38 protein-coding genes and 1 pseudogene (1 of these 39 cut by a window edge) are annotated in these 43278 nt (G+C 73.2%); 20 read left to right on the plus strand and 19 right to left on the minus strand.

From position 1 onward, the window contains the following. On the minus strand, positions 1-393 hold the 5' end (the start) of the coding sequence (locus ACX9I7_RS15965) for a UDP-glucose dehydrogenase family protein (RefSeq protein ID WP_459387715.1). Its footprint begins 936 nt before the window's first position; the window shows 393 of its 1329 coding nt (coding positions 1-393); it begins with the start codon at positions 391-393; the stop codon falls past the left edge of the window. Positions 394-736: 343 nt separating this feature from the next. On the opposite strand from ACX9I7_RS15965, the gene ACX9I7_RS15970 reads away from it, so the two are divergent. The 3 genes from ACX9I7_RS15970 to ACX9I7_RS15980 all read left to right on the plus strand — a co-directional run bounded on the left by ACX9I7_RS15970 (position 737) and on the right by ACX9I7_RS15980 (position 2907). Then, positions 737-1696, plus strand: coding sequence for an NAD-dependent epimerase/dehydratase family protein (locus tag ACX9I7_RS15970; protein WP_459387716.1), 960 nt, complete (start codon positions 737-739; stop codon positions 1694-1696). A 66-nt stretch (positions 1697-1762) separates the two neighbouring features. Beyond that, positions 1763-2698 (plus strand): glycosyltransferase family 9 protein, encoded by a 936-nt coding sequence (locus tag ACX9I7_RS15975; RefSeq protein WP_459387717.1) that lies wholly within the window; start codon positions 1763-1765, stop codon positions 2696-2698. Continuing rightward, entirely contained in the window at positions 2695-2907 is a 213-nt protein-coding gene (locus ACX9I7_RS15980; protein ID WP_189447338.1) for a DUF6480 family protein, read from the plus strand. Before ACX9I7_RS15975 ends, ACX9I7_RS15980 begins: the two co-directional genes overlap by 4 nt. Positions 2908-3083: 176 nt before the next feature. On the opposite strand, the pseudogene ACX9I7_RS15985 reads toward ACX9I7_RS15980, so the two are convergent. Beyond that, a pseudogene (locus ACX9I7_RS15985) lies at positions 3084-3344 on the minus strand (sigma factor); the annotation flags it as partial. Between the two features lie 132 nt (positions 3345-3476). Between ACX9I7_RS15985 and ACX9I7_RS15990 the strand changes: the two are divergent. After that, positions 3477-4130 carry a HemK2/MTQ2 family protein methyltransferase gene (locus ACX9I7_RS15990; RefSeq protein ID WP_459387718.1) on the plus strand — a complete coding sequence of 218 codons (654 nt, stop codon included), beginning with the start codon at positions 3477-3479 and terminating at the stop codon, positions 4128-4130. Then, the gene (locus ACX9I7_RS15995) at positions 4114-4332 is read left to right on the plus strand and encodes a CDGSH iron-sulfur domain-containing protein (protein WP_387573920.1); all 219 of its coding nucleotides are present in this window, start codon (positions 4114-4116) and stop codon (positions 4330-4332) included. The genes ACX9I7_RS15990 and ACX9I7_RS15995 overlap by 17 nt, the downstream gene beginning before the upstream one ends. 18 nt (positions 4333-4350) lie before the next feature. On the opposite strand, the gene ACX9I7_RS16000 is transcribed toward ACX9I7_RS15995, so the two are convergent. From ACX9I7_RS16000 to ACX9I7_RS16010, 3 genes are all read right to left on the minus strand, one after another. Then, positions 4351-5343 carry an iron-containing redox enzyme family protein gene (locus tag ACX9I7_RS16000; RefSeq protein WP_459387719.1) on the minus strand — a complete coding sequence of 331 codons (993 nt, stop codon included), beginning with the start codon at positions 5341-5343 and terminating at the stop codon, positions 4351-4353. Further along, the gene (locus ACX9I7_RS16005; RefSeq protein WP_459387720.1) at positions 5340-5870 is read right to left on the minus strand and encodes a DUF1360 domain-containing protein; all 531 of its coding nucleotides are present in this window, start codon (positions 5868-5870) and stop codon (positions 5340-5342) included. The genes ACX9I7_RS16000 and ACX9I7_RS16005 overlap by 4 nt, the downstream gene beginning before the upstream one ends. Positions 5871-6026: 156 nt before the next feature. Continuing rightward, positions 6027-8153 carry a catalase gene (locus ACX9I7_RS16010; RefSeq protein WP_459387721.1) on the minus strand — a complete coding sequence of 709 codons (2127 nt, stop codon included), beginning with the start codon at positions 8151-8153 and terminating at the stop codon, positions 6027-6029. Positions 8154-8362: 209 nt separating this feature from the next. On the opposite strand from ACX9I7_RS16010, the gene ACX9I7_RS16015 reads away from it, so the two are divergent. Further along, a complete protein-coding gene (locus ACX9I7_RS16015) occupies positions 8363-8563 on the plus strand; it encodes a hypothetical protein (RefSeq protein WP_189447354.1) in 201 nt (66 codons plus the stop codon). Positions 8564-8828: 265 nt separating this feature from the next. After that, positions 8829-9326, plus strand: coding sequence for a CAP domain-containing protein (locus ACX9I7_RS16020; protein WP_459387722.1), 498 nt, complete (start codon positions 8829-8831; stop codon positions 9324-9326). 36 nt (positions 9327-9362) lie between these two features. Here the strand turns inward: ACX9I7_RS16020 and ACX9I7_RS16025 are convergent, their stop codons facing one another. The 7 genes from ACX9I7_RS16025 to ACX9I7_RS16055 all read right to left on the minus strand — a co-directional run bounded on the left by ACX9I7_RS16025 (position 9363) and on the right by ACX9I7_RS16055 (position 20966). After that, positions 9363-12020, minus strand: coding sequence for an amino acid permease (locus tag ACX9I7_RS16025; RefSeq protein WP_459387723.1), 2658 nt, complete (start codon positions 12018-12020; stop codon positions 9363-9365). Between the two features lie 122 nt (positions 12021-12142). After that, positions 12143-13246, minus strand: a complete 1104-nt coding sequence (locus ACX9I7_RS16030) for an enolase C-terminal domain-like protein (RefSeq protein ID WP_459387724.1) — start codon at positions 13244-13246, stop codon at positions 12143-12145. Next, entirely contained in the window at positions 13243-15672 is a 2430-nt protein-coding gene (locus ACX9I7_RS16035; RefSeq protein ID WP_459387725.1) for a GMC family oxidoreductase, read from the minus strand. Before ACX9I7_RS16035 ends, ACX9I7_RS16030 begins: the two co-directional genes overlap by 4 nt. A 3-nt stretch (positions 15673-15675) precedes the next feature. Then, positions 15676-16125: a hypothetical protein gene (locus ACX9I7_RS16040; protein WP_387573936.1), complete on the minus strand. Its 450-nt coding sequence runs from the start codon at positions 16123-16125 to the stop codon at positions 15676-15678. Next, entirely contained in the window at positions 16122-17939 is a 1818-nt protein-coding gene (locus tag ACX9I7_RS16045) for a thiamine pyrophosphate-requiring protein (protein WP_459387726.1), read from the minus strand. The genes ACX9I7_RS16040 and ACX9I7_RS16045 overlap by 4 nt, the downstream gene beginning before the upstream one ends. A 210-nt stretch (positions 17940-18149) precedes the next feature. Continuing rightward, positions 18150-19565, minus strand: a complete 1416-nt coding sequence (locus ACX9I7_RS16050) for a condensation domain-containing protein (RefSeq protein WP_459387750.1) — start codon at positions 19563-19565, stop codon at positions 18150-18152. Positions 19566-19610: 45 nt separating this feature from the next. Beyond that, positions 19611-20966, minus strand: coding sequence for a hypothetical protein (locus tag ACX9I7_RS16055; protein ID WP_459387727.1), 1356 nt, complete (start codon positions 20964-20966; stop codon positions 19611-19613). A gap of 233 nt (positions 20967-21199) precedes the next feature. Here ACX9I7_RS16055 and ACX9I7_RS16060 point away from each other — a divergent pair, with 233 nt between their 5' ends. The 3 genes from ACX9I7_RS16060 to ACX9I7_RS16070 are packed head-to-tail and all read left to right on the plus strand — an operon-like array spanning position 21200 to position 23531. Then, positions 21200-22009 (plus strand): class I SAM-dependent methyltransferase, encoded by an 810-nt coding sequence (locus ACX9I7_RS16060; protein WP_459387728.1) that lies wholly within the window; start codon positions 21200-21202, stop codon positions 22007-22009. Between the two features lie 23 nt (positions 22010-22032). Then, entirely contained in the window at positions 22033-22302 is a 270-nt protein-coding gene (locus ACX9I7_RS16065; RefSeq protein WP_189447368.1) for an acyl carrier protein, read from the plus strand. Continuing rightward, positions 22299-23531 carry a beta-ketoacyl-[acyl-carrier-protein] synthase family protein gene (locus tag ACX9I7_RS16070; protein ID WP_387573943.1) on the plus strand — a complete coding sequence of 411 codons (1233 nt, stop codon included), beginning with the start codon at positions 22299-22301 and terminating at the stop codon, positions 23529-23531. The genes ACX9I7_RS16065 and ACX9I7_RS16070 overlap by 4 nt, the downstream gene beginning before the upstream one ends. Positions 23532-23550: 19 nt before the next feature. Here the strand turns inward: ACX9I7_RS16070 and ACX9I7_RS16075 are convergent, their stop codons facing one another. Beyond that, a complete protein-coding gene (locus tag ACX9I7_RS16075) occupies positions 23551-26400 on the minus strand; it encodes a helix-turn-helix domain-containing protein (protein ID WP_459387729.1) in 2850 nt (949 codons plus the stop codon). Between the two features lie 198 nt (positions 26401-26598). Here ACX9I7_RS16075 and ACX9I7_RS16080 point away from each other — a divergent pair, with 198 nt between their 5' ends. From ACX9I7_RS16080 to ACX9I7_RS16090, 3 genes are all read left to right on the plus strand, one after another. Then, complete coding sequence (locus ACX9I7_RS16080; RefSeq protein ID WP_459387730.1) at positions 26599-27714, plus strand: BTAD domain-containing putative transcriptional regulator; 1116 nt, start codon at positions 26599-26601, stop codon at positions 27712-27714. After that, a complete protein-coding gene (locus tag ACX9I7_RS16085) occupies positions 27711-28478 on the plus strand; it encodes a DUF6585 family protein (protein WP_459387731.1) in 768 nt (255 codons plus the stop codon). The genes ACX9I7_RS16080 and ACX9I7_RS16085 overlap by 4 nt, the downstream gene beginning before the upstream one ends. 124 nt (positions 28479-28602) lie before the next feature. After that, positions 28603-29358 carry a PE-PPE domain-containing protein gene (locus ACX9I7_RS16090; protein WP_459387732.1) on the plus strand — a complete coding sequence of 252 codons (756 nt, stop codon included), beginning with the start codon at positions 28603-28605 and terminating at the stop codon, positions 29356-29358. 98 nt (positions 29359-29456) lie between these two features. On the opposite strand, the gene ACX9I7_RS16095 is transcribed toward ACX9I7_RS16090, so the two are convergent. Next, on the minus strand, positions 29457-30131 hold the full coding sequence (locus ACX9I7_RS16095) for a hypothetical protein (protein ID WP_459387733.1): 675 nt from the start codon (positions 30129-30131) through the stop codon (positions 29457-29459). Between the two features lie 203 nt (positions 30132-30334). Here ACX9I7_RS16095 and ACX9I7_RS16100 point away from each other — a divergent pair, with 203 nt between their 5' ends. Next, positions 30335-31834, plus strand: coding sequence for an NAD(P)/FAD-dependent oxidoreductase (locus tag ACX9I7_RS16100; RefSeq protein ID WP_459387734.1), 1500 nt, complete (start codon positions 30335-30337; stop codon positions 31832-31834). 89 nt (positions 31835-31923) lie between these two features. Then, positions 31924-33036, plus strand: a complete 1113-nt coding sequence (locus tag ACX9I7_RS16105) for an aminotransferase class I/II-fold pyridoxal phosphate-dependent enzyme (protein ID WP_459387735.1) — start codon at positions 31924-31926, stop codon at positions 33034-33036. On the opposite strand, the gene ACX9I7_RS16110 is transcribed toward ACX9I7_RS16105, so the two are convergent. Continuing rightward, positions 32983-33744 carry a serine hydrolase gene (locus tag ACX9I7_RS16110; RefSeq protein WP_459387736.1) on the minus strand — a complete coding sequence of 254 codons (762 nt, stop codon included), beginning with the start codon at positions 33742-33744 and terminating at the stop codon, positions 32983-32985. The genes ACX9I7_RS16105 and ACX9I7_RS16110 overlap by 54 nt on opposite strands. 196 nt (positions 33745-33940) lie before the next feature. Between ACX9I7_RS16110 and ACX9I7_RS16115 the strand changes: the two genes are divergently transcribed. Both ACX9I7_RS16115 and ACX9I7_RS16120 read left to right on the plus strand, forming a co-directional pair. Continuing rightward, complete coding sequence (locus ACX9I7_RS16115; RefSeq protein ID WP_459387737.1) at positions 33941-34675, plus strand: alpha/beta fold hydrolase; 735 nt, start codon at positions 33941-33943, stop codon at positions 34673-34675. Continuing rightward, entirely contained in the window at positions 34672-36684 is a 2013-nt protein-coding gene (locus ACX9I7_RS16120) for a helix-turn-helix domain-containing protein (protein ID WP_459387738.1), read from the plus strand. Before ACX9I7_RS16115 ends, ACX9I7_RS16120 begins: the two co-directional genes overlap by 4 nt. On the opposite strand, the gene ACX9I7_RS16125 is transcribed toward ACX9I7_RS16120, so the two are convergent. From ACX9I7_RS16125 to ACX9I7_RS16135, 3 genes are all read right to left on the minus strand, one after another. After that, on the minus strand, positions 36661-38088 hold the full coding sequence (locus ACX9I7_RS16125; RefSeq protein WP_387573963.1) for an MFS transporter: 1428 nt from the start codon (positions 38086-38088) through the stop codon (positions 36661-36663). The genes ACX9I7_RS16120 and ACX9I7_RS16125 overlap by 24 nt on opposite strands. Positions 38089-38258: 170 nt before the next feature. Beyond that, positions 38259-38654: a zinc finger domain-containing protein gene (locus ACX9I7_RS16130; RefSeq protein WP_459387739.1), complete on the minus strand. Its 396-nt coding sequence runs from the start codon at positions 38652-38654 to the stop codon at positions 38259-38261. A gap of 130 nt (positions 38655-38784) precedes the next feature. Next, positions 38785-39450: a TetR family transcriptional regulator gene (locus ACX9I7_RS16135; protein WP_459387740.1), complete on the minus strand. Its 666-nt coding sequence runs from the start codon at positions 39448-39450 to the stop codon at positions 38785-38787. Positions 39451-39559: 109 nt separating this feature from the next. Here ACX9I7_RS16135 and ACX9I7_RS16140 point away from each other — a divergent pair, with 109 nt between their 5' ends. Continuing rightward, the gene (locus tag ACX9I7_RS16140) at positions 39560-40507 is read left to right on the plus strand and encodes an SDR family NAD(P)-dependent oxidoreductase (RefSeq protein WP_459387741.1); all 948 of its coding nucleotides are present in this window, start codon (positions 39560-39562) and stop codon (positions 40505-40507) included. Between the two features lie 56 nt (positions 40508-40563). On the opposite strand, the gene ACX9I7_RS16145 is transcribed toward ACX9I7_RS16140, so the two are convergent. Next, positions 40564-40797 carry a hypothetical protein gene (locus ACX9I7_RS16145; RefSeq protein WP_459387742.1) on the minus strand — a complete coding sequence of 78 codons (234 nt, stop codon included), beginning with the start codon at positions 40795-40797 and terminating at the stop codon, positions 40564-40566. Between the two features lie 426 nt (positions 40798-41223). On the opposite strand from ACX9I7_RS16145, the gene ACX9I7_RS16150 reads away from it, so the two are divergent. Together ACX9I7_RS16150 and ACX9I7_RS16155 are read left to right on the plus strand one after the other, a co-directional pair. Beyond that, a complete protein-coding gene (locus ACX9I7_RS16150) occupies positions 41224-42201 on the plus strand; it encodes a chymotrypsin family serine protease (RefSeq protein ID WP_459387743.1) in 978 nt (325 codons plus the stop codon). 70 nt (positions 42202-42271) lie between these two features. After that, entirely contained in the window at positions 42272-43036 is a 765-nt protein-coding gene (locus ACX9I7_RS16155; protein WP_459387744.1) for a hypothetical protein, read from the plus strand. Positions 43037-43278: the final 242 nt, after the last annotated feature.

A 43278-nucleotide genomic window follows, 5' to 3' on the forward strand; every position in this document is an offset into this window, starting at 1 on the left:
CAGCTCCCGGGTGGTGCCGACCGCCACGGTGGACTTGCCGATGACGACGCAGGGCCTGGTCAGATGTGGCGCCAGGGCTTCGGCGGCGCCGAGGACCTGGGTGGTGTCGTAGCCGCGTCCGGAGGCGTCGAGGGGGGTGCCGACGGCGAGGAAGTGGACGTCCGCGCAGGCGGCCGCCTCGGCGAAGTCGGTGCTGAAGCGCAGCCGCCCGGTCCCGGTGTGCCGGGCCGGCAGATCGGCCAACCCGCCCTCATGAACGGGGCATTGACCTCGCGTCAGGCGGTCGATCTTCGGCCGGTCGAGGTCGACGCCGATGACCTCGTGGCCTATCTCGGCCATCGCGACGGCGTGCGGGATGCCCAGATGGCCGCAGCCGATGACGGATACACGCATGGAGCCGCTCCCTTACTCGCCGCTCCTCCAGGCTCGCCCCGCTCCCCCCCCCGGACCGGCAATCGCGCCCACCGAGCGGCGGGAGACGCGGTCCGGTTCCGTCCCGAGTGGAGTAGCCCGGGGTGCTGTGCGAAGCTGTGATGAGTCGCTACTCGCTGCACAGACCGGGCATCCGTGATCGGGCCCGTGAGCAGCCCCCCGAAGAGCAACGGACCCCGGGCCGCCACCTTTCGCGCCAGGAGCGCGAGCGGCCGGAATCGATCCCGCGTTGCCGACGGTCCCCCTCATCTCCCCGGCCCGACGCCGGGCTTGTCGGCCGCGCACTGTGCGAAGGAGGGCCGTCATGGGCGGAGAGTGGAACCGCGCGGTGGTCACCGGCGGAGCCGGTTTCATCGGGTCCCACATCTGTGAACGGCTGCTGGCCGGCGGGACGGAAGTGCACTGCGTCGACAACCTGTCGACCGGATCCCGTGAGAACATCGGGCATCTGACGGGCAGCGCGGGCTTCCGCTTCGTCGAGGCGGACGTCACCGACCCGGCGGCCCTCGACTCCATACCCGGGCCGGTCGACCTGGTCCTCGACCTGGCCTGCCCGGCGTCCCCCCGCGACTACCTCCGGTTGCCCATCGAGACCCTGGAGGCCGGCAGCGTCGGCACCCACACGGCCCTGGAGCGGGCCCTGCGGGACCACGCCCGCTTCCTGCTCGCCTCCACCTCCGAGGTGTACGGCGACCCCCTGGAGCACCCCCAGCACGAGCGGTACTGGGGCAACGTCAACCCCATCGGCCCGCGCAGCGTCCACGACGAGTCCAAGCGCTACGCGGAGGCGCTGGTCAGCGCGTACCGGCGCTCGTACGACGCGGACACCGCCATCGTCCGCATCTTCAACACCTACGGCCCGAGGATGCGGGCCGACGACGGGCGCGCCGTGCCCACGTTCATCCGGCAGGCCCTCGCGGGGGAAGCGGTGACGGTCGCCGGGGACGGCAGCCAGACCCGTTGCCTCACCTACGTCGACGACACGGTCGACGGCATTCTCGCCCTCGCCGCCAGCGGCTACCCGGGTCCGGTCAACATCGGCGGGTCCGACGAGGAGCCGGTCCTCGAACTGGCCGAACGGATCATCGGCCTGACCGGTTCGGCGTCCACCGTCCGCTTCGTCGACCGCCCGGTGGACGACCCCGGGAAGCGCCGCCCCGACACCACGACGGCCGAGCGGCTGCTGAGCTGGCGGCCGCGCGTGAGCCGCGAGGAAGGGCTCAAGCGGACCGTCGAGTGGTTCGCCCGGCCCCTCGCTCCCTGACCGGGCCCGTCGCCCCCCCGAGAAGAGGAGGAGCGGTTCTCCCGGCGGAAGCACGGCAAGCGACCGGTGCCGTTCGCGGCCTGGGAGCAGCCGGTGAAGTCGGCGGCGTGGTGCTGGAGTGCGCCGGGCTGCGCCCGGCCGACCTCGACGCGGTCGCCTACTCCTAACCCCTCGCTGGCCCGCCCGGCGGACGCCATGGGGCTCGACGACCCCTGGGACGGGCTGCGGCAGACGTACGCCCGGGAGGCGCCCCGGTTCCTGGCGGACGCGCTGCCGGGCCTGGCGGCGGAGCAGGTCCGCTTCGTCCCCCACCACGTCGCCCACGCCGCCTCCGCCGCGCTCGCCGGACCGCACCGCGACAGCCCCGTCCTGCTGCTGCCGCGCCCGGCCGCCGCCTCGCCCGCCCCGGGCGCGGTCCCGGTGCACCCGGGCGCGGCTTCCGCCGCCCGGCGCTGGCCGGCCGGGCGCTACACCGACGTCGTACGCGGGCTGCTGCTGCGGGGGCACCGGGTGGTGGTCACTGGTGGTCCGGGCGAGGAGGAGCTGGTGGGCGCCGTCGCGGTGGCGGGTGCCGGGCCGCTTACGGGCGGCCTGCCCTTCGGGGTGCTGTCGGCGCTGGTCGCCGGAGCGTCCGCCGTGGTCAGCGGGGACACGGGCCTCGCCCACCTCGCGGTCGCCCACGGGACGCCCAGCGTCACCCTCTTCGGCCCCGTGGCCCCGGCCCTGTGGGGCCCGCCCCCTTCACCGAGGCACGCGGCGCTCTGGCACCCGGGGCCCCCGGGGGATCCGCACGGTGACGTACCGGACCCGCTGCTCCTGCGCGTCGGGGTCCCGGAGGTCCTGGCCGCCGTCCGCGAGGTCATCGGGGCGGCGGGGGTTCACACCGCTGGGCGTCCCGGCGCGCGTCCGGGACCGGAGCGTGTGAAGGTGGGCCGAACGGAACGCCCAGCGGATCCGAACCCGCACGGTCCCGCGCACCGAGGAAACGGGGCATCACCATGACGCACGATCCCGAACCCGAGCGCACCCCCGGTCTGGAGCCGGGCGGCGGGGTGCCGCCGGGTGAGACGCCGCCGGGCGAGGACAGCACCGGGGGCACCGGCCCGCGCGACGAGCAATCGCGGGGCTGGGCCAAGGGGCCGGTGTTCGTCATCGGCGCCCTGGTGTTCCTCTTCGCCGTCACCGTCCTCATCTGGGCCGCGATCGTGTGATCGCGGCCCCGGGGACGGCGAGCCGGCCACCGACGCACCCCGAACCCTCGCGGACGTCCGTCTCGCTCATGCCGGTGACCGCCGCCAGGTCGGCCGCCGTGGGAGCGGCGCGGAGTTCCTGCTCCAGGGCGGCGCGGGCCTCCCGGAGGACGGAGCAGGGTGGCGGGGACCGCGTAGGAGGGGAAGGCGTGGCCCAGCTCCGGGTCGTAGTTGTCGACCGCCTTCACCAGGGCCAGCGCGGCGACCTGCCGCAGGTCGGCGGCGGTCTCGCCGCGGTCGCGGAAGCGACGGCTGATCCGTTCGGACATCGGCGGCCAGGCTTCGATGATCTCCCGGCGGACGCGCTCGTGTTCCGGCCCGCCGGGTCCGAGCCTCTTCAGACGGACGAAGGCCGCCGCGGTGTCGGGGGCTTCGCGGGCACGGGGCCGTCGGGGCATCGTCGGCGCGTTCCTCACGGGTCATCGCGGCGGGGCGGGCATGGCACCACTGTCGAAGAGCCCGCGGCCGCCCGCCATTCGACGGCGGCCGTCCGGTGTTTGAAGCGGGGGCGTTCGGGTCACTCGTGGTGGATGCGACTCATCGTTCCGCCGGGCGTGTACCGGCCTCAGGAGGACACCCGTCTCCTGACGGCCGCGTTGCGCCGGGAGGCCCTGCCGCGCGCGGCCCGGGTGCTGGACGTGGGTACGGGCAGCGGCGTCCTGGCGATCGCCGCCGCCCGGCAGGGGGCGGCCGAGGTGACAGCGGTCGACGTCTGCGCCCGGGCCGTGCTCACGGCTCGTCTCAACGGGCTGCTGGCCCGCCGCCGGATCCGGGCGGTGCGCGGCGACCTGCTGTCCCCGGTCGCCGGCGAGCGGTTCGACGTCGTGCTCGCCAATCCGCCGTACCTGCCCACTCCCCCGGACCTGTGCCCGCCGCGTGGGGCCGCCCGGACCCGGGAGGGCGGCCGGGACGGCCGTGTGGTGCTGGACCGGCTGTGCGCGGACGTGGCCGCGGTGCTGCGGCCGTCGGGCGTGCTGCTGCTCGTCCACTCCGCGCTCTGCGGGGTGGGCCCCACCCTCGCGCTGCTGACCGCCGCCGGGTTGCGACCGCGCGTCATGGAGCGCCGCGTCGTGCCCCTGGGCCCGGTGACGCGCTCCCGTACCGAATGGCTCCGCCGGCGAGGGCTTCTCGCGCCCGGGCAGGAGACGGAGGAACTGGTGGTGATCCGTGCGCAGCGCCTCTGAACGACGGGCCACGCGGGTCCGGCAGGAACCCGGCGGCCCGGTGCTCGTCGAGGGCCCCGTCGAGGCCGTCGCCGAGGACGGCACGATCACGCGCTCGGACCGGCCCGTGGTCGCCGTGTGCACCTGCGGGCGCAGCCGGATCCTCCCCTGGTGCGACACCAGTCACCGCAACCGTCCGGCCTCCGGTCGCGACGGGACGTGAAGTGACTGATGCGCGTGATCAGTCGAGGGGTGCGCGCAGGGAGCTCCTGCCCGCCTTCCACGCGGCGAGGAGGTGCTCGGTGAGGCGGTCCTCTAGCCATATGGTGGCGGCGATCCCGAAGGCGACGTCCGGCGCCAGCCGGGGCTCCTTTTCCAGCAGGTCGCCGATGACCTCGTGGCGGACGAGCTGTTCGTGGACGGCGTCCGCCTCGACGTGCTCGGCGTAGAAGCCGATGGCCGCCGCCCCGGCGTCCAGCCGCCGCAGCGCCTCGACGAGCCGGCGGGAGCCGGGCGGGGAGGTGCACTCCAGGACGGCGAAGTGCCCGGCCAGGGCCCCCCGTTGAGCCCGGTGGAGACCCAGGAGCGACATGAGGTTGACCGTGGCCAGCGTGACGGCCGGGACGGCGGGCGCGTAGTGGCCGTAGGAGTCGTCGAGGTCCAGGTCGCGCAGCAGGCCGGCGAAGAGTTCCGCGTGCACCCGCTCGGCACGGCCGGCGCCGAACTCCTCGTACTCGACGGTGACCAGGGCGGTCTTGGCCCGGCCCGTCAGCCGGGGGATCATCCACGCGTGGGGATCGGCCTCCTTGAGCTGGTAGAGCGACCGGTGGGCCGCGTACTCGCGCAGGTGCCACCACTCGCCCTGGTCCCGCAGGAACCGGGTCACGTCCTGGCCGTCCCCCCGGTCCAGCACCAGTTCCCGCAGAGCCTCCTCCACGTCACCGGCTTGTGGGACGTCCGCGCGGAGGGCGAACAGGAAGCGCCGCTCCAGGACCTGACGCAGGCCCAGCAACGCCGGGTCCCACTCCCAGCGCTCGTCGACGCCCGCCCAGCCCCGGTAGTGGAGCTCGTAGCAGAGGTGCAGGGCGAGCTGGAGGTCTTCCCCGTACACGTCCGCCCGCTCGGCCAGTTCGTGGCCGGGCAGCCGTCGGCTGCCCGGGGCGTGGGCGAGGGTCTCGGCCAGCGCCGCGGAGAGCTCGCCCCGGGGAGGCGGGCAGGCCGCCGCGCCTCTCATTCCCCGGCGGTCCGCTGCATCCGCACGCGCGCGAAGTGCAGCAGGTCCGAGCAGGCGAGCGCGGTGAGCGTCGCCGCCGCCAGCCGTGTCGCGCGCGGCGCGAAGACCATTCCGGCGGCGATCCCCGTGGAGATCCACATGCCGGTGCAGAACGGGCAGGTCACCAGCTCCCCCACGGCCTTGCGCGCCCCGCTGCCCCGGACGTCCTCGGCCAGCTCCGCCGGGGCCTCGGTGCCCCGGTAGCGGGCGAAGGGCGCGCGCAGCGGGCTGGTCACCGGGTCCTTGGCCACCAGCCGGGAGAGCCGGTGCGTCGCCCCGGCGCACAGCAGCACGTCCCAGGGCGAGGGGTCCGGCAGCTCACGACGGGTGACCCGGGCGGCTGCCGCCGGCGCGCCGATCGAGGCCACGTAGACGCCCATCGCTCCGGCGTAGGCCCCCAACGGGTGGTCCTCACCGCCGGTGTAGGCATCGCCTTCCTCCTCCAGGTTCCGCCGCAGACGCCCGGGGGCGTCGTCAGGGCTCGGCATGGGCGCGTCCCTCCTCGGAAGTACGGGTCTCGGGCGCACGGGGCCCATCCAGCGTCGGGTTTCCGGACGCCGCCGCGGTAAACCCGTTGGGCGTATGGCCGTCGCGCCGGCCGTGTCCGAGCCCTGGGCCCAGGCGCCGGAGCCGGAGCGGCCGCTTCAGTTGAGCAGTCCGGGGCGGTACGGGAAGCGGTGCTGTTCCAGGGCCTGGACCAGCGCGTCGGCCAGCTCCCGGGGGGCCGTCGTGCCGTTGGCCGTGAGGATGCCGTACTCCGCCGCCCCCTCGCCCAGGACGACCTCCCCGGGCAGTTTGGCCGCGGTGAGCAGGCGGGTGGCCTCGCCGAGGACGGCCAGGGGCTTGCCGTGGCGGTAGGCCTCCTCCACGAAGCGCACGGCCGCCGGTTCGGCGGCGAGCGCGTTCACGGCCTCCGCGCCGTCCGGGACGAGTACGGCGTCGTAGAGGACGGAGGCCATGGTGGGCAGCGCCCGGTCGACCTTCACGGTCCCTCCGCCGGCGGCCGGGACCTCCCCGTCCCTGGCGGCCAGGACCTCCACCAGCACGCCGCTGTCCGTCAGCCGCTCGCGGACCGAGGCGACCTGGCCGGCGTCCGTGCCGGGGGCGACGAGGACGGCGAGTTTGCGCGTCCGGGCGGCGTTCTCCCCGCGCAGGTTCTCCTGGCTCAGGGCGGGCGACGACGCCGCGGTGATGCCGGTCTCGGCCTTCGGGGCGGGCAGCCCCAGCCCGTCGGCGACGGTCGCGGCCAGGTCGCCGTTGACGTGGGCCAGGTTGCCGACCATGCGCTCGCGTACCGGGCCGGACTCGACCTTGCCCAGTTCGAAGCGGAAGGCCTCCACGATGTGGCGCCGTTCCCACTCGGCCATGCTGTTCCAGAAGAGCGCGGCCTGGCTGTAGTGGTCCTGGAAGCTGGGGCTGCGTTCCTTGATCTTCTGCCCCTCGACGCGTTCCGCGTAGTGCCGGAACACGCCGGGGCCGCCGCCCGCGCCGGCGTGGGCGGGACAGCCGCCGCCCAGCGAGTTGGGGAAGTAGTTGGTGCCCGGGTGGATGATCTGCTGTCCGTAGCCGTCTCGGTGGTTGTGGTTGACGTCGGCGAGCGGACGGTTGACGGGGATCTGGCTGAAGTTCGGGCCGCCGAGCCGGATCAGCTGGGTGTCGAGGTACGAGAAGTTGCGCCCCTGCAGCAGCGGGTCGTTGGTGAAGTCGATGCCGGGCACGACGTTCGCCGTGTGGAAGGCGACCTGTTCGGTCTCGGCGAAGAAGTTCTGCGGGTTGCGGTCGAGGACCAGCCTGCCGACGGGGCGGACCGGCACCTGTTCCTCGGGGATGATCTTCGTGGCGTCGAGCAGGTCGAAGTCGAAGGAGAACTCGTCCTCCTCCGGGACCAGCTGGACGCCCAGCTCCCACTCGGGGTACGAGCCGGCTTCGATGGCCTCCCACAGGTCCCGCCGGTTGAAGTCGGGGTCGCGGCCGGCGGTGATCTGGGCCTCGTCCCAGACGAGCGAGTGAACGCCCAGCAGGGGTTTCCAGTGGAACTTCACAAAGGTGCCCCGCCCGTCGGCGGTCACGAACCGGAAGGTGTGCACCCCGAAGCCCTGCATCATCCGGAAGCTGCGCGGGATGGCCCGGTCCGACATCAGCCACATCAGCATGTGGGTGGTCTCGGGCTGGAGGGAGGCGAAGTCCCAGAAGGTGTCGTGGGCCGAGGCCCCCGTCGGCATCTCGTGCTGCGGCTCCATCTTCACCGCGTGGACGAAGTCGGGGAACTTGACGGCGTCCTGGATGAAGAACACCGGCATGTTGTTGCCGACCAGGTCGTAGTTGCCCTCGCGGGTGTAGAACTTGGTGGCGAAACCCCGTACGTCACGGACGGTGTCGGCCGAGCCGCGCGGCCCCTGGACGGTGGAGAAGCGCACGAACACCGGCGTGCGGCGGCCCGCCTCGGCGAGGAAGTCGGCGCAGGTGTACTCGCTCAGGGACGCGTACGGCTCGAAGTACCCGTAGGCCCCGGCGCCACGGGCGTGGACGACCCGCTCGGGGATCCGCTCGTGGTCGAAGTGCGTGATCTTCTCGCGGTTGTGGAAGTCCTCCAGCAGGGTGGGGCCCCGGGTGCCGGCGCGCAGCGCGTTGTCGGTGTCGTCGACACGTACGCCCTGGTCGGTGGTGAGGGCGTCGTGCTCCGGCGCCGCGCGGAAACACGCCAGCTGTTCGTCCTTCGGGTCCTGTGCCGTCCGGGCGTCCCGGTGCGACGACTCGTGATGGGCGGCCACGTGAGCCCTTCCTCTCGTCAGGTCGCGATGAACCGTTCCTTCCGGTCCCTTCGGGTGCCCTCGACGGCCGGACCGAAACCGCGTCACGCGGGTGGATCGGGGAAACCCCGCCGAAAACGGCCGGTGTGCGTTGGCGGGGCGGGGCGGACCGTGCGATGTTGGCCGGAGGATCGCCAGTCAGGACCCGGCGCACGGAAGGACTGATCCGCATGGGCGACACCCCGCACCACAAGCGCGAGAAACCAGAACCGGCACCGGAATCACGCGACGCCGCCCACCGGTCCCAGGAGATCACGGAGCTGGAGGAGGAGGCTATGCGTGAGGCGAAGCGGGGCACGGCGGAGTCCCTCGACCGCGCTCTCAAGGCCGCCGAGCGGGCGGCCAAGCTGAGGCGCGACAGCCAGACCTGAGCCGTCCGTCGCCGACCACGCGCCACCCCGGGACCGCGCGCGGGGATCCCGCACGTCGCAGCCGCCCCACCGCGCGACCGCGGCGCGCCCGGCACCGCACGGGCTCCGCCGCGCGCCCCCGTCAGCGGCTGAACGCCGGTTCACCGGACCCGGAGCGTGGGGAATCCTGGAACCGCCGTCACGCCGTTCCGGCCGCTTCGCCCCGCCCTGCCCTGCCCCGCCCTGCCCTCCCGCGAAGAGCCGGCCTCGACCACCGGGAGTCCTCGTGCGCCCTCGTCCGGCGATCCACGCCCTCCGTCCGGCCCCGCTCGCCACCGCCCTCGCCACCGTCGCCGTCTGCGGTCTCGTCCGGCCGCCCGCCGCCCAGGCGGCGCCGGCGGAATCCCTCCGGCAGCAGGTCGTCATCCTCGTCAACGCCCAGCGGCAGGCGGCGGGTTGCTCGCCCCTTCGGGTCAGCTCCCAGCTGACCGCCGCCGCCCAGAAGCACTCCGACGACATGGCCGAGGAGCATTTTTTCAGCCACACGAACCCGGACGGCGCGGGCCCCGGGAGCCGGATATCCGCGGCCGGCTACCACTGGGAGGCCTACGGGGAGAACATCGCCCGCGGCCAGGCGACCCCGGCCGCGGTGATGGACGCCTGGATGCGCAGCGCGGGCCACCGGGAGAACATCCTCGACTGCGCGTTCCGGGAGATGGGCGTCGGTGTCGCCACCGGTCCCGAAGGGCCCTTCTGGACCCAGGACTTCGGGAGCAGGGAGTAGCCGGGGAGTAGCCGGGGAGCAGCTGGTGGGTAGCCCTCACTCCGTCGCCGGCAGGGGCTGGTCGGTCCAGATGGTCTTGCCGGTGGGGGTGTAGCGGGTGCCCCACCGCTGGGTGAGCTGGGCGATGATGAACAGGCCCCGGCCGCCCTCGTCGTCGGCGGCGGCGTGGCGCAGGTTGGGCGCGGTGTGGCCGGTGTCGGAGACCTCGCAGACGAGGCTGCTGTCGCGGATGAGACGGACGTGGACGGGGCCGCCGGCGGCGTAGCGGACGGCGTTGGTGACCAGTTCGCTGACGATCAGTTCGGTGGTGAACGCCAGGTCTTCGAGCCCCCATTCGCGCAGCCGGCGGGTCGTGGCGGCCCGGGCGTCCGCGACGGCGGTCGGCTCGGCGTCCAGTTCCCAGACCGCCACCTGGTGTTCGCCGAGCCGCCGGGCGCGGGCCAGGAGCAGGGCGGCGTCGTCGTCCACCGGGCCGGGCAGCAGCGCGGCGACGGTGCGGTCGCAGAGCTCCTCCAGGGGGCTGTGGCAGTGGGTGAGGACGCGGGTGAGCAGGCGGAGCCCGGTCTCGGTGTCGTGGTCGGGGGTCTGGACGAGCCCGTCGGTGAACAGGGCGAGCAGGCTGCCGTCGGGCAGGTGGAGTTCCGTGCTCTGGAAGGGCGGGCCGCCCAGGCCCAGGGGCGGTCCCGGCGGGAGGTCCGGGTAGCTGACGGTGCCGCAGCCGGGGTCGACGACGGCGGGCGGTGAGTGTCCCGCGCGCGCCATGCTGCACCACCCGGACACCGGGTCGTACACGGCGTACAGGCAGGTGACGCCGAGGGCCTCGTCGCGGCCGGTGTCCGGCCCGGCGCGGGCGTGGCCGCGCGCCCGTTCCTCGGCGGCCTGTTCCTCGGCGTTCTGGCCGACCACGTCGTCGAGGCGGTCGAGGAGTTCGTCCGGTGGGAGGTCGAGCCGGGCCAGGACGCGGACGCTGGTGCGCAGCCGGCCCATGGTGGCGGCGGCGCTCAGCCCGTGGCCGATGACGTCCCCGACGACCAGGCCGACGCGGGCGCTGGAGAGCGGGATGACGTCGAACCAGTCGCCGCCCACGCCGGAGCGGCTGTCGGCGGGCAGGTAGCGGCTGGCCGTCTCGACGCCGGTGAGCGCGGGCAGGTGCCGGGGCAGCAGGTCGCGCTGGAGGTTGAGGGCGGCGGTGTGCTCGCGGGTGATGACGAGCATCAGGACGACGCCGATCAGCAGGGCGCCGAGACCCACGACGCTCACCCCGCCGGTCCGTCCGATGATCGGCAGGTCGAAGGAGGTCGCGCCGTAGGCGGGGTCCGCGTAGACGACGAAGGCGGCGTAGCAGAACAGGCAGAGCATCATGAGCCCGCCGAGGCCCGGCAGCACTCCCTTGTACAGCAGGTCGCGGGGGCTGCGGGTGAGCAGTGCGCGGTAGTACCAGACGCAGGCGAAGCCGGTGAGGCCGTAGTAGAAGGCGATCGCGAGGCCGACGGCCTTGATGGAGTCGGCGAGGACGTCGCCGCTGATGACGGTGAGCAGGGCGAAGAAGCCGATGGAGACGGCGCCCACGCCGACGGTCGACCAGGTGGGGGTGAGGAACCTGTGGTGGACCCGGGCGAAGCGGGAGGGGACGGCCTTGTGGGCGGCCATGGAGAAGACGGTGCGGGCCAGGGGCAGGATGGTGGTCTGGGTGGAGGCGACGGCCGAGGTCAGCACGGTGAAGATGAGCAGTTTGGTGAGGAACCAGCCGGAGCCCTGGGTGCCGAAGACGGCGCCGCCCAGGCCGGAGAGGACGTCGCCGGAGTTGGCCGCGTTGCCGAGGCCGGTGCCGTCGGTGCCGATGCCGGCGAACGCCTGTGCCGAGGTCGCCATCAGGGCGTAGACGACGAGCAGGAGCACGGTGGAGACGACCGCGGCGCGCCCGGGGGTGTTCCTGCTGTCGGTGGTCTCCTCGTTGACGGCGACGGCGGTGTCCCAGCCCCAGTAGATGAAGACGGCGGCGAGGATGCCCTCGGTGAGGGCCTTGGCGGAGGGGACGTGGAGGGGGTTGAACCAGGAGGCGGAGACGGGGAGCGACGCCGGCGGGGCGCCGGTGCCGTAGGCCCTGACCAGGGCGGTGACGGCGAAGAGGAGCAGCACGACGACCTCGACGCACACCATCCAGCACTGGAGGACGGCCGACACCTGGATGCCGACGTAGCAGACGGCGGTCGTCACGGCGATCCAGGCGATGCCGGCGACGGTGGTCCACAGCCGGCTTCCGGCGAGCGAGTCGTACCCGAGGAGCCGGAAGCCGTAGATGCCGGCGATCTCGGCGAGGTTCGCCATGGCGATGATGTCGGCGACGATGATGCCCCAGCCGCCCATCCAGCCGACGCGCGGTCCGAAGGCGCGGGAGGCCCAGGTGAAGGTGGTTCCGCAGTCGGCGTCGGTCGCGTTGAGCTCGCGGAAGGCGTAGGCGATCAGCAGCATGGGGACGAAGGCCAGCATGGTGATGATCGGTGCCTGGAGGCCGACGCCGGCCACGATCAGGCCGAGCGTCGCCGCCAGGCTGTACGCGGGGGCGGTGGAGGCCATGCCGATGGCCACCGAGGAGAACAGCCCCAGGGCACCGGCCTTGAGCCCCTTCGCGCCGGGCCCGGGGCCGGGCGCGAGCGGCGTGGCGGGCTCGGCCGGAGCGGTGGGGACCTTCACCCCCGCGTCCGGCTCCGCGGCGCGCGGGGTGAGCCGCCGGTGGGGGGCGGGGTCGCCGCCGAGGCCGTCTCGTGCATGGTGTCTGCCCTTTTCTCGCCTTTTCTCGCTCGTGTGCGGTGGGGTCAGCGGACGCGGTAGGGGCCGGCCCGGTCGTTCCGCAGCGTCAGCCCGTGCCCGGGGGTGCCGTCCCGGCCGGGGTGGATGACGCCTCCTTCGGGGTCGAGGGTCCCGTCGAAGAGCAGGTTCTCGATCCGGACGTGGTCGTGGAACCACTCCACGTGCCGGAGGTTGGGCACGGCGGCCGCCACGTGGGCGTGGGCGTGGGGGGCGCAGTGCGCCGACACGTGGAGTCCGCGGGCCTCGGCCAGGGCCGCGGCGCGCAGCCAGACCGTGGGGCCGCCGCAGCGGGTGGCGTCGGCCTGGAGGCAGTCCACGGCTCCGGCGGCCAGCATCGCGCCGAAGTACGGCAGCGTGTAGCCGTATTCGCCGGCCGTCACGTCCACGGCGGTCGCGGCGCGGACGAGGGCCAGGCCGGCCAGGTCGTCGGAGGAGACCGGTTCCTCGAACCAGGTGACGCCGTGGTCGTCGAGGTACCGGGCGACGCGGACGGCCTGTTTGCGGGTGTAGGCGCCGTTGGCGTCGACGTAGAGCTCCACGCCGTCCCCGACGCTCCCGCGTGCGCGGGCGACGCGGTGGCGGTCGCGGCCCTCCCCCCGGCCCCGGTCCTCCCCGATCTTGATCTTGACGCGTGGAATGCCCTGTTCCGAGGCCCAGTGCCGCAGTTGGCGGTCCTGTCGCTCGTCGTCGTACGTGGTGAAGCCGCCGCTGCCGTAGACGGGGACCTCCGCCCGGTGGGCGCCGAGGAGCCGGACGAGGGGGAGGTCCAGCAGCCGGGCCTTGAGGTCCCACAGGGCCATGTCCACGGCGGAGATCGCGCCCGCGACCAGTCCGGGCCGGCCCATGTTGCGCACCGCCCGGCTCATCGCCTCCTGCGCGGCGGGGACGTCCCAGGCGCTGTGGCCGACGAGGAGGGGGGCGAGCTCGGAGGCGATCACGTCGGCCGTGGCGGGCGCGCCGTAGGTGTAGCCGAGGCCGGTGGTGCCTTCGGAGCGGACGGTGGCCAGGACGAGGGTCGTCGAGTTCCAGGCCAGGGTTCCGTCGGCTTCCGGCCCGTCCGTGGGGACGGTGTAGACGGCGGTCTCGACGCCGCCCACCACCGGGGTCACCGCCGGCCCCCGGAGGGGGTGCGGAGTCCGGTGCGGGCCCCGGCGGCCAGCCGTCCGGCAGCGCGGTCCACGAGCGCCATGATGGTCAGCGCGGGATTGGCGCTGCCTTGGGTGGGGAGCACGCTGCCGTCGGTGAGGAGCAGGTTGGGCACCGCGAAGGTGCGCAGGTCCGCGTCCACGACGCCGTGCGCGGCGTCGCGCGCCATGCGGCAGCCCCCGACGAGGTGTGCGTACCGGTTGATCGTCATCACCTCGCTCGCCCCGGCGGCCCGCAGGATGTCCTCCATCACCGCCTCCGCGGCCCGGATCACCTGCCGGTCGTTCTCGCACTGGCTGTAGCTGAAGCGGGCCACCGGCAGGCCGTAACGGTCCTTCTCCTCGGCGAGGGTGACGCGGTTGCCGGGTTGCGGCAGCAGCTCGCACAGGGCGCCGAGGGTGGCCCAGTGGACGTAGTCGCGCATGTAGCGGCGCAGGTCCTCGCCCCAGTGGCCCTGGGCGGTGACGTGTTCGGCCCAGACGATGGGCAGGGGGGAGACGTTCTGGACGGAGAAACCGCGCCGGTAGGGCCGGTCGGAGCGGGTCTCGTAGAACTCCTCGGTGGTGACCTCCGGCGGTGGCGCCTTGTAGGAGCGCACCTCCTGGGTGAACCGGCCCGAGGTCTGGGGCGCGCCCTGCACCATCACATAGCGGCCGACGAGGTCGTGGTCGTTGCACAGGCCGTCGGGGAAGCGCCGGCTGGTGGAGTTCAGCAGCAGGCGCGGGGTCTCGATGGAGTATCCGGCGACGGCGACGGTACGGGCGCGCTGGAACCGTTCGCGGCCGTCGCGGACGTAGCGGACGCCGGTGGCCAGGCGCCCTCGTTCGTCCAGTTCGACGCCGGTGACCATGCACTGGGCGCGGATCTCGGCGCCGTGGGCGAGGGCGTCGGGCACATGGGTGATCAGGGTGGACGCCTTGGCGTTGACCTTGCAGCCCTGGAGGCAGAAGCCCCGGTAGACGCAGTGGGGGCGGTTGCCGAAGCGGCCGTTGGTGATGGCGACCGGCCCCACGCGGGCCTCCAGGCCCAGCGCCGCGGCGCCGCGCAGGAACACCTCCCCGTTGCCGCTCACGGGGTGCGGCGCGTGGGGATAGGGGTGGGGGTCGCCCCAGGGCCAGTACTGCCCGGCCACCGGGAGCTCCTGCTCGATCCGTTCGTACGAGGCCCGCAGGTCGGCGTAGTCCAGCGGCCAGTCGGCGCCCACGCCGTCCTCGGTGTACGTGCGGAAGTCCGAGGGGTGGAACCGGGGGACGTACCCGGCGAAGTGGACGGTGGAGCCGCCCACGCCCCGCCCGGAGTTGTTCGCGCCCAGGGGGACGGGGTCCTCGCCCGCGATCACCCGGGGGTCGTTCCAGTACAGGTGGTGGGAGGCGGCCTCGTCGCTGACCCAGTCGCTGTCGGGGTCCCAGAACGGGCCCGCCTCCAGGCAGACGACCGACCACCCGTACCGGCTCATGCGCTGGGCCAGGGTCGCGCCGCCCGCGCCGCAGCCGACGACGACGAGGTCCACCTCGTCGCGGTCGTCGAAGCGCCGCATGCCCTCGACGAGCCGGCGGTCGAAGCGGGCGTCGCCGCGCGGGAGCAGCCAGGCCGAGGCGTTGCGGTCGCGCACCCGGCCCAGGGGGGAGGTGGTCTGCCGGAGGGTCCCGATCGCGCTCGTGACGAGGCCGGCGATGCCCGTGCGCGGCGCGCCGGGCCGCGCGGGCAGGTCGTCGTCCTTCGTGCCCTCGCTCCCGTCGTCCTCGGGCGGTGCCTCCTCCGGTTCGGTGTCCGGCACCTCCCAGGGCTCGCGGAGGCCCAGGCCGAGGCGCATATAGCCGCGCGGGTAGGCGGGGCCGCCGTAGCCGATCTCGTTCCAGGCCCAGGGGTGGGAGTAGAAGGCGGTGGCCGTGTAGCGGGTCCACAGGCCCCAGACGTGACCGGCCGTCAGTCCGCGCCAGCGGTCGGAGCCCCGGGCGCGGACGGCTTCGATCAGGGTGGCCCGCCGCTCCGGCGACAGCTCGGCGAAGGGCGCGTCATACCATTCGCGCGCGTCGTCGTCGAGGCCGCGCAGCGAGAGCCGCCACGCCGTGTCGTCCTCGGGCATGTCCTCGAACCGCCAGCCGTCGGTCTGCCGTTCGGCGAGCCGTGCGTCGATCATCTCCAGGACCGGCACCTTGGGGTCGTCCCACTGGGCCAGCAGGTGGTCGAAGAGCTGGGTGGCGACGGCTTCCTCGGCGAGGGTGAAGAACCGCAGCTCGGGCTGGCGGGCCGTGCGGGCGAACACCACGGCGGAGGTCGTGGCGTCCCAGGTGCCGGCCTGTGCGAGGACGTCGTAGCCGGGGAACCGGGAGGGGCGCCGGCCCGGTGTCGTCCCCGGCGGCCCCCCGCTCCCTCCCTCGCGTGCCACGGGTCATCGCTCCCTGCGCAGCAGCGCGGCCAGCAGCCCCATGCCGCCGACCATGGTCACCAGCAGCGGGGCGAACAGCGGGGGGCCCGTCTCGATGTTGTAGCGGGCCAGCGCCCAGCCGCCGGGCTTCTCCGCGATACCGCGTACGTGGAGGTAGGTGCCCTGGAGGCCGTTGGCGGCGATGGCCGCCGAGGCGATGGGCAGCGCGGTGCGCGCCATCCGTTCGCTGAGGAACCCGGCGACGCCGGCGGCCGCGCCGACGGGGCCCAGTACCACCGGCCACCACATCACCCGGTTGCCGAAGCTCGCCCGGTCGTGCTCCAGGTAGATCTCGGCGGCGGTGATGACCGCGCCGGCCGCCGTCAGCAGGGACAGGGAGCGTTCGAAGCGGCCGTGGCGGACGTTGCGCGCCAGCCGGGCCGGCGCGAACGGGTTCCGGGAGCGCGGGATCACTTCCCCTCCTCCGTCCCGCTCCCCCGGTGCTTGCCGCCGGGCAGCATCTCCTGGATCTTCGCCTTGAACCCCTGCCGGACCATGGCGGCGCGGTCGCTGTCGCCCTTGATGACGGAGGCCGTCGCGGCCTCGATCTGGTCGAGGGTGGCGTGCGGCGGGATGGGCGGTACGGCCGGGTCGGTGCGGAAGTCGATGACGAAGGGCTTGGAGGCGGCGAGGGCCCGCTCCCACGCGGGGGTGACCTCCTCCGGTTTCTCGACGCGCACGCCGTCCAGCCCGAAGGAGCGGGCCACGTCCGCGTACGGCACGTCCGGGAGGGACTGCGAGGGCAGGAACTGGGGGGCGCCGGACATGGCCCGCATCTCCCAGGTGACCTGGTTGAGGTCGTGGTTGTTGAGGACGGCGACGATCAGCCGGGGGTCCTGCCACTCGCGGTGGTACTTGGCGGCCGTGATCATCTCGGCCAGGCCGTTCATCTGCATGGCGCCGTCGCCCACGAGCGCGATGACGGGCCGGTCGGGGTGGGCGAACTTGGCGCCGATCGCGTAGGGCACGCCCGGTCCCATCGTCGCCAGCGTGCCGGAGAGGGAACCGCGCATGTCCCCGCGCATCCGCAGGTGCCGGGCGTACCAGTTCGCCGCCGACCCGGAGTCCGCCGTGATGATCGCGTCCCGGGGCAGCAGCTCGTCCAGGGCGTGGACGACGTACTCGGGGTTGACGGGGTCCGCGTCGACCGCGGCGCGCCGTTCCATCACCTCCCACCAGCGGGCGGTGTTCTTCTCGATGCCGTGCCGCCAGCCGCCGTGCTTCTTCGGCTTCAGCTGCCGCAGCAGGCGGGTGAGCGTCTCGCGGGCGTCGCCGACGAGGTTGATCTCGAAGGGGTAGCGCAGTCCCACCATGAACGGGTCGATGTCGATCTGCACCGCCCGCGCCTGCCCGAACTCCGGCAGGAACTGGGTGTAGGGGAAGTTCGAGCCGACGACGACGAGCGTGTCGCAGTCGCGCATCATCTCGTACGAGGGCCGGGTGCCCAGCAGGCCGATCGCGCCGGTCACGTACGGCAGGTCGTCGGGGAGCACGTCCTTGCCGAGCAGCGCCTTGGCCACGCCGGCGCCGAGGAGGTCGGCGAGCCGCTCCACCTCCGCGCGCGCGGACCGGGCCCCCTGGCCGACGAGGATCGCCACCTTCTCGCCGTCGTTCATCAGCTCGGCGGCCCGGGTGATCTCCTCGTCCGCCGGGACCGGCGCGTACGCGGGGGCGCCCAGGCTGGAGGGCACCATCTTGAACGCGTGCGTCGGCGCGGAGTAGTCCAGCTCCTGGACGTCCGCCGGGATGATCAGGGCGGTCACGGTCCGTTTGGCGCGCGCGGTGCGCATCGCCCGGTCCAGGACGTTGGGCAGCTGTTCCGGGACTGTCACCACTTCGCAGAAGTCCGAGGCTACGTCCTTGAAGAGGGTGTGGAGGTCGACTTCCTGCTGGTAGGAACCGCCCATGGCGCTGCGGTTGGTCTGCCCGACGATGGCGACCACGGGCACGTGGTCGAGTTTGGCGTCGTAGAGCCCGTTGAGGAGGTGGATGGCCCCCGGCCCGGAGGTGGCCGCGCACACGCCCACCTCGCCGGAGAACTTCGCGTAGCCGACGGCCTCGAAGGCCGCCATCTCCTCGTGGCGCGCCTGGATGAAGCGGGGCTTGTCGTCGGCCCGGCCCCACGCGGCCAGCAGTCCGTTGATGCCGTCCCCCGGATAGGCGAACACCCGCTCGACTCCCCATTCGCGCAGGCGTTGCAGGAGATGGTCGGACACCTTGGCGGACATGGTTCTCCCTTCGAGCGTGCTCTTGCGGGCCTCACCGGGGTTCACGCGCTCGTGCCGCGACGGCGGGCGCGCGAGCGGACGGCCGCCCCGGGCATCGCTCCCACCTCCGTCTCCACGACTCACCGTGGCACCGGGCCTACGTCCGCGCAGGAAGAGCGCCGCCGATCGGGTCAGCCGCCGGGAACGGGCTCCTGCCCGGAAGGGCCGGATTCACACCCCCTCCACGACCCGCCGTCCGGAGCCGATGCCGACCGGGCCGGGCAGGCGCGGCGAGCCGGCCGCCGCGGCGAGCATGATCTCCCTGACCCGGTCCAGGTACTTCGGCACGCCCGCCGCGGCCTGCGCGGTGTCGGGCATGCTGACCACCAGTTCGGCCCGGTCGGAGAACCAGTTGAACCACAGCGACACGCCACGGGCGTTGTCGGGGCCGGCCAGGACCGTCGCGTCCGCGCTCAGGTAGTCACGGGAGCCCGGCACGGACCGCCCGTCCAGGTAGGACACCATCGGCGGAATGGTCGGGGCCTCCCGGCCGTCGAGCAGCAGTTCGAGCGCCCGGTGCAGCGGCACGTCATAACCCGCGCGGGCGCGCTGGAAACCCTGCTGCGCGGCGGAGACCGCGTCGGCGAGATGGGGCGAGGAGGGCAGCCGGAACATCAGGGGCACGAAGTTGACCAGCCAGCCGTGCGCGTGCAGCATCCGGGGGGTGCCCCTGGTCGACACGACCGTGAGCACACGGTAGACGTCGTTGCCGGTGAACTCCCGTTGCGCGAGGGCCAGCGCGGCGAAGGCGCCCGCGGCGAACCCGCCCCCGTGCCGGGCGCAGTGGGCACGGAAGGCGCGCGCCTCGTCGCTGGTGAGCACCGAGTACGCGTGTCGTACGCCGGGCAGCAGCGCGTCGGCGTCGTTGCCCAGCTCGACCGGGAAGCCGGGGAAACCGCCGTCCCCCACGGCCAGGAACTCCGACCATGTGGCGAGCTCCGGCGAGTCCGCGGTCAGCGACGCGGAGCGTGCCCGCTCGCGGCGGTTGTGGTCCAGGTAGCCGGGTGCGGGCGGCAGATGGAGCGAGGCGCCGGTACGGGCCGCGTGGTAGCGGGCGCGCAGCTCATGGAACAGCAGGGCCAGCGAGTGCCCGTCGGTGTAGGCGTGGTCGATCGCGAAGTACACGGTGGACACCGTGTCCCGGAGGATCACTCCGGCCAGCAGGCTCGGCCATCCCACCGCGGTCTGCTCGTCGATCCTCCGGTGCACATGGGCGCGCAGGCCGGCCACGTCCGTGAAGTCGCCCACGCGCACCGGGCGCACCGTGAGCGAATCGGGTGGCAGGCGGAACCCGGCCAGGTTCCCGTCCTCCGGCTCGTACCAGCTGTGGAATGCCTCGTGCCGGCGGACGAGCCCCTGCCACGCGCCGGTGAGCGCGTCGAGGTCGGCCCGGCCCTCCAGGTCGAACGTCATGGCCACCCAGGGCGACTGCCGTCGCCCGATGGCCCGGTGGGCGGCGGCCAGCTCGAAGTGCGACCGCTGGAAGAGCGAAGCGGGCACGCCGTGCGGCACGGGGGCCCGGTCGGTGGCCGGCTCGAACTCGACCACTTCGCCCGGCTCGGGCCGCCAGTCGAGGATCTGGGTCATACGCACTGCGGGGCTCCTTCTTCCGTGGGGTCCTGGGAGGGTCGGCTAGGCGGGGGTGGGCAGGGCTTCGGCCCGGTGGCCGTCGGCGGCGCGGGTGGCGGCGTGCGCGGCGGCCAGGACGAAGCGTTCGACGTTCGCGCGGGCGACGGGTGTGTCGGGGAAGCGTGTCGACAGGTGCACGCCGTGGTCGCTCCTGGTCAGCCACACGTACACCTCGGCCGGGCCGTGGACGCGGCTGCGCAGCATCGTGTCCCCCCGCTGGGGCGGGGTGCCCGCCACGCGGCGCACGTCGAAGTAGGAGACGACGAACCGGGGACGGATCTCCCGGCGCAGCATCCGGCTGATGTGCGGCGGCGAACTGCCCGGTCCGGGCCCGCGACGGCGCAGTTCGGCGGCGGCGAGGGCGACCGTGTCGGCGAAGGCCGCCCCGGCCGCCGGGATCCGCACCGGGTGGAGGCCGACGAACCAGCCCGGCGCCGTACGCCACGGGCCGGTGCGGGAGTTGGCCAGGCCGATCGCGGCCAGGGGCCGCTCCCCGGCGACGTCCGCCGTGGCGAGCGCCAGGCAGGCGAGCATGCCCGCGGCGGTGCTGCCCCCGCCCGCGCGTGACGCGGCGGCGAACCTGGCGGCGGCCGGTCCGTCGAGCAGCCGGCGGTAGGTACTGCGCTGTGCGAGCGGCGCCCCGGACGCGCCGAGCGGCAGGGGGAACGCGGGCGTCCCACCACGGGCGTCGTCGAGCAGGGCCCGCCAGTGGTCCGTGCGCTCGGGCCCGCTCGGCAGCCGGTCGATCAGGTTCCGTTCCTCGGCCCCGAAGTCCAGATAGGTGGGCCCGGTCCGGCCCTCGGCACGGCCGGACAGGGCGGCGCGGATCTGCCCGGGGACCATGGCGAGCGTGTAGGCGTCCACGACGCCGTGATCCGCCCCGGCGAACACCGTCGTCCCGTCCGCGCCCTCGACGGTCGCGAAGACCATCTGCGGCCAGCCCAGCGGGTCGGCCCTCCGGTCGAAGAAGGCCTCGATCTGCCGCCGGGCCGAGGCGCCGTCGGCGAAGACGCCGACGTCCTCCTGCCGCAGCGTGACGGCGCTCGCGGGGAGCGTACGGCGCACACAGCGCCCGGGGGTCGGCACCAGCCTGCTGCGCAGGTGCTCGTGCCCGCGCAGCCAGGCCGTGAGCGCGGCACCGAGCCGGTGCCGGCCGGCGCGGCCCACGGCGAACGACACCCCGATCCACGCGGGTTCCACGTACCCCGGCCCCCGGGCGGCGGCCGTGCGCACGTGGTGCTCGTGGACGAGCGCGGGCGCCCGGGGGTCGTCGGCCCAGGCGGAGGCCGGGGCGGCCGGCGTCCAGAAGACCAGCCGGCCGGCGGGAACGGCGCTGTCGCCCAATTCTATGAATTCCAAGGATTTCCCTCCTCGATAAACCCCCGGCGAGAAATCCCCGGTGCGGCCCGCGAAAGCTATCCGGGCAGGATGAAACAAAAATGAAGGGGCGATCTTTTCGCTGATCAAGGAGGCCGGGACGGCGGCACGGAAAAAACTTCCCTTGTTGCCCGTCAAACGCGCTGCTAGCGTCTGCCCCCGTCATTCGATCCGCACCGCGCCATTTCCCGGCCGGGCCGACGGAGGGTCAATTCATGAACGCACCGTTCCCGCAACCGTCCTCGGATTACGCCGCGCTGCGCCGCGACCCCGAATACGCCGAGCTGAACCGCGCGCTGCTCGGCCTGATCCCGGCCGGCCCGGCGCCGGCCGTCCTCGACGTGGGGTGCGGGGACGGGGCCGTCAGCGAGCTCCTGCTGCTGCGCGACCCGGCCACGTCCCTGGTCGGCGTCGACCCCGACCCGGCGCTGCTCGACGCGGCGCGGGTCCGGCTGGGCGACCGGGCGCGGTTCGCCGTGGGTGACGCGTCGTCCGTCTCCCGGCTGTTCCCGGCGGACGTCTTCGACGTCGTCGTGCTGGCCAACTGCGTCCATCTCGTACCGGACCTGGCCGAGGCGCTCGACGCGATCGGGCGGGTGCTGGCCGACGGCGGGCGCCTGGTGTTCAACTCGGCGTTCTACTCGGGCGCGGAGTCCCCGGCCGATCTCCCCCGGTACGCCGAGCTGGTCGGCGCGGCCCGCGCCACCGCCCGGAAGCGCGGACTCCCCCTGGCCCGGTCGGTCGCCGGCCGGCCCTCGGGGCTGCGCAGGACGGCCGAGGACTACCAGGCCGCCCTCGCGGCGGCCGGATTCACCGATGTCGTCACCGACGAGCGGGCGTTCACCCTCGGCCCGCGCTTTCTCACCGCGTTGTGCTCGACCCCGATGTTCGCCACGGCCGCGTTACCCGGGGTAGCGCCGCGCATCGCCGCGGAACTGCTCACCGAAACGCTGGAAGAACTGTACGAGAGCGCCCCGTTCACCATCACGCGGCGCTGCGTCTACTTCTCCGCCACCCGGCCGTGAAACACACCCGAAAGGAATTCGTCATGACCGAGGTATGGAACGTCGTCACCCGGGCCATCACCGGCATCCGGCCGGAACTAGGCGACTCCGGAACGGCCGTCACCCGCGATTCCGCGCTGTTCTACGCGGCCGACCCCGGCCAGCCGGTGCTCGGCCTCGACTCCATGGAGGCGCTGGAGCTGATCAGCGTCCTCGAGCAGGAGTTCGGGGTCGAGCTGGCGGACACCGGCATCCGGATCACCGACCTCCACACGGTCGGGGACGTGGCCGACGCGATGGCGGGCGCGCTGTGACACCCCGGGCGGCGCGCCACCGCGTGCTGGTGACCGGCATCGGCGTCGAGTCGTGCGCGGGCGGCACACCGGACGAGCTGTGGGACGCCCTGGCCGCGGGGCGGCCCGCGATCTCGCCGCTGGAGCTCGAAGGGCCCCTGCCCTGCCAGGTCGGGGGCGTGATCCGGGGGTTCGACCCCCGCGCGCACATGTCCGCCCAGCAGGTCCGCCGCACCTCGCGCTTCCAGCAACTGCTGTTCACCGCGGCGATGAAGGCCCGGGACGACGCGCGGCTGCGCACCGCGCCGGACGCCCTGTACGTCGGCACCGGTGGCGGCGGGCTCGACGAGACCGCGCGACTCGTCACCGTGCTCAACCGGAGCGGCTGGCCCCGGATGGACCGGCTCGGGCTGCTCCGGCTGCTGCCCAACCAGGCCGCCGGGCTCGTCGCCCAGGAACTGGGCGTCACGGGCCCGGTCCTCACCCTCTCGACCGCCTGCGCGGCCTCGACGGACGCCATCGGAGCGGGCCTGCGCGCGGTGCGCGACGGCACCGCCGACGTGGTCCTCGTCGGCGGTGTGGAGAGCTGGCTGGACATACCGGCGCTGGCCTCGTTCCGCCTGCTGGACGCGCTCTCCCAGCGGCCCGCGACGGAGGCGGCGCTCGCGTCCCGGCCGTTCGACCGTGACCGCGACGGCATGGTGCCGGCCGAGGGCGCCGCCGTCCTCGTCCTGGAGTCGGAACGCTCCGCGCTGCGCCGTGGCGCGACCGTCCACGGCGAGGTGCTCGGCGCCGCGTCCACCTGCGACGCCCACCACCCCGTGGCACCCCGGGCGGACGGCGCGGTGGCGGCCAGGGCGATCGAACTGGCCTGCGCCGACGCCGGCGTCGAGACGGCCGCCGTGGACCTGGTCAGCGCCCACGGCACCGCGACGCCGCAGGGCGACCGGGCCGAGACCGCCGCCATCAAACGGGCGTTCGGCGCGCACGCGCGGGACGTGGCGATCACCGCGCCCAAGTCGGTCATCGGCCACGCGTGCGGCGCGAGCGGGATCCTGGAGAGCGTCGGCGTGCTGCGCGCCATCCGGGAGAAGTACGTGCCGCCCACCGCGAACCTGCGGAACCCGGATCCCGACTGCGACCTGGACTACACCCCGCTCGTGGGCCGCCCCGCCCCGATCGGCGTCGCCGTCAAGCAGAACTTCGGGTTCGGCGGCCACAACTCGGCGGTGGTGTTCGGCGCCGCGTGACGGCGACGCCGAACGACCGTCATCGAGTGGGCGCGGCGGCGCGACGCGCCCGGTAGGTGCGGGCGAGGTGGTCCTGGAGGCGGGCGTGGCGGAACTGGTAGACCGCGCCCGCCTGACGCAGCACGCCCCGCTGGTAGGCGTCCTCCAGGAAGGCGACGACGGCCCAGGGCAGCCGGCCCGTCAGCGGCAGCCAGATCCGGGAGAACACCACCCACTGGCCCCAGGCGCTCAGGGCGAAGACGTAGCCGATGGCGACGCAGAGCCCGCTGATGAGGCCGAGCTTGGCCGAGGCCCCGGCGCCCCAGACGAGCGGGCCCAGGAGCACCGACAGGGGCCGGACCGCCAGCGCGGACCCGACGCCGGCCAGGAGCCCGAAGGCGGGTACCCAGACGAGGAACTGGGCGACGACCGTCCGCCGGTTCGTCCGCAGCAGGCCGACCGGGTTGACGGCGGACCTGATGTCGAGAGGGGTTTCGAGGAAGGCCAGGAGCCCCAGGGCGGCGCCGCCTCCCAGCGTGAACACGAACCCGAAGAACACGGCGTCGTAGAGCCCGAAGGACAGCATGCCCAGCGGGCCGGTGCCCCGGAGGAGGCCCTTGAGCACGCCGTGCTGGAAGCCGTAGCCGAGCCCGAAGACGAGCCCGCACAGCAGCCCCAGCACCATGCGGCCCCTCGCCCTCCGGCCGGACGCAGCGCCGGCCCTGCCGAAGACCTTCACGCGCATGCCGGACGGCGGCACCTCCGTGTTCCTGCCCGCGACGAGGAGCCAGTAGGCGAGCGCGCTGATGAGCCCGGAGAGGAACCCCGTCGTCAGCCCCTCCGCGATCTGGAAGCTCAGGGAGTCGAAGAGGAGGCCGACGACGCAGTCGACGACCCCGACGACCACGCACGTCAGCAGCGCCGTCACCAGGACGCGCGCCGGGCGGCGCACTCCTGAGCCGAGCCGCCACCACTCCAGGTCGGGGGTGTCGAGCCGGGTCAGGTGGTGGGCGAGGTAACCGAGCCAGTACTGCGCCCGTTCCGGGTCGAAGCCGCGGCGCGGGGCGCCGTCCGGGCGGTGCTCCGGCCGGAGGCGGTAGGCGGTGGCGGTGAACGTCTCCAGAAGGTGGTCCTCCACTTCTCCGGGGCCGCCGAACCGGTGGGTGTCGAGGAGCGAGGCCGGGTCCCGTCCCGGGGTGTCGCTGTAGACGGCGCGGGCGAGCGTGACCATCAGCGGGGTGGTCAGCACCGCGGCGAGCTGCTCGGCGCCCCGGCCGCGCGGCCGCTCGCGCAGCGCGCTCAGCACGGGGTGCCACGCGGTCGTCGCGGCGTTCCCGCCACGGGCCTTGCGCGTGGTGCGCGGCAGGTAGTCGGCCAGGTCGTCGAGTGTGAGGTCCGTGAGCTCCACGGCGGCGGCGGACGTCAGCACGTCCGTCTCGGCCACCGCCGTGGCGTACTCGGCCGGGCGGCTCGTCAGCAGCAGGGGGAGCGTGGTGGCGTTGAGCGCCTCCAGCGCGGGGCGGTGCAGCCCCCCGGCGATCTCGTCGAAGCCGTCGAGCACGGGGAGCACCCGGCCGGCCTCGACCAGCGCGGCGGCCAGACTCGGCCCCCCGGGCGCCGCGGTGCCGGCGAGGCCGGGGTGGTCGCGGATCAGTTGCGCGGTGAGCCAGTCCCGGAAGGTGATGGCGGTGGGGTCCCAGGCGCCGATGCTGAAGATGACGGGTACGGGGTCGACGCCGCTCCTCGACGCGATGAAATCGAGGACGAACCGCGTGGTGAGGATCGACTTCCCGGAACCCGGCCGTCCCAGCACGACCAGCCGCCCGGAGGGGATCCGCCGGTACACCTCCACGACCTCGTCCAGCCGCCCCCCGAGCTCCAACGGCCCGTGCGCGCCACCGCGTGCGGCTCCGGCGGGCAGACGCCGGATGTTCGCCCAGTGATCGGTCAACTCCTCGGCCACCGCTCCCCACCGCACCGGCAACGGATACGGATCGTGCACCTGCCGCTGCTCCTCCTCCCGCTGCCACCGCGCCGCCACGGCGTGAGCGAGCTGCTCGGCGACGCCGGCGATGGTGTCCCGCAGGACGGCCTGGCCTGCGGCCCGCCCGACGGGCGCCGGGCGCCCGGCGCGCGGCTCGGCCGAGACCGGCCGTCCGATGGCCGAGTCGACGGGAACCGGCCGCCCCGCGACGGGTCCGGCGGAAGCCGACGATCCCTCGGCGCGTTCGGCCGGACGCGATGGCCCCGTGGCCGGTTCGACGGATCCCGGATGTCCGGGGATCGGTTCGGCGGAGGCCGACGGCCCGGCACCCCCTTCGGCCGGAACCGGCCGCCCCGTGACCGGTCGGGCGCGGCCGGGCCAGCCGTCGGACTGGCTGCCGGGCCTGCCGTCAGGCCGACCCTCGGCCTGACCGTTAGGCCGCCCATCGGACCACCCGTCCGGCCGGTCGCCGGACCACTCGTCCGGCCTGTCACTGGACCAGCCGTCGGACTGGTCGCCGGACAGCCCATCCGGCCGCCCGTCAGACGGCCCGCTGGACCGCCCGCCCGGTCGCCCATCCGACCGCCCCTCCGGCCCTCCGTCAGACAGGCCGTCGGGGGGGCCGTCAGACGGGCCGTCGGGCAGGCCGGAGGCCCGTCCCTCCGCCCGGGCCTCCGGCCCGGTGCGGTGGACGGCGGCGGCGAGTAGTTCGTCGCTCTCCGCCGGGGCCAGGCCGAGCGCGTCGGCCAGCCGTCGCACCGTGGTGACTCTGGGGTCCGCGCGTTCGCCGGTCTCCAGACCGCGGATGGTGCGCACGCCCACCCCGGCGCGTTCCGCCAATGCCTCCTGAGTCATTCCCGCGTCGCGCCGCAGCCGCCGTAACAGCGTGCTGAACTCACTGGCCACAGATCACGGCCTCCCCCTCGACCCCTCGAACCTTCGACCCCTCGGACAGGTGTTTCGCCAGGTGACGGACTCTAGCGTGGCCACCGGCCGCATACGGCCGGTCGTTTGGCCTGTCCGTTCCCCCTCCCCCGGGGCCACCTTCGACGTGATCCGCCGCGGAAAGCGGAAAGCGGCGGTCCGACACGGGGAGCAGCCACGATGCCGATCACCAAGACCACCGGCCGGCAGGCCGTCACACTCGGCCGCCAGGAGCGCGACGTCCTCTACGCGGTCGGCTGCGGCCTGCGGGACGACGAGATCGCCACCGCCCTCGCCATCCCCGAGGAGGCCGTGGCCGGACACCTCGCACGGATCCTCGCCGCGCTCGGGCTGCGCGACCGGGCCGCCGCGATCGTCCACGCCTTCGACTGCGGCCTCGTCGCCCCCGGCCGGGGCCCCCGCAGGCAGACGACGAGCCCGCTGGGAACCAGCCCGCTGGGGACGAGCCCGCTGGCGGCCGGCCCCCCGCCACCGGCCGGCGCCGCCCGCCACACCCCCGGCCCGCGGTTGCGGATCTCGGTGCTCGGCCCCCTGCGGGCCTGGCGCGACGGGCAGCCCCTGGATCTGGGGCACCTGCGCCAGCAAGCCGTACTGGCGGCGCTGGCCCTGTGCCTGGGCCGGTCGGTCAGCCGGCAGGAACTGACCGACGGGGTGTGGGGGGAGGAACCGCCGAACACCAACGTCGTGCCGGTGTACATCTACCGGCTGCGCAAGGCCCTCCACGCGGGAGGCGGCCCGGACTCGGTGATCGAGCGCGACCGGAGCGGCTACCGGCTGCTCCCCGCCGCGGTCGGCGTGGACGTGGCGCGGGTCGAGGAGCTGGTCACCGCGGCCGGCGCGGCCGAACGGGCGGGCGATCTGGCCGAGGCGGTCCGCGCCTGCGCCCAGGCGCTGGGCCTGTTCCGCGGCGAGCCGCTGGCCGGCCAGCCGGGGCCGTTCGCGGAGCTGGAGCGGCTGCGGCTCACCGAGCGCAGGATCGTCATCGTGCAGCGCAAGCTCAACTGGCAGCTGCGGCTGGGCCAGCACGCCGAGGCGATCGCCGAGCTGTCGGCCCTGGCCGTGGCGCAGCCCCTGAACGAACCCGTCGCCGCGATGCTGATGCGCGCGCTGTACCTCAGCGGCCGGCAGGGCGACGCGCTGACCGTGTACGACCGCGTCCGCCGCCGTCTGGCCGACGATCTGGGCGTCTCCCCGGGCCGGTTGCTGCGGCACACGCACCGGACGATCCTGCGCGGGGACGACATCCGCCTCGGTCTCACGGGAACGACGCGGTGAGCGACCCGACGCGGCGTACGCGCGGCGAGGAGCTGCTGCTGGCGAGGATCTCGGCGGCGGCGGGCCGCGAGGGGCTCGGCAGGCGGCGCGCCACCTACGCGGCGGCCGCGCGCACGGCACGCACGGCGCACGCGGGCATCCGCGGCCTGCTGGCCCTCGTCCGGCACGGCGGGGCCGCCGGGACGGGGAACGGGCGCGACGCCGCGCGCCTGGACCTGTACGAGAACGGGATGACGGTCGCCGTCAAGGGCCGGATCCACGTCGTCCGCTACGACACGACCGTGTTCACGACCTCCGTGTTCACGACCTCCGTGTTCACGGCCTCCGTGTTCCGGACGGAAGCCGCGCGTCCGGGCGACGCGGGCCGCGCGGGCGCGGCCCGCGCGCTCACGGACGTCGACGGGGAGCGGGTCGTCCTGCGGCCGCGCGGCGGTCCGGGGCCGGGCGGGGCGCCGGAATGGTGGTCCGAGGTCGAGCGGGGCGTCGTCCGCGCCCAGTTGCCACAGGCGTTGGCCGCGCTGGCCAGGGGCGAGCGCCTGGCCTTCGGGGCCGTCTGGCTCACCGGGGCGGAGATCGGGTGGGAAGAGGTCCGCGCACGATGGTCGCGGATCCGCCGACTCCGGACCGGTCCGGGGCCCGGGGTCATCGCGCTCGACATCGACGGGACGTGGCACGAACCGGCCGTCGCCGAATCCGCGATCCCCAACGTCTCCGTCCTCCGCGCGCTCGTGGAGCGCCTCGGCCCGGGCGGCGACGAGCGCTGAACTCCCGACGCACCCCACGGCCGCCTGGCGAGCGGTTTCATCACGATGTCAACGGAAGCCCCTAACGTCCGAGCGTCCCAACCCGGTTGTGTTCAACCCGTCGACCACGAGGAGAAACAGAGCGATGACCCTGGCCCGCAGATGGAGGAAGGCGATCGTCGCCGGGGCGGCGGCGGTCATGGTGGCCATGACGGCCGCCGTGCCCACCGTCGCCCACGCGGATCCGGTGCGCCACTACTACCTGGAGCTGGGCGGCACCGGCTCGGCGGCGCCCGCGCCCGGCTGCACCGGCAGCTACGCGTTCGCCAACCAGCACCTCGACGGGGGCATTCCGGTGCCGGTGTGCTACCCGGCGAGCGCCGGTCCCTGGCTCAACGGCCGCAACCAGTTCCCGGACCCGACCGCGCCGAGCTTCGACACCAGCGTCCGCGAGGGCTACCGCAATCTGCTGGCCGCCGCCGAGGAGACCCACCGTCGCGACCCCGGCGCCCGCCTGACGATCGTCGGCTACTCGCAGGGCGCGCAGGCGGCCGACCAGGTCCTCCAGAAGATAGCGAGCGGTGAGACCGGAATCCCCCGCTCCCTGGTGAGCGGCAAGCTCTACTCCGACCCGATGCAGCCGGGCACGGGCATCTGGGCCAAGCTGCCCAAGGGCTGGAGCGCCTTCGGTTTCACCTCTCCCGGCCCGGGCCCGGAGAAGTTCGACGGCATTCCGGTGCGGCGTTTCTGTATCCGCACCGACGGCGTGTGCGACGCGACGGCGCTGACGTCCATCGGCGGCTTCCTGAAGCAGCACCCGAAGTACCAGCGGGACGGCAACGTCATGACGCAGACCATCGCCGACGAGGGTGGCGAGGGAGTCGTCTGGTACGAGCCCTGACCGGCCCCCACGGGGATCAGGGGCCACGGGGGTGTGCCCGGGGGCGGTGGATCACCGCCCCCGGGCGCGAGCCCGTCCGGGTTCAGTCCCGCCCGGGTTCAGTCCCGCCCGGTGTCGAGCAGGTCGGTGACGAATTTCCGTACGCGTCCCGCGCGTACGGGAGAGACACCGTGGATCACCTGGGCACCGTACGCGACGGCGACGCCCGCCCCGGCCTCGGTAGTCCACCGGGTGCGACGGGCGCCCCGCAGCCACGCGGGCTCCGCGTCGTGCTGGTGGGTGTCGGGCCCGGGAGCGTGCGGAAGCCGGTGCGTCAGGGCCGTCCCAGGCTGGAAGCCCTCCGCCTCGCCGGCCAGTTCGCCCGTCCAGACCGAACCGCTCGACGTGGTCTCGACGTAGAAGTCCCCTCCGTCGTCCGCCTCGTCGAGCACCACCCGGATACGGCCGATGCGGCGGGGCGCCACCGACGGCCGGGGGATGCCGTCCAGGTGGGTGGGCACCCGCTCGCCCGTGCCGAGCTCGGTGTAGCCCCAGGGCGCGGCGGCCCCGACGGAGGGCATGACCCGGCGGATGACGGGCAGCGCGCGCTCGGTGGCCTGCCGCAGGACCTCCTGCGCCGCCGCCGGGGCCGGAACGACCTCCGCCTGGTGGCGCGGCACCCAGCCCACGGCCTGCAGTTCCTCCGCCATCACCTTGCGGAGCTGGGAGAGTTCGTCGGCGACGAGGAAGTCCTCGACGGTCTGCAGCACCAGGGTCTCGCTGATGTGGATCACGCTGCCTCCAGGGCTGGCCGAATGCGGGAGCGTGCGTCGATCGGGCGTTGCCGCCGTCCACCGTGCCGGGAGCAGCGCGAACGGTCCAGTCTCCGCGTCGGGGGACGACGGCAGAACGGCCGCCGGCAGAACGGCCGCCGTGTCTCGTTCGCGGCCTTCCGCTCGGCGCGCCCGTCCTGTTGTCTTCCGGGATGGTGAAGGCCGTGACAGCCGATGTGGTGATCGTGGGGAACGGGGCGCTGGGCCTGTCGGTCGCCGTCGAGACGGCGCTGCGGGATCCGGCCCTGCGGATCGCCGTGGTCGGCCCGGAGTCGCGCCCGGGTTCCGCTTCCGTGGCGGCGGGGGCGATGCTCAACTGCTTCGCCGAGGTCACGGAGCGTACGGGTGACCATCCGGCGTCGCGGGCGAAGTTCGCGCTGGCGCGCGAAGCGGCCCGGCTGTGGCCGGGCTGGCCGGACCGGCTCGCGGAGGCGGCGCGTCACGCGGCCGTGCCGGTCAGGCGCACGCGGGGAACGCTGGTCGTGCTGGGGGCGCGCTCCGCCGGTGCCGGCGTGGGCGGTATGCGGGCGATCCGCGCGGCCGCCGAGGAGCACGGTGAGCCGTGCGAGGACGTGGATCCCTACGGCGTCGGCTCCTTGGAGGCGGCTGCGGGCGATCAGCCCGTGGACGCCCTGTACCTGGAGAACGAGGGGGCGGTCGACGCCCGGCGTGTGCTCGCCGCGCTGGACGCCGCCGCGTCCGGGCTCGGCGTCACGCGCGTCGCCGACGAGGTGACGTCCCTGGTGACGTCCTCGGCCGAGGACGCGGTCACCGGAGTGCGGCCGGCCTCGGGAACGACGCTCACGGCGGGGGCCGTCGTCCTCGCGGTCGGCGCGGCGACCGGGCGGCTGATCGAGCGGCTGCCCCCGGGCATGGTGCAGCCGATGCTGAACGGTACGGGCGTGGCGCTGGAGACCGAACGCGTGCGGGGCGAGGCCGTGCCGTGCGTCATGCGCACGCCCACCCTCGTCGGCGGCTGCGGACTGCACGCGGTGCCGCTCGGGGACGGGGCCGAGTATCTGGGGGCGACCAACCACGTGGTGCTCGACGCGCCCGCCGGGCCGCGCCTGGGCATCGTCCAGGCACTGCTGTCCGGCTGCGTCGCGCAGTTCGACCGGAACATCGCGTTCTCGGCCGTGCGGCGCTGGCACTACGGCCTGCGGCCCGTCACGCTGGACACCTTCCCGCTCCTGGGCCGCGCGCCGATGCGCGGCCTGTTCTTCGCGACGGGCACCTACCGGGACGGCTTCCACGGCGCCCCGGCGATCGCCCGCCATATGGCCGGGCTCCTCACGGAGGGCACCCCCGCGGAGAGCGATCCGTACGCGGTCTTCGCACCCGGCCGCGAGCCCATCCAGACGATGACGGTGGACGACGCGGCGGAACGCTTCGCGGAGATGGCGCTCCTCGTCGCCGCGGAACGCGGCATGAAGCTTCCGTACTTCCTGGACACGGAACCGATCGCCGCGGCGGGCCGGCGGCTGGCGCGGGAGTGCGTGGAACGACTGGGCGTCCCGGTCGCGCTGGCACCGGAGGTCCTCGGCGCCGTGTCCGAGGCCGGCGCGGACGGGGTCCGGCGGGTGGCCGGTTATCTGTCCGCGTCATCCTCGGGCGGGGCGGGTAGGAAGGGCGTGCTGCCGGCCGGGCGAGCCCACGGCGGGTAGGCCCAGGTTCATCTCCGGCCATGTCAGGGGAAAGAATGCGACGCACCGGTCCAGAACGTCCGGCGAGCCCGAGCCCCTCGCTGTTCCGCATGCTGGAGTGGCACGAACACATCGAGGCGGAGCGGCAGCAACCGGGCGCCCGTGTGTTCCTGTCCGACTACAACGGCGACCACCCCTACGTGGAGAAGTACCTCGGCGAACTCGCCGACACCGCTCCGCGCCACCTGGCGGACATCACCCGCTACGCCGGTCTCGACGAGGACGTGCGGCTCCGGTCCAAGATCGCGGCGATGCACGAGCAATACGACGGGGTGCCCTACAGCGAGCGGAACGTCGTCCCGTCCGGCGGTTCGAGCAGTCTGCTCGGGACGTTCGTCACCTGGCTGGCCATGAGCGGCCACCGACGGGTTCACTACGTGGCGCCCGTCTACTACAAACTCGCCTACCTCCTGCGCGCGTTCGGCATCGAGCCGGTCCCGGTGGCGTCAGGCCACGCGTACCAGCCGGAGTTCGGCCTGAACCTGCCCGCCGAGCGGACGGTCCTCGTGCTGACCGACCCCGTCTGGTACGCCGGTCGCCGCGTGCCGGAGGGCGTCCTGGACGCGATCGCGGCATGGCAGCGGGCCACCGGCTCGCTGGTCTTCGTGGACGGCACGTTCCAGTACATGCCCTGGGACGGAAGACGCGGCGAGGCCAGCGCCCGCCTGCCCGTCGAGCGCACGCTGCGCATGGTGTGCCCCACCAAGTACCTGTCCATCCACGGTTACCGCTGCGCCCACCTGCTGGTGCCCGCCGCGCTGCGCCAGGAGCTGGCCGACCTCCACATCAACCTCCACGGTGACGTCGCCGTCTCCGACCGCCTCTTCGCCCACCGCGCCGTGGACGTCATGACGCAGCACGGCAACGACGACCTGGTCGGGCACATCCGCGACAACCACGCGCGGCTCACGGCGAGCGGCGCGCTCGCCGCGCGGATGCCGGTCGAGACCGGCTTCTTCCTCTTCGCCCGGCCGCACGTGCCGCACCGTTGGTTCCTGGCGCTCGACGAGCGGCACTTCGAACTCGACGGCCACCCCGGCCACGTCCGCGTCAACCTCCTCAACCGGGCCGCCATCGAGGCGCTGGCCGCCACCGTCGCCGGCCCGGTGTCAGGTGGTGCGGTGACCGGCCAGGGCGTGCCGGTGGCGCCACACTCCGGCTGAGAGGCGGGCCAGCAGCCGGGCCGCCGGATCGTCGACCGCGCTGCCGTTCGCGAGCGGCCCGGTGTAGCAGACGGCGAGGACGTACGCAGCCGCGTCCGTGGGACGGACGACGGCGGCGCTGTGACGCAGCCCGGGGAACCAGCCGTTCTTCCCGGCCAGGCGCGTGCCCGGCGGCAGCCCGGCCGCGATGTCCACGCGGTGGACGTTGTGCTCCAACAGCGCCAGCACCTCGGGCTCCAGGGACTCCAGCAGCCGGACCAGATCCCGCGCGGAGACCCGGTTGTGCACGCCGGCGTCACGGCCCGCGTAGTCCTCGATCCCGCGCGGGCTCCCACCGGCCGTGGCACCGGCCCGCCGCCAGACCCGGTCCACGGCCTCCTGCCCCACCTGGGCCAGGCACAGGTTCGTCGCGAGGTTGGACGAGTGGGTGACCATGCGCCCGGCGAGCCAGCGCAACGAGGCCGGCTCGCCGAGCCGCCGCCACGGCAGCTCATCGCTGTCCCACGCGGGGTCGTTGCCGTAACTGCCGCCGCCCGTCACGGAACGGAACTCGTTGACGATCGGTATCCGTGTGTCCAGGTCCAGACCGCTGCGGTGCAGGGCCGCCAGCACGGCCACCTTCATGGTGCTCGCCGCGTCGTGAGGAACGTCCGCGTTGCGCGACACCACCGGTCCACTCCCCCGGGGCGCCACCACCATCGACAGCATCCCCGCATCGTAACGACCCCGACGAACACCGCGCCGTGGGGCCGGAGTCCTTCCCCCGGCCCGATGGTGTAGGGGCCACGCAGTATCGTCGGGAGTCCTGAGCGCGGCCACCCGGCCCGCGACCCATGGGCGGGGCGGCCTGCTTCACACCACGGTCTCCCGCCATCCGCAGCTCGGACAACCGGAGGTACCGCACATGCATGCCGACACCGACCGGCCGGCCTTCCTGCTGGTCCACGGGGCCTGGCACGGAGCCTGGTGCTGGGAACCCGTACGCGCCGCGCTCGACGCCGACGGCTGGCGGTCCCACGCCGTCGACCTGCCCAGCGCCAATCCCCCCGCCGGCCGGCACGACGACGCCCGCCCGGCGGGCATGCTGGACGACGCGGACGCCATCCGGGACAGCCTCCGGCGCATCGACGGCCCGGTAGTGCTGATCGCCCACTCCTACGGCGGCGTCCCCGCCACGGAGGCCCTCGCGGATGCCGCCAACGTGGTCGGGGCGGTATACCTCGCCGCTTTCCAACTGGACGTGGGTGAGAGCATGTTCACGTTCCTCGGAGCGCCCGTGCCGGACGACGGCACGGGCCACGTCCCGCCGTACGAGGACGCCCGGCGGACGCTCTTCGCCGACGTGCCCGAAGCCGACGCCGACCGTGCCGTGGCCCGGCTGCGCCCGCAGAGCGTCCGGTCCCTCACGGAGCGGGTGACCACGGCGGGATGGCGCACCGTGCCCTCCAGCTACATAGTCTGCGACCGCGACCGGGCACTCGACCCGTCCCGGCAACGCGAGCTCGCCCTGCGCGCCGATTCCGTCCACCGGCTGCCGAGCAGCCACTCACCGTTCCTCTCCATGCCCAGGCGACTGGCCACTCTCCTCGGCCGGATCGCCACCTCCTCCCTTCCCACTCCTCCCGCCCCGCGACGATGACTCGCCGGCACACCGGAGCCGGTCCTCTGGGCCACGCCGACGCCCCCGTCTCCACATCTGCTTCCATACCTGCCTCCGCCCCCGCCGACGGCTTCGCCGGCTGCCCGGCCGACTGCGCCTCCGCCGCCTATCTGGAGCTCCTCGCGAACAGTGCCCCCGCCGATGCCTACGAGCGGCCCGTCCTGCGCGCCCGCGCCGACGGGGCACCGCCCGGCGTGCTCGCCGCGGCCGAGCACGCCCGGCTCCTCGCGCTGCGCGTACGGGCCGAGTTGGAGGACCGCAGGCGGCGCGAAGCCGAACTGTCGGCGCTCTTCGCCACCGCCCACGACCTGGCGGGGCTACGGGACATCGACGAGGTGCTCCGGGCCATCGTCCGGCGCGCCCGTTCGCTGCTGGGCACCGACGCCGCGTACCTCACCCTCAACGACGCGGCCGTCGGGGACACCTCCATGCGCGTCACCGACGGGTCGGTGTCCGCCCGCTTCCAGGCGCTGCGGCTCGGCATGGGGGAAGGGCTCGGGGGGCTGGTCGCGCAGACGGCGCGCCCGTACGCCACCGACGACTACCTGCGGGACCCCCGCTTCCGGCACACCACGACCATCGACTCCGGCGTGCGGGACGAAGGACTCGTCGCCATCCTCGGAGTCCCGCTGAGGCTGGGCAGCCGCGTCATCGGCGTGCTCTTCGCCGCCGACCGCCGTTCCCGGGTCTTCGATCAGCAGCAGATCGCCCTGCTGTCGTCCTTCGCCGCCCACGCCGCTGTCGCCATCGACACGGCCGACCTCCTCGCGGAGACCCGCTCGGCGCTGGCGGAGCTGGAAGCCGCCAACGCCATCGTCCGCGAGCGCAGCGCCGCTGTCGAACGCGCCGCCGAGATCCACGACCGGCTCACCGAGCTGGTCCTGCGCGGCGGCGGAGTCCCCGGCGTCCTGGAGACCGTCACCGAGGTCCTCGGCGGTACGGCCGAGTTCCTCGAACCCGCCTCCGGGGACGGGCCTCCGGCCGCCGTCGAGCGCTCCCGCTCCGAGGGCCGGGCGGTCCGGCACGGTGACGACTGGGTCGCCGCGGTGTCCGCCGGCGACGAACCGCTGGGCGCGATCCGGTTGCGCGAACGTCCTGGCCTCGACCCCGCCGACCGGCGGACCCTCGAACGCGCCGCCATGGTCACCGCGCTGCTGCGCCTGGCCCGGCGCTCGGCCAGCGAGGCCGAACAGCGCGTACGCGGCGAGCTCCTGGACGACCTGCTCGACGCGCCCGGCCGGGCGCCCCGCCTCCTGCGCGAGCGTGCCGCCCGCCTGCGCGCCGACCTCGACGCCCCCCATGTCGTCCTCGCCGCCCGCATCGCCGACGAGTCCGCCGACGCCCCCGCCGCCCGGCAGCGGCTGTGGGCCGCGGCCGCCTACCTGGCCGCCACGGAGCAGGGCTTGGCGGTGGCCCGCGACGGCGGGGCCGTGCTGCTCCTGCCGCACGGCCCCGAGGGCGGAGCCGGCGTCACGGCGGGCGGCATCGCCCGCCGCCTGGGCGAGGCCGTCCACTCCCCCGTCACCGTGGGCGCCTCCACTCCCGTCCCCGCGCCCGCCGCCCGTCCCGAAGGCGTCGCCGCCGCCTACGCGGAGGCCCGCCGCTGCCTGGAGGTGCTCCACGCACTCGGCCGGGGCGGTGAGGGAGCGGCGGCGGACGAGTTCGGCTTCGTGGGCCTGCTGCTGACCGGTACCGACGGCGGCACACGGGCGGCCGGCCGGTTCGTCAGCCGGACGATCGGTCCGGTCGTCGACTACGACGCGCGGCGCGGCACCGACCTCGTCGCCACGCTCGACGCCTACTTCCGCTGCGGCATGAGCCCGGCCCGCACCAAGGACGCCCTGCACGTGCACGTCAACACGGTCGCGCAGCGGCTCGACCGGGTCGGCCGCCTCCTCGGCGCGGACTGGCAGTCGCCCGCCCGCGCTCTGGAGATCCAGCTCGCACTGCGCCTGCACCGGATCTCACCGGCGCTCAGGGGCGAGTGAGGGTGTGCCGTGCCCGTTCCGGTCGTCTCGGTCGTCCCGGTCGTTCCGGACCTCCTGGTCGTGGTCGTCCCGGCCGTCGCTGCCGTCGGAGAGGTCGCGGTGCCGTGTCTCCCGGGCACAGCAGACCGCCACCACGGTCAGGGCCGCGGCGGCCATCACGTACAGGGCGACCGGGGTTCCGCTACCGTGCTCGGCGAGCAGCGCCGTGGCGATCAGGGGGGCCGGGGCGCCGGCCGCCACGGATGAGAACTGCGCCCCGATCGAGGCCCCCGAGTACCGCACCCCGGTCGCGAACATCTCGGAGAAGAAGGCCGCTTGGGGCGCGTACATGGCCCCGTGGAACACGAGCCCGACCGTCACGGCGACGACCAGCGCCCAGGACGACCCCGTGCCGGCGAGGGCGAAGAACGGGAAGGCCCATGCCCCGACGCCCACCGCGCCGAGCAGGTACACGGGCCGCCGCCCGACGCGGTCCGACAGGGCACCCCAGGCGGGGATGACGGCGAAGTGCACGGCGGAGCCGATCAGTACGGCGTTGAGCGCGGTCTGCTTGGGCAGATGGGCGTGTTCGGTCGCGTAGACCAGGACGAAGGCGGTGATGACGTAGTAACCGATGTTCTCGGCCATGCGCGCGCCCATGGCCACCAGGACGTCCCGCCACTGGTCCCGCAGTACGGCGACGACGGGCATCCGTTCGCGCGCACCGACGTCCCGTCGCCGGGCCTCGGCCCGCGCCCGTGCCGCCTTGAACACGGGGGATTCGTCCACGGACAGCCGGATCCACAGCCCCACGATCACCAGGACGCCGGACAGCAGGAACGGGATCCGCCAGCCCCACGCCGTGAACTCCTCGTCCGGCAGCAGGGTCGTCAGCGCGGACAGCACGCCCGACGCCAGCAGCTGCCCGGCCGGCGCGCCGGTCTGCGGCCACGAGGCCCAGAATCCCCGCCGCCGCGGATCCCCGTGCTCCGCCACCAGCAGCACCGCCCCACCCCACTCACCCCCCAACGCGAACCCCTGCACGAGGCGTAGCGCGGTGAGCAGGACAGGGGCGAGCGATCCGGCGGCCGCGTGCGTCGGTAACGCCCCGATGGCACACGTAGCACCACCCATCATCAACAGGCTGATCACCAACAGCCGCTTCCGCCCCAGCCGGTCCCCGAAGTGCCCGAACACCAACGCCCCCAACGGCCGCGCGGCGAACCCGACAGCGTAGGTGAGGAACGACAGCAACGTACCGACGAGCGGATCGGAGCCGGGGAAGAAGAGCTTGTTGAACACGAGCGCGGCCGCGGACCCGTAGAGGAAGAAGTCGTACCACTCGATAGTGGTCCCGATGAGGCTCGCGACGACGATTCTGGGGAGCGAGTTGGGAGTCGGGGTGTGTGGGGAGGGGGTGGCCATGTGATCACTTCCGGGTGGGCGAGGGACGCGTCATTGCGTCGCCACACCGTAGGAAGGTGCAGGCCAGGGGCCTATGTGGTGGGGGACCACACTTCGGGGTCGGGGTATGGGGGCAGAGCCCATGAGGGGGCGCTGCGGTCCCCGCGGATCGCTCAACTCGATTGAGGAATTCAGTGCGAAGTAATGTCGCTATTGGGTTGATCTGGCACTCGGGTGCTGACTCCCGTGCCGACTTGGTGCTGACTACGCAGCGTCGAACTAGGGCATTCAGCATGCATCACCCTGCTGCTGAGCAGGCGAAGGTGTTCTTCCGTGGATGTGATTGCCCGAGGCGTGGAGACGACGAGCGCCGGGCCCTGCTTCCACGCGCGGCCGGGGTGCCGGTCGGCGGGGACGAGGACTTCAAGTTCCTCGCGGAGCGCGGGGACGAGGACGAAGCGGGGGGTGTGGTACTTCGCGGCGGTCTTCCCTCCGCGGGTGCGCCAGGCGGAGCCGGCGGGTGCGTCACAGTTCGGGCAGTCGTGACGTTCCACCGCCAATGCGGCCCGATCGGGTGTGAGATCCATCCGGGAAGCCTCTCAGAACTCTCACAGTTGAACATTTGTGAGGCACCGGCTGCATCCCGCGCGCTTCCCGATGCGTCAGCGCGCCAGCAGCGCGGCGTCGTTGGGGCGCTGCTGATTCAACGCGTCGTTTTCAGCGGCGGGGTAGTACGCCCAGGAGAGTTGCGGTCAGGGCCTGCTTCAAGTAGTCCCCCAGGTCCAGGTGGAAGCGGGCCAGGTCGGGCTCGGCCTGGTAGGCCGCCTGCAGACTGGGTGGGGGGGTGCTGTACGCCGACAGCGCCCCGGCCATGACCATGGTTTGCAGACTGAACAGGGTGGCGTTCTCACCGAGTTCCGGTAGGTAGGTCCGGAGCAGGTCGGTCATGGTCGTCAGGCGGTTCAGGGAGGCGCGCTTGTAGCGGGCTGCGACCTCGACGGAGACATTGTGTTCGAGAACGCTGCCCTGTGCACCGAAGAGCTCGCACAGCACCATCCGGCCGGACAGCGAGCGGCTGAGGACCTCGGCCACCGCTGCCGCTCGCTCGGGCATGGAGAGATCGTTGCCGAGAGCGGCGGCCAACTCCTCTGCCAGTTCCGCCAGCCACTCCCGCAAGAAGCGGTCGAGCAGTTCCAAGAGCACCGCTTCCCGGGACTCGAAATAGCGCAGCACATTCGGCTTCGCCAGCCCTACCCGGCGGCTGAGCTCGTTGAGGGTGACCGCGGCCACCGGCATCTCGTCGAGCATGGCCGACGCCACGTCGAGGATCGCCTGCCGGCGGATCTCCCGCTGTTCCTCTGTTCGCGCGCGCTGGAAAGTCACGTTCCCCAGTCTAGATTACGTACCGTCGGTACGTTGACATCGTACCAACGGTACCTTAACGTCCGAGACGCAAGATACCTTCGGTACCTTCAAAGGCTGGGAGTCTGGCATGAGCGATAAGTGGACGACCGCACGCATCCCTGACCAGCACGGACGGGTGGCCGCCGTGACCGGCGCCAACACCGGCCTGGGATTCGAGACCGCCAGGGCGCTCGCCGAACGCGGGGCCTCCGTGGTGCTCGCCGTGCGCAACGTCGAGAAGGGCGAGAAGGCGGCGGCCCGCATCAGCGGCGAGGTGACCGTGCAGGCGCTGGACCTGACCTCGCTCGACTCCGTCCGGGCCGCAGCCCAGGCCCTGCGATCCCGGTACGACCGGCTCGACCTGCTGATCAACAACGCCGGCGTCATGTACACCCCGAAGCAGACGACCGCCGACGGTTTCGAGATGCAGTTCGGGACCAACCATCTGGGCCACTTCGCACTGACCGGCCTCCTGCTGGACCTGATGCTGCCGGTGCCCGGCTCGCGCGTGGTGACGGTCAGCAGCACCGGCCACCGCATCCGGGCCGCGATCCACTTCGACGACCTGCAATGGGAGCGGTCGTACAGCCGGGCCGGCGCCTACGGCCAGTCCAAGCTGGCCAACCTGATGTTCACCTACGAGCTGCAGCGCCGGCTCGCCTCGCACGGCACCACCGTCGCGGTGGCCGCACATCCCGGCCTGTCCAGCACCGAGCTGGTCCGTAACAGCCCTGCGGCCATCCGGCTTCCGCTCACTTGGCTCGCGCCACTGGTCACCCAAACCCCGGCGATGGGCGCGCTGCCGACCCTACGCGCCGCCGCCGACCCCGCCGTGCTGGGCGGCCAGTACTACGGCCCCGGCGGACGCCTTGAGATCAAGGGTCACCCTCAGCTGGCCACCTCCAGCGCGCAGTCGTACGAGACAGCCGTCCAGCAACGGCTGTGGGCCGTCTCCGAAAACCTCACCGGCGTGATGTTCCCCGTCGCTCAGTCCCAGCAGAACCCGATCCTGTCCCGACCGGCCATCACCAGTTAGCCCGCGCGCCCTACTCCTCGTCGTCCTCATCCAGCCCGAGCCCGGCCGCGTCCGGGTCACACAGCAGGCGCAGGGCGCCCGCGGCCGGGGTGGAGGCGGTGAAGCTGTAGCGGCCCGGTGCCCTCCACCGGCGGCGCGGTGACCACCACCACGTTCTCCTCGCCCGTCAGCACACCGCGATCCAGGTCCTCGACCGTGATCTTCCGTACGGTGGGCAGGTCCGCGACCTCGGCCTCGATCGCGGGCAGCAGGGCCCGCACGTCCTCGACGTCGACGCCCTCCTTCAGCAACCGCTGTGTGATCAGCGGGGGGGGAACGTCCGGAACGCTCCGAGACAGGTTCAGCCAGCGTCGTGCGGCTGGAGTAGCTGAAGCCGCTGGCCGAGAATACTTGCGAACGAGCGGCAGTTCGACCGATCGGTACAGGATGAATGCGGCGACCAGGGAGAGGCCGGCTCTTCAACAAGCCCATGTCGATCGAGTCGCAGGCCACGATGCCCGCCGTCAGCCCGTTTAAGCAGGTGTACGCCCCAGATCAGTGAAGTGCCCGCTATAGGGCGTGGAGGCAGCCTCTAGGGCGGAATGGCCGAATCCCTGGTTCCTCTGCGTACACACTGATAGCAGGCTGCCCCGCGTCCACTTGGTCAACTTCGGCTGTACTGGAAGGGAACGCCGCCCCAGCAGGTCCGGCAGATCTTTGCCCACCTGCCCAGCGGCGTGTCAGCAGAGGTCCTCCCTGCCAGGTACTCCAAGGCCGAGCTCCATCAGGCGCGAGCCAACCGAGGCGCGGGACAGCGGGACCGCGTCGACCCACTGGCGCGCTCCGAGCGCCGGAACAGATCGACCGATATCAAAGCAGTCACCGACCGGCTGACCTGCATCAACACCACGGCGATCTACAAGCCCCTGAGCGAGGGGCCCGCGCCCGGCATCACCCCCTCCGTGCAGCCGGCGTTCGGTCCGGCAGCGCGCATCGGCACGCGGAAGCGCGACGCGGCTCCGTGGACCGGCGGTGCGGCCCTGAAGAACCCCACGGGCGGGTTCTGTTCCAACGGGTTCGCAGTCAAGGACCGCTTCGGGAACTTCATGCTCTCCGCCGCGAAGCACTGCGACGGCCAGGAGGGGTACTGGCGTACCTGGGAAGGCGGTGACGACGTCGGCGTCAGCGACCGGCTGCAGAGCAACAGCCTCGTGGACACCATCGGAATCACCCTGCACAACAATGCCCGGGGAGCCCTGTACGACGGCGAGGCACCCCGGACCGACGGGTACGCCAAGCCCGTCGTCGGGCTCGGCCACAACTTCGTCGGCGACTACGTGTGCACCGACGGCGCCAACGGCGGCGTCCACTGCAACGTCGTCCTGGACAAGGTCGACATCGGCGTCACCGGGGCGGACGGCGGGTACCGGCCCATCACCGACCGGGGCTATGCAACCGACTGGCCCTCGCACGGCGTCGCGGCGGTCAATGGCGACAGCGGCGGAACGGTCTTCGTCGGGGCGAACAACTGGACCGCCGACGAGGCGCGTGGAACGATCACCGCGCTCGACAAGACGGTCACCTGCCCGTCCGAACTGAACGAGAACACCGTCCTCGACGGACACCAGCGCAAGCCGTGGTGCCTGGGCGGGGTGTACTACGTGCCCAACTCCCAGACCCTGGCTGTCATGAAGTGGACCCTCGTCACCGAATGACAAACCCGCGGGTCGGCCAAAGGTGCAAGGCTCGGGGCCGCCCCGTCATCGACAACCGTGGAGCACGAGCGTGGAGCGGCAGCAGTTGAAGCGCGTCATACGCACCCTGTGGATCACCGGAACAGCCGCCGTAGTCATCATCGCCGCAGCGGCCTGGTGGCTGGTCGAGCAGAACCACGACACCCATCGCGACGATGCGGCAGTCCTCGGCGATGTCCTCGTGAACCGGGACGGCCGGACGCTGACCACCACAGCCAGATGGGCCCCATGTCAGACCAAACGCCCCCGGCTCCAGGCCCACGAGTCCACGGACACCGTGACCGTGGTGCTCAAGGAAACAACCGCAGACCTGCGACACCAGTGCGCAAGCACGGACCGGCAAGTGTCCGCCACCCTCGCAGAACCACTGGGCAAGCGCCGACTCGTCGATGCCGGCACTGGCACCGACATCACTCCCTTCAGCGCCGCCCAGCTCGCCGACCCCGGCTACTTGCCGTCGGGTTACGCGCAGACAGACGAGATTTTCGACGAGCCGTCGGCCGAACGCTGCGCCCCTTCGCCGTTCAACCGAACAGACGCACCCGCATGGACACGGTTCTACCGGAAGGGCTCCGCGCGGCCCTCCCTGGCAATCGCGCAAGTTGCCAAACCGGCGCCGGACAATGCCAGTGACGCTCCGTCGACGGTCGGCGGCCATCCCGCCCGCGTAAGCGAACAGGGCTCCTCCCACTGCCTGGCCTGGTACAACGACAAATACAGCATCACTGTGCTCAGCCGAGATCCACAGCTCCCTACAGCCGAATTGCTACGGATCGCCAATCAGCTCAAGTACTGACGGAAGCCACGCTCCGGTCGACTCCGCGATCGTCAGCCAGCGGTTCCGTTGCCGCGGAGGCTCGCGCGAGCTTCACGTCCAGGTAGCTGCGGTGCCGCTGCGCGCCACCTTGCCGGTTTTCGAACCGTGGTGGACTCGTCGTCATTAGCCGCCTGCCCGGCGGCCAGACGCGGATCGGCTCAATGGCCCGTGGGCGCGGGGCGGCGGTGACAGCGGTTGGCCGACAGCGAGGCCCGACGGCG

The sequence above is a fragment of the Streptomyces sp. L500 genome (genome assembly GCF_054551825.1).

What these genes read in the sequence shown, in the direction of transcription:
- ACX9I7_RS16105 (WP_459387735.1), top strand. Translation starts at nt 31,924, where the DNA reads ATGCTGGAGTGGCACGAACACATCGAGGCGGAGCGGCAGCAACCGGGC.
- ACX9I7_RS16110 (WP_459387736.1), bottom strand. Translation starts at nt 33,744, where the DNA reads ATGCTGTCGATGGTGGTGGCGCCCCGGGGGAGTGGACCGGTGGTGTCG.
- ACX9I7_RS16050 (WP_459387750.1), bottom strand. Translation starts at nt 19,565, where the DNA reads ATGACCCAGATCCTCGACTGGCGGCCCGAGCCGGGCGAAGTGGTCGAG.
- ACX9I7_RS16015 (WP_189447354.1), top strand. Translation starts at nt 8,363, where the DNA reads ATGGGCGACACCCCGCACCACAAGCGCGAGAAACCAGAACCGGCACCG.
- ACX9I7_RS16000 (WP_459387719.1), bottom strand. Translation starts at nt 5,343, where the DNA reads ATGAGAGGCGCGGCGGCCTGCCCGCCTCCCCGGGGCGAGCTCTCCGCG.
- ACX9I7_RS16140 (WP_459387741.1), top strand. Translation starts at nt 39,560, where the DNA reads ATGAGCGATAAGTGGACGACCGCACGCATCCCTGACCAGCACGGACGG.
- ACX9I7_RS16060 (WP_459387728.1), top strand. Translation starts at nt 21,200, where the DNA reads ATGAACGCACCGTTCCCGCAACCGTCCTCGGATTACGCCGCGCTGCGC.
- ACX9I7_RS16005 (WP_459387720.1), bottom strand. Translation starts at nt 5,870, where the DNA reads ATGCCGAGCCCTGACGACGCCCCCGGGCGTCTGCGGCGGAACCTGGAG.
- ACX9I7_RS15980 (WP_189447338.1), top strand. Translation starts at nt 2,695, where the DNA reads ATGACGCACGATCCCGAACCCGAGCGCACCCCCGGTCTGGAGCCGGGC.
- ACX9I7_RS15990 (WP_459387718.1), top strand. Translation starts at nt 3,477, where the DNA reads ATGCGACTCATCGTTCCGCCGGGCGTGTACCGGCCTCAGGAGGACACC.
- ACX9I7_RS16080 (WP_459387730.1), top strand. Translation starts at nt 26,599, where the DNA reads ATGCCGATCACCAAGACCACCGGCCGGCAGGCCGTCACACTCGGCCGC.
- ACX9I7_RS15970 (WP_459387716.1), top strand. Translation starts at nt 737, where the DNA reads ATGGGCGGAGAGTGGAACCGCGCGGTGGTCACCGGCGGAGCCGGTTTC.
- ACX9I7_RS16090 (WP_459387732.1), top strand. Translation starts at nt 28,603, where the DNA reads ATGACCCTGGCCCGCAGATGGAGGAAGGCGATCGTCGCCGGGGCGGCG.
- ACX9I7_RS16130 (WP_459387739.1), bottom strand. Translation starts at nt 38,654, where the DNA reads ATGGATCTCACACCCGATCGGGCCGCATTGGCGGTGGAACGTCACGAC.
- ACX9I7_RS16120 (WP_459387738.1), top strand. Translation starts at nt 34,672, where the DNA reads ATGACTCGCCGGCACACCGGAGCCGGTCCTCTGGGCCACGCCGACGCC.
- ACX9I7_RS16065 (WP_189447368.1), top strand. Translation starts at nt 22,033, where the DNA reads ATGACCGAGGTATGGAACGTCGTCACCCGGGCCATCACCGGCATCCGG.
- ACX9I7_RS16045 (WP_459387726.1), bottom strand. Translation starts at nt 17,939, where the DNA reads ATGTCCGCCAAGGTGTCCGACCATCTCCTGCAACGCCTGCGCGAATGG.
- ACX9I7_RS16115 (WP_459387737.1), top strand. Translation starts at nt 33,941, where the DNA reads ATGCATGCCGACACCGACCGGCCGGCCTTCCTGCTGGTCCACGGGGCC.
- ACX9I7_RS16125 (WP_387573963.1), bottom strand. Translation starts at nt 38,088, where the DNA reads ATGGCCACCCCCTCCCCACACACCCCGACTCCCAACTCGCTCCCCAGA.